The sequence below is a fragment of the Gordonia sp. 135 genome (assembly GCF_009720185.1).
GTDB classification, from domain to species: Bacteria; Actinomycetota; Actinomycetes; order Mycobacteriales; family Mycobacteriaceae; genus Gordonia; species Gordonia alkanivorans.
In genome coordinates this window covers 3,217,340-3,274,109 of the sequence record NZ_CP046257.1, presented here as the reverse complement: position 1 = coordinate 3,274,109, position 56,770 = coordinate 3,217,340, and the positions used below count along the sequence as shown (strand labels likewise).

54 protein-coding genes and 2 riboswitches (2 of these 56 cut by a window edge) are annotated in these 56,770 nt (G+C 68.8%); of the genes, 29 read left to right on the top strand and 25 right to left on the bottom strand.

Translation table 11 applies throughout. From position 1 onward, the window contains the following. The 5 genes from lipA to GKZ92_RS14765 form a co-directional block, all read right to left on the bottom strand. Positions 1–379: the 5' portion of a lipoyl synthase gene (gene lipA / locus GKZ92_RS14785; RefSeq protein WP_006356817.1), read on the bottom strand. 719 nt of this gene lie to the left of the window's left edge; only the first 379 of its 1,098 coding nucleotides appear in the window; it begins with the start codon at positions 377–379; its stop codon lies off the left edge, out of view. Further along, on the bottom strand, positions 376–1,092 hold the full coding sequence (lipB, locus tag GKZ92_RS14780) for a lipoyl(octanoyl) transferase LipB (RefSeq protein ID WP_006356818.1): 717 nt from the start codon (positions 1,090–1,092) through the stop codon (positions 376–378). Before lipB ends, lipA begins: the two co-directional genes overlap by 4 nt. Beyond that, entirely contained in the window at positions 1,089–1,985 is an 897-nt protein-coding gene (locus tag GKZ92_RS14775) for a TIGR01777 family oxidoreductase (protein WP_006356819.1), read from the bottom strand. The genes lipB and GKZ92_RS14775 overlap by 4 nt, the downstream gene beginning before the upstream one ends. A gap of 25 nt (positions 1,986–2,010) precedes the next feature. Next, complete coding sequence (sucB, locus tag GKZ92_RS14770; protein ID WP_006356820.1) at positions 2,011–3,795, bottom strand: 2-oxoglutarate dehydrogenase, E2 component, dihydrolipoamide succinyltransferase; 1,785 nt, start codon at positions 3,793–3,795, stop codon at positions 2,011–2,013. A gap of 218 nt (positions 3,796–4,013) precedes the next feature. Next, the gene (locus GKZ92_RS14765; protein ID WP_127962819.1) at positions 4,014–5,567 is read right to left on the bottom strand and encodes a leucyl aminopeptidase; all 1,554 of its coding nucleotides are present in this window, start codon (positions 5,565–5,567) and stop codon (positions 4,014–4,016) included. A gap of 88 nt (positions 5,568–5,655) precedes the next feature. Here GKZ92_RS14765 and gcvT point away from each other — a divergent pair, with 88 nt between their 5' ends. Together gcvT and GKZ92_RS14755 are read left to right on the top strand one after the other, a co-directional pair. Beyond that, positions 5,656–6,759 (top strand): glycine cleavage system aminomethyltransferase GcvT, encoded by a 1,104-nt coding sequence (gene gcvT / locus GKZ92_RS14760; RefSeq protein ID WP_006356822.1) that lies wholly within the window; start codon positions 5,656–5,658, stop codon positions 6,757–6,759. Positions 6,760–6,847: 88 nt separating this feature from the next. Beyond that, positions 6,848–7,954, top strand: coding sequence for a branched-chain amino acid aminotransferase (locus GKZ92_RS14755; RefSeq protein ID WP_035752784.1), 1,107 nt, complete (start codon positions 6,848–6,850; stop codon positions 7,952–7,954). A gap of 74 nt (positions 7,955–8,028) precedes the next feature. Here GKZ92_RS14755 and GKZ92_RS14750 read toward each other — a convergent pair whose 3' ends face one another. The 3 genes from GKZ92_RS14750 to GKZ92_RS14740 are packed head-to-tail and all read right to left on the bottom strand — an operon-like array spanning position 8,029 to position 11,305. Continuing rightward, on the bottom strand, positions 8,029–8,814 hold the full coding sequence (locus GKZ92_RS14750) for an adenosylcobinamide-GDP ribazoletransferase (protein ID WP_040003902.1): 786 nt from the start codon (positions 8,812–8,814) through the stop codon (positions 8,029–8,031). Positions 8,815–8,839: 25 nt separating this feature from the next. Then, positions 8,840–10,618, bottom strand: coding sequence for a nicotinate-nucleotide--dimethylbenzimidazole phosphoribosyltransferase (gene cobT / locus GKZ92_RS14745; protein ID WP_006356825.1), 1,779 nt, complete (start codon positions 10,616–10,618; stop codon positions 8,840–8,842). 3 nt (positions 10,619–10,621) lie between these two features. Further along, positions 10,622–11,305, bottom strand: a complete 684-nt coding sequence (locus GKZ92_RS14740; protein WP_006356826.1) for a DUF3043 domain-containing protein — start codon at positions 11,303–11,305, stop codon at positions 10,622–10,624. 149 nt (positions 11,306–11,454) lie between these two features. On the opposite strand from GKZ92_RS14740, the gene GKZ92_RS14735 reads away from it, so the two are divergent. From GKZ92_RS14735 to GKZ92_RS14720, 4 genes are all read left to right on the top strand, one after another. Beyond that, positions 11,455–12,525, top strand: a complete 1,071-nt coding sequence (locus tag GKZ92_RS14735) for a glycerate kinase family protein (RefSeq protein ID WP_006356827.1) — start codon at positions 11,455–11,457, stop codon at positions 12,523–12,525. A gap of 220 nt (positions 12,526–12,745) precedes the next feature. After that, complete coding sequence (locus GKZ92_RS14730; RefSeq protein WP_006356828.1) at positions 12,746–13,099, top strand: HesB/IscA family protein; 354 nt, start codon at positions 12,746–12,748, stop codon at positions 13,097–13,099. Positions 13,100–13,220: 121 nt separating this feature from the next. Next, entirely contained in the window at positions 13,221–14,192 is a 972-nt protein-coding gene (locus GKZ92_RS14725) for a carbohydrate kinase family protein (RefSeq protein ID WP_187346541.1), read from the top strand. A 117-nt stretch (positions 14,193–14,309) separates the two neighbouring features. Next, positions 14,310–14,377: riboswitch (guanidine-III (ykkC-III) riboswitch) on the top strand. An 11-nt stretch (positions 14,378–14,388) separates the two neighbouring features. Continuing rightward, on the top strand, positions 14,389–14,703 hold the full coding sequence (locus GKZ92_RS14720) for a DMT family transporter (protein WP_035752779.1): 315 nt from the start codon (positions 14,389–14,391) through the stop codon (positions 14,701–14,703). Between the two features lie 36 nt (positions 14,704–14,739). On the opposite strand, the gene asnB is transcribed toward GKZ92_RS14720, so the two are convergent. Further along, complete coding sequence (gene asnB, locus GKZ92_RS14715) at positions 14,740–16,665, bottom strand: asparagine synthase (glutamine-hydrolyzing) (protein ID WP_006356831.1); 1,926 nt, start codon at positions 16,663–16,665, stop codon at positions 14,740–14,742. 332 nt (positions 16,666–16,997) lie between these two features. Here asnB and ctaC point away from each other — a divergent pair, with 332 nt between their 5' ends. Together ctaC and GKZ92_RS14705 are read left to right on the top strand one after the other, a co-directional pair. After that, positions 16,998–18,086 (top strand): aa3-type cytochrome oxidase subunit II, encoded by a 1,089-nt coding sequence (gene ctaC, locus GKZ92_RS14710; protein ID WP_006356832.1) that lies wholly within the window; start codon positions 16,998–17,000, stop codon positions 18,084–18,086. Positions 18,087–18,088: 2 nt separating this feature from the next. Beyond that, positions 18,089–18,505, top strand: a complete 417-nt coding sequence (locus tag GKZ92_RS14705; protein ID WP_005200127.1) for a cytochrome c oxidase subunit 4 — start codon at positions 18,089–18,091, stop codon at positions 18,503–18,505. Between the two features lie 66 nt (positions 18,506–18,571). Here GKZ92_RS14705 and GKZ92_RS14700 read toward each other — a convergent pair whose 3' ends face one another. From GKZ92_RS14700 to ctaE, 5 genes are all read right to left on the bottom strand, one after another. Beyond that, positions 18,572–20,086 carry a bifunctional phosphatase PAP2/diacylglycerol kinase family protein gene (locus GKZ92_RS14700; protein ID WP_081474294.1) on the bottom strand — a complete coding sequence of 505 codons (1,515 nt, stop codon included), beginning with the start codon at positions 20,084–20,086 and terminating at the stop codon, positions 18,572–18,574. A 135-nt stretch (positions 20,087–20,221) separates the two neighbouring features. After that, complete coding sequence (gene qcrB / locus GKZ92_RS14695; RefSeq protein WP_006356834.1) at positions 20,222–21,844, bottom strand: cytochrome bc1 complex cytochrome b subunit; 1,623 nt, start codon at positions 21,842–21,844, stop codon at positions 20,222–20,224. Beyond that, positions 21,841–22,998 carry a cytochrome bc1 complex Rieske iron-sulfur subunit gene (gene qcrA / locus GKZ92_RS14690; protein ID WP_006356835.1) on the bottom strand — a complete coding sequence of 386 codons (1,158 nt, stop codon included), beginning with the start codon at positions 22,996–22,998 and terminating at the stop codon, positions 21,841–21,843. Before qcrA ends, qcrB begins: the two co-directional genes overlap by 4 nt. Next, positions 22,995–23,846 carry a cytochrome bc1 complex diheme cytochrome c subunit gene (gene qcrC / locus GKZ92_RS14685; RefSeq protein WP_006356836.1) on the bottom strand — a complete coding sequence of 284 codons (852 nt, stop codon included), beginning with the start codon at positions 23,844–23,846 and terminating at the stop codon, positions 22,995–22,997. The genes qcrA and qcrC overlap by 4 nt, the downstream gene beginning before the upstream one ends. 91 nt (positions 23,847–23,937) lie before the next feature. Next, entirely contained in the window at positions 23,938–24,549 is a 612-nt protein-coding gene (gene ctaE / locus GKZ92_RS14680; RefSeq protein WP_075864057.1) for an aa3-type cytochrome oxidase subunit III, read from the bottom strand. 168 nt (positions 24,550–24,717) lie between these two features. Between ctaE and GKZ92_RS14675 the strand changes: the two genes are divergently transcribed. After that, positions 24,718–25,215, top strand: coding sequence for a hypothetical protein (locus GKZ92_RS14675; RefSeq protein WP_006356838.1), 498 nt, complete (start codon positions 24,718–24,720; stop codon positions 25,213–25,215). An 11-nt stretch (positions 25,216–25,226) separates the two neighbouring features. Then, a complete protein-coding gene (gene trpD / locus GKZ92_RS14670) occupies positions 25,227–26,303 on the top strand; it encodes an anthranilate phosphoribosyltransferase (RefSeq protein ID WP_006356839.1) in 1,077 nt (358 codons plus the stop codon). Here the strand turns inward: trpD and GKZ92_RS14665 are convergent. Together GKZ92_RS14665 and GKZ92_RS14660 are read right to left on the bottom strand one after the other, a co-directional pair. Further along, complete coding sequence (locus GKZ92_RS14665; RefSeq protein WP_005200119.1) at positions 26,300–26,578, bottom strand: Lrp/AsnC family transcriptional regulator; 279 nt, start codon at positions 26,576–26,578, stop codon at positions 26,300–26,302. The genes trpD and GKZ92_RS14665 overlap by 4 nt on opposite strands. Beyond that, entirely contained in the window at positions 26,575–28,440 is a 1,866-nt protein-coding gene (locus tag GKZ92_RS14660) for a DEDD exonuclease domain-containing protein (protein WP_006356840.1), read from the bottom strand. Before GKZ92_RS14660 ends, GKZ92_RS14665 begins: the two co-directional genes overlap by 4 nt. Before the next feature lie 333 nt (positions 28,441–28,773). Here GKZ92_RS14660 and GKZ92_RS14655 point away from each other — a divergent pair, with 333 nt between their 5' ends. From GKZ92_RS14655 to GKZ92_RS14635, 5 genes are all read left to right on the top strand, one after another. Continuing rightward, a complete protein-coding gene (locus GKZ92_RS14655) occupies positions 28,774–29,004 on the top strand; it encodes a hypothetical protein (RefSeq protein WP_230461808.1) in 231 nt (76 codons plus the stop codon). Between the two features lie 107 nt (positions 29,005–29,111). After that, positions 29,112–29,342, top strand: a riboswitch (cyclic di-AMP (ydaO/yuaA leader). A 17-nt stretch (positions 29,343–29,359) separates the two neighbouring features. Continuing rightward, positions 29,360–30,040 (top strand): C40 family peptidase, encoded by a 681-nt coding sequence (locus GKZ92_RS14650; protein WP_006356842.1) that lies wholly within the window; start codon positions 29,360–29,362, stop codon positions 30,038–30,040. 167 nt (positions 30,041–30,207) lie between these two features. Next, positions 30,208–31,257, top strand: a complete 1,050-nt coding sequence (locus GKZ92_RS14645; protein WP_040003903.1) for a C40 family peptidase — start codon at positions 30,208–30,210, stop codon at positions 31,255–31,257. Positions 31,258–31,266: 9 nt separating this feature from the next. After that, positions 31,267–32,667, top strand: a complete 1,401-nt coding sequence (locus GKZ92_RS14640) for a hypothetical protein (RefSeq protein WP_155225389.1) — start codon at positions 31,267–31,269, stop codon at positions 32,665–32,667. After that, on the top strand, positions 32,667–33,791 hold the full coding sequence (locus GKZ92_RS14635) for a glycosyltransferase family 4 protein (RefSeq protein ID WP_155225388.1): 1,125 nt from the start codon (positions 32,667–32,669) through the stop codon (positions 33,789–33,791). The genes GKZ92_RS14640 and GKZ92_RS14635 overlap by 1 nt, the downstream gene beginning before the upstream one ends. Positions 33,792–34,151: 360 nt before the next feature. Here the strand turns inward: GKZ92_RS14635 and GKZ92_RS14630 are convergent, their stop codons facing one another. Next, the gene (locus tag GKZ92_RS14630; RefSeq protein ID WP_127962823.1) at positions 34,152–35,099 is read right to left on the bottom strand and encodes an NADP-dependent oxidoreductase; all 948 of its coding nucleotides are present in this window, start codon (positions 35,097–35,099) and stop codon (positions 34,152–34,154) included. A gap of 114 nt (positions 35,100–35,213) precedes the next feature. Next, positions 35,214–37,022 (bottom strand): AMP-dependent synthetase/ligase, encoded by a 1,809-nt coding sequence (locus GKZ92_RS14625; RefSeq protein ID WP_155225387.1) that lies wholly within the window; start codon positions 37,020–37,022, stop codon positions 35,214–35,216. Positions 37,023–37,130: 108 nt separating this feature from the next. Between GKZ92_RS14625 and GKZ92_RS14620 the strand changes: the two genes are divergently transcribed. The 6 genes from GKZ92_RS14620 (at position 37,131) to GKZ92_RS14595 (ending at position 41,689) form a co-directional block, all read left to right on the top strand. Then, entirely contained in the window at positions 37,131–37,574 is a 444-nt protein-coding gene (locus GKZ92_RS14620; protein ID WP_035752694.1) for a hypothetical protein, read from the top strand. Continuing rightward, complete coding sequence (locus GKZ92_RS14615; RefSeq protein WP_006868119.1) at positions 37,574–38,011, top strand: SRPBCC family protein; 438 nt, start codon at positions 37,574–37,576, stop codon at positions 38,009–38,011. Before GKZ92_RS14620 ends, GKZ92_RS14615 begins: the two co-directional genes overlap by 1 nt. Positions 38,012–38,031: 20 nt before the next feature. Next, complete coding sequence (locus GKZ92_RS14610; protein WP_155225386.1) at positions 38,032–39,225, top strand: ArsA-related P-loop ATPase; 1,194 nt, start codon at positions 38,032–38,034, stop codon at positions 39,223–39,225. Between the two features lie 180 nt (positions 39,226–39,405). Further along, entirely contained in the window at positions 39,406–39,840 is a 435-nt protein-coding gene (locus GKZ92_RS14605; RefSeq protein ID WP_006356852.1) for a hypothetical protein, read from the top strand. Next, complete coding sequence (locus GKZ92_RS14600) at positions 39,840–40,844, top strand: ROK family protein (protein ID WP_006356853.1); 1,005 nt, start codon at positions 39,840–39,842, stop codon at positions 40,842–40,844. Before GKZ92_RS14605 ends, GKZ92_RS14600 begins: the two co-directional genes overlap by 1 nt. 137 nt (positions 40,845–40,981) lie before the next feature. Beyond that, on the top strand, positions 40,982–41,689 hold the full coding sequence (locus GKZ92_RS14595) for a lysophospholipid acyltransferase family protein (RefSeq protein ID WP_006356854.1): 708 nt from the start codon (positions 40,982–40,984) through the stop codon (positions 41,687–41,689). 124 nt (positions 41,690–41,813) lie between these two features. Here GKZ92_RS14595 and GKZ92_RS14590 read toward each other — a convergent pair whose 3' ends face one another. Next, positions 41,814–43,406, bottom strand: coding sequence for a glycosyltransferase 87 family protein (locus GKZ92_RS14590; RefSeq protein WP_006356855.1), 1,593 nt, complete (start codon positions 43,404–43,406; stop codon positions 41,814–41,816). A 135-nt stretch (positions 43,407–43,541) separates the two neighbouring features. Here GKZ92_RS14590 and GKZ92_RS14585 point away from each other — a divergent pair, with 135 nt between their 5' ends. Then, positions 43,542–44,036 carry a polyadenylate-specific 3'-exoribonuclease AS gene (locus GKZ92_RS14585; RefSeq protein WP_006356856.1) on the top strand — a complete coding sequence of 165 codons (495 nt, stop codon included), beginning with the start codon at positions 43,542–43,544 and terminating at the stop codon, positions 44,034–44,036. Positions 44,037–44,077: 41 nt separating this feature from the next. Beyond that, positions 44,078–45,475 (top strand): class II 3-deoxy-7-phosphoheptulonate synthase, encoded by a 1,398-nt coding sequence (locus GKZ92_RS14580; RefSeq protein WP_006356857.1) that lies wholly within the window; start codon positions 44,078–44,080, stop codon positions 45,473–45,475. Between the two features lie 3 nt (positions 45,476–45,478). Here the strand turns inward: GKZ92_RS14580 and GKZ92_RS14575 are convergent, their stop codons facing one another. Then, entirely contained in the window at positions 45,479–46,726 is a 1,248-nt protein-coding gene (locus GKZ92_RS14575; protein WP_035752687.1) for a protein kinase domain-containing protein, read from the bottom strand. A 137-nt stretch (positions 46,727–46,863) separates the two neighbouring features. Between GKZ92_RS14575 and GKZ92_RS14570 the strand changes: the two genes are divergently transcribed. After that, positions 46,864–47,229: an Rv2175c family DNA-binding protein gene (locus GKZ92_RS14570; protein WP_035752774.1), complete on the top strand. Its 366-nt coding sequence runs from the start codon at positions 46,864–46,866 to the stop codon at positions 47,227–47,229. Here GKZ92_RS14570 and GKZ92_RS14565 read toward each other — a convergent pair. Both GKZ92_RS14565 and GKZ92_RS14560 read right to left on the bottom strand, forming a co-directional pair. After that, the gene (locus GKZ92_RS14565; protein ID WP_439111992.1) at positions 47,198–48,784 is read right to left on the bottom strand and encodes an alpha-(1->6)-mannopyranosyltransferase A; all 1,587 of its coding nucleotides are present in this window, start codon (positions 48,782–48,784) and stop codon (positions 47,198–47,200) included. The two genes, GKZ92_RS14570 and GKZ92_RS14565, sit on opposite strands and share 32 nt — an antisense overlap. Next, complete coding sequence (locus GKZ92_RS14560; protein ID WP_035752684.1) at positions 48,781–49,929, bottom strand: polyprenyl synthetase family protein; 1,149 nt, start codon at positions 49,927–49,929, stop codon at positions 48,781–48,783. Before GKZ92_RS14560 ends, GKZ92_RS14565 begins: the two co-directional genes overlap by 4 nt. Before the next feature lie 11 nt (positions 49,930–49,940). Here GKZ92_RS14560 and metF point away from each other — a divergent pair, with 11 nt between their 5' ends. Then, positions 49,941–50,918 carry a methylenetetrahydrofolate reductase [NAD(P)H] gene (gene metF / locus GKZ92_RS14555; protein ID WP_155225384.1) on the top strand — a complete coding sequence of 326 codons (978 nt, stop codon included), beginning with the start codon at positions 49,941–49,943 and terminating at the stop codon, positions 50,916–50,918. Positions 50,919–50,931: 13 nt separating this feature from the next. Here the strand turns inward: metF and GKZ92_RS14550 are convergent, their stop codons facing one another. From GKZ92_RS14550 to GKZ92_RS14540, 3 genes are read right to left on the bottom strand one after another with little or no spacing between them, the layout of a single operon-like run. After that, the gene (locus tag GKZ92_RS14550) at positions 50,932–51,828 is read right to left on the bottom strand and encodes an LppM family (lipo)protein (RefSeq protein WP_155225383.1); all 897 of its coding nucleotides are present in this window, start codon (positions 51,826–51,828) and stop codon (positions 50,932–50,934) included. Between the two features lie 12 nt (positions 51,829–51,840). Then, positions 51,841–53,463 carry a phytoene desaturase family protein gene (locus tag GKZ92_RS14545; protein ID WP_155225382.1) on the bottom strand — a complete coding sequence of 541 codons (1,623 nt, stop codon included), beginning with the start codon at positions 53,461–53,463 and terminating at the stop codon, positions 51,841–51,843. 46 nt (positions 53,464–53,509) lie between these two features. After that, positions 53,510–54,181 (bottom strand): GNAT family N-acetyltransferase, encoded by a 672-nt coding sequence (locus tag GKZ92_RS14540; RefSeq protein WP_035752678.1) that lies wholly within the window; start codon positions 54,179–54,181, stop codon positions 53,510–53,512. A 320-nt stretch (positions 54,182–54,501) separates the two neighbouring features. On the opposite strand from GKZ92_RS14540, the gene GKZ92_RS14535 reads away from it, so the two are divergent. From GKZ92_RS14535 to rsmH, 4 genes are all read left to right on the top strand, one after another. Continuing rightward, positions 54,502–54,966: an SAV_6107 family HEPN domain-containing protein gene (locus tag GKZ92_RS14535; protein ID WP_006356866.1), complete on the top strand. Its 465-nt coding sequence runs from the start codon at positions 54,502–54,504 to the stop codon at positions 54,964–54,966. A gap of 177 nt (positions 54,967–55,143) precedes the next feature. Continuing rightward, entirely contained in the window at positions 55,144–55,545 is a 402-nt protein-coding gene (locus tag GKZ92_RS14530) for a DUF3040 domain-containing protein (protein ID WP_035752676.1), read from the top strand. A 431-nt stretch (positions 55,546–55,976) separates the two neighbouring features. Further along, positions 55,977–56,417, top strand: a complete 441-nt coding sequence (gene mraZ / locus GKZ92_RS14525; RefSeq protein ID WP_006356868.1) for a division/cell wall cluster transcriptional repressor MraZ — start codon at positions 55,977–55,979, stop codon at positions 56,415–56,417. 244 nt (positions 56,418–56,661) lie between these two features. Further along, positions 56,662–56,770, top strand: the 5' end (the start) of a protein-coding gene (rsmH, locus tag GKZ92_RS14520; protein WP_035752675.1) for a 16S rRNA (cytosine(1402)-N(4))-methyltransferase RsmH. 878 nt of this gene lie beyond the right edge of the window; the window shows 109 of its 987 coding nt (coding positions 1–109); it begins with the start codon at positions 56,662–56,664; the stop codon falls past the right edge of the window.

Below are 56,770 nucleotides of genomic sequence, written 5' to 3'. Positions count from 1 at the left end.
GTGCGGCGGGCTTGCCGGTGTCGATCTGGCAGAAGTCGCAGCGTCGGGTGCACTGCTCGCCGCCGATGAGGAAGGTGGCCTCGCGGTCTTCCCAGCATTCGTAGATGTTGGGGCAGCCCGCCTCCTCGCAGACGGTGTGTAGGCCCTCGCGCTTGACGAGTCCCTTGAGTTCGGTGAACTCCGGGCCCATCGTCGCGCGGGTCTTGATCCAGCTGGGCTTGCGCTCGATCGGGGTCTGCGCGTTACGCACCTCCAGGCGCAGCAGTTTGCGGCCCTCGGGAGCGGGCGAAGCGGGAGCGGTGGTCTTCGGTGCGGTAGCCGAGGCCGGGGGTGTGGCGTCGGGGGCACCGGGTCCGGGGGTGAGGGGGGACGCGGTCACCGAACCGATCCTACGCTCGCCGTCGTGGGCCTCTCGGAGGCCGTCGGAGCGGCCTCCCGCGGGGTGTCCAGGGCGTCGAGCACGGCGGCCGCGACGGTGTCGAGCAGGGAGGCCACCGAGATCGGTTGTGCCAGTTCACGGGACAGCGAGGTGACGCCGGCGTCGGCGATCCCGCACGGCACGATGGCCTCGAAGGCCGACATGTCGGGGTCGATGTTGAGGGCGAACCCGTGCAGCGCGACGCCGCGCGCGACGCGGATGCCGATCTGGCCGAGCTTTCGTTCACCCGCGTCGTCGTCGATCCACACGCCCGAGCGTCCCTCGACGCGACCGGTGGTGACGCCGAGGTCCGCGCACACGGAGATGAGAGCACTTTCGAGGCGTCGCACGTACTCGACGACGTCGAGCGGTTCGGCGAGCTTCACGATCGGGTAGCCGACGAGCTGTCCCGGTCCGTGCCAGGTGATGCGGCCGCCGCGGTCGACGTCGATGACGGGTGCGCCGTTGGTGGGGCGATCGGCGTCCTCGGTGCGTTTGCCCGCGGTGTAGGTCGACGGGTGTTCGAGCAGGAGTAGGACGTCGTGGTCGAGCGTGCCGTCGGCGCGCTCGGTCGCGAGCCGGTGCTGCATGTCGTAGGCGTCGCGGTAGTCGACGGTGCCCAGGCGCCGGACCTCGACAGGTGCCGAGTCGGCGCGGACGGAACGATGGGTCATGATGCCGGCTTCGTCGCGTAGGTCAGGGCCTCGCGGATTTCGGGGTGGTTGAACGTGAATCCGTGGTCGGTGAGCACGCGGGGTTCAACGCGTTGACTGAACAGAATCATTTCCTCGGCCATCTCGCCGCCGACGCGGCGTGCCACGAACTCGGGCACCTGCATCACGGCGGGGCGGTGCACGGCCTTGCCGAGTGCCTTGCAGAACTCGCCGAAGGGCAGCGATCCGGGAGCACTCAGGTTGACCGGGCCGGCGATGTCGGGGGAGTCGAGGAGGAACTCGATCGCCCGCACCTCGTCGATGAGGCTGATCCAGGAGAAGTACTGCTTGCCGTTGCCGATCGGACCGCCGAGCCCGAGCTTGAACAGCGGGCGGAGCTTGCCGAGCAGACCGCCCTGCGAGCTGAGGACCGGCGCGGTCCGGAGCAGGACGACGCGGGTGTCGGGGCCGGCGTTGGTGGTCGCGGCCTTCTCCCAGTCGACGACCAGCTCGGCGAGGAAACCCTTACCGGGACCGTCGGTTTCGACCGCGGCCCGGGTTCCGGTGTCGCCGTAGAAGCCGGTGGCGCTGGCGCTGATGAAGGTCGGGATGCCGAGATCGCGCACGGCCTCGGCGAGCACCTCGGTCGGAGTGATGCGGGAGTCGCGCAGCTCCTGCTTGAATCGGCCGGTCCACCGGCCGTTACCGACGCCGACCCCGCCGAGCGAGACCACCGCATCGACGCCCTCGAGGCTCTCCGGCGGCATCCCGATGGTCTCGGGATCCCAGCTGAACTCGTCGTCGGCGAGCGCCTCGCGGCGGACCAGACGGATGACCGTGTGGCCCGCCGCGCGCAGCGAGTTGACCAGGGCGTTCCCGATGAGGCCCTGTGATCCTGCGACGGCTATACGCATCGAACGCCTCGACGTCGTCGGGTGCCTAGAGGCCCAGGTCCGCGGCGAACGAGGCCTCTTCGAGGCGCTTCTTCACGGTGGTGAGGAAGCGGCCCGCGTCGGCGCCGTCGATGAGGCGGTGATCGTAGGTCAGCGGCAGGTACGACATCGACCGCACCGCGATCGACTCCGAACCGTCCTCGTCGGTGATGACGACCGGACGCTTGACGATCGCACCGGTACCCAGCATCGCCGCCTGCGGCGGGACCAGGATCGGGGTGTCGAACAGGGCGCCCTGGCTACCGATGTTGGTGATGGTGAAGGTGCCGCCGGCGAGCTCGTCGGGCTTGAGGCCGTTGGAGCGTGCACGCGCGGCGATGTCGGCGATGGCGCGGGCGAGGCCGGCCACCGACAGGTCGTCGGCGTTGTGGATGACCGGCGACAGCAGACCCTGTGGGGTGTCGACGGCGATGCCGAGGTGCACCTTGTCGTAGTAGGTGATCTCCTTGGCGTCCTCGTCGATCGACGCGTTGACGTTCGGGTGCGCCTTCAGAGCCTCGACGACCGCCTTGGCGATGAACGGCAGGAAGGTCAGGTTGACACCCTCGGACGCCTTGAAGTTTTCCTTGGCCGCCTTGCGCAGGCTGACGATCTTGCTCATGTCGACCTCGAACACCTGCGTGAGCTGAGCGGACTGCTGCAGCGACTCGCGGGTCTTCTTGGCGGTGATCTGGCGGATCCGGTTGATCTTCTGGGTGGTCCCGCGCAACTCGGCGAGCTCCGGACGGATCTCCGGCGATGCCGACGACGACGAAGAAGATGCGGCGGCGGCCGGCTCTGCCTTCTGCTCCGGGGCGGCGGCCGGCTTCTCGGCGGCCTCGGCCGCGGCCAGCACGTCCTGCTTGCGGATGCGGCCACCGACGCCGGTGCCCTTGATCGAGTTCAGGTCGATGTTGTTCTCCGCGGCCAGCTTGCGCACCAGCGGGGTCACGTACGGCGTCGACTCGACGGTCGGCGGGTTCGACTTCGCCGGGGCCTCGGCCTTCGGCTCTTCCTTGGGCTCGGGCTCGGGCTCCGGTTCCGGCTCGGGCTCTTCCTTCGGTTCTTCCTTGGCCTCCGGCTCGGGCTCGGGCTCCGGCTCGGGCTCGGGCTCCGGCTCGGGCTCCGACTCCTTCTCGGCCGGCGCGGCCGAGGCGTCACCGATGACGGCCAGCTTGCCGCCGACCTCGACGACGTCGTCCTCCTGGGCGAGGATCTCGAGCAGGGTGCCGGCAACCGGCGAGGGGATCTCGGTGTCGACCTTGTCGGTGGAGACCTCGAGCAGCGGTTCGTCCGCGGCGACCTCGTCACCGACGGCCTTGAGCCAGTTGGTCACCGTGCCCTCGGTGACGGACTCGCCGAGCTCCGGCATGAGGACGTCGGTGCCCTCGGCCGAACCGGAACCGGTATCGGCGGTGGGCTTCTCGGCGGGTGCCTCTTCTTCGGTGGACGGCTCCTCGGCCGCCTCCTCGGGCTCGGGCTCCGGAGCGGCCTCGGTGGGCTCGTCGCCCCCGGCCGAATCGTCCGAGCCGGAATCGTCGGAACCGGAATCGTCGGCGTCGCCGATCAGTGCGAGTTCGCCACCGACCTCGACGACGTCGTCCTCCTGGGCGATGATCTTCGTCAGCACGCCCGACGTCGGGGCCGGGATCTCCGTGTCGACCTTGTCGGTCGACACCTCGAGCAAGGGCTCGTCGGCCTCAACGGTGTCGCCCTCCTCCTTCAGCCACCGGGTGACTGTCCCCTCGGTGACACTTTCACCAAGGGCGGGCATCTGGACGGAGAAGGCCATCGTTGTGAACTCCTGAACTCGACGTGGTGGTCTGTAGGGGGTGGCCCGTCGGTGTGTGCTCCGTGGGCACGGGGGTGGGAAGCGGTCAGGGGACCGCCGAGATGGGTGGCGGGTCAGCCACTCATCCCCGCGGATCACCCTACCCGTACGCCGCTCCGCCGACCGGATTCGGCTCGTACTCGCGGGTAACGATTCTCAACCGGCGACGGCATGACATCTCAGCCGTTGGTTGCGATGTCCTCGAGGACTGCCGCGATGGTGCGGACGGGTACGCCCGTGCCGCCCTTGGTGGTGTAGCCCCACGGTCCGCCGGTGTTGAACGCCGGTCCGGCGATGTCGATGTGGGCCCACTGCACGTCCTCCGGGACGAACTCCTTGAGGAAGATGCCCGCGGCGAGCATGCCGCCCCAGCGGTGCGGGGTGACGTTGGCGAGATCTGCGACCCGGGACTTGAGGTCCGCGCGCAGCTCGGCGGGCAGCGGCATCGCCCATGCGTTCTCGCCGACGTCGGCCGACCGGGCGGCGACGCGGTCGCGGAACTCGTCGGTGCCCATGACACCCGGGGTGCGGGTGCCGAGCGCGACCATCTGCGCGCCGGTCAGGGTCGCGGTGTCGATGAGGTAGTCGGGGTCGTCCTCGGCCGCGCGCACGATCGCGTCGGCGAGGATCAGCCGGCCCTCGGCGTCGGTGTTGAGGACCTCGACCGTCCGTCCGCCGTACTGGGTCAGCACGTCGCCGGGACGCTGGGCCGTCGACGACGGCATGTTCTCGGCCATCGGCACGGTCGCGGTGACCGAGACGTCGAGGTCGAGCCGGGCGGCCAGGATGGTCGCGGCGATGACCGCGGCTGCACCGCCCATGTCCGAGGTCATCTGGTCCATGTTCGCGGCCGGCTTGATGGAGATGCCGCCGGTGTCGAAGGTGATGCCCTTGCCGACGAGGGCGACCTTCTTGGTCGCCTTCTTGCCCGTGTGGGTCAGGCGCACCAGGCGGGGGAGACGTGAGGAGCCCTTGCCGACGCCGATGATGCCGCCGTAACCCTGGGCCTCGAGTTCCTTGTCGTCGAGGATCTCGACCTTCAGGCCGGCCTTCGAGCCGAGCGTGCGGGCGCGGGCCGCGAACTCCTCGGGGAACAGGTGGCTCGGCGGGGTGTTGACGAAGTCGCGGGCGATGGCGACGGAGTCCGCGACCGCGATCGCGCGGTCGAGGTCAGCCTTGGCCTCCTTGGACTTCGACTCCACCAGCAGTGTGATGTGTTGCGGCGGTGTCTTCTTCGGCTTCGACGACTCGGAGCGGAACTCGTCGAACCGGTACGCGCCGAGGAACAGGCCCTCGGCGGCGGCGGCGAGGTCGACCGACGAGAGGGTGGTCGCCACCGACTCGAGGCCGTCGAGTTCGCGGGCGACGATGCCGGCAGCCTGACGAACCTGGTCGGCGTCGTCGAGGTTGTCGGCGTCGCCGAGACCGACCGCGACGACGAGGTCGACGGGCAGCGCCTCGGGTGCCGCGAGGCGGGTGACCTCGCCGTGCTTACCAGTGGCGCCGAGGGCCGTCAGTGCGGCGGTGATCGTCGCGGCCTGGGCGTCGTCGAGCACGCCGTCGCCGATGGCGAGCGTCGGTTCGGCGGTGGATTCACCCTTGCCGTCGGCCTTCTCGTCGCCGTCCGGCGCACTGATCAGGCCGATGACCAGGGCGGTGTCGCCCTTGCCGATCGAGGTGGACAGGTCGAATTCGGGGCCGCGTACGCGGTCGACGGTGTCGTTCTTGCTCATCCGCTCAACTCTGCCACAGCGCGCCGGATGTCGACGGTGACCGCGGGACCGGCCCGCCCGGCGGGTGCGGCCCGATACCGTATGGGCCATGAGTGAACTCCTCGCCGGGCCCATCGCCGACCGTCACGCAGCACTCGGTGCGAGTTTCGCCGAGTTCGGCGGCTGGAACATGCCGGTTGCTTATGCGGGCACCGTCGCCGAGCACACCGCGGTCCGTGAGTCGGTGGCGATCTTCGACGTCAGCCACCTCGGCAAGGCGCTGGTGTCGGGTCCCGGCGCCGCCGCGTTCGTGAACTCGACCCTCACCAACGATCTCGGCAAGATCGGTCCCGGGAAGGCGCAGTACACGCTGTGCTGCAACGAATCCGGTGGTGTCGTCGACGACCTCATCACCTATCTGGTGAGCGATGACGAGGTGTTCCTGGTCCCCAACGCGGCGAACACCGCGGCCGTCGTCGCGCAGATGACGGCCGTGGCGCCGGAGGGGATCTCGATCACCGACCAGCACCGCGACTTCGCGGTCCTCGCCGTGCAGGGGCCGCGCTCGCCGGAGGTCCTCACCGGACTCGGCCTGCCCGCCGACATGGAGTACATGGCATTCGCCGATGCCGAGCTGTCCACCGCCGACGGCGACAAGCCGGTCCGCGTGTGCCGCACCGGATACACCGGCGAACGCGGTTACGAGATCCTGCCCCGCTGGGACGACGCCGGCGCCGTCTTCGACGTGCTGCTCGAGGCGATCACCGCGGCGGGTGGGCAGGCCGCCGGCCTGGGTGCCCGCGACACCCTGCGCACCGAGATGGGTTACGCCCTGCACGGTCACGAACTCAACTCGGAGATCACCCCGGTGGAGGCGCGGTCGAGCTGGGCGGTCGGCTGGGACAAGCCGTCGTTCTTCGGCCGCGACGCCCTGCTCGCCGAGAAGGAGGCGGGCCCGGCGCGTCGTCTCTACGGACTGAAGGCGACCGGCCGTGGTGTGCCGCGCGCCGACTGCGCGGTCAAGCTCGGGGACACCCGGATCGGGGTGTGCACCTCCGGGACGTTCTCGCCGACCCTCAAGCAGGGAATCGCGCTCGCGCTGCTGGATACCGCCTCGGGCGTCAAGAAGGGCGATCAGGTGGTCGTCGACGTGCGCGGACGGGATCTCGCCTGCGAGGTCGTCATCCCGCCGTTCGTGCCCTCGCACGTGTGACCGCGGTGTGCCGCAGGTCCATGGGCCCGCCTCGCACGCATCGGACGGGCGCGGAAATGCTTTTGCGGCCAGCGGTACCATGGGCCGCATGACCTTGGAGTTCAACCGTACCGAGCATCCCCATCCGGTGTCGGAGAACCGTCGGGCGGAGATTCTCACCGCCCCGGGATTCGGCCGCTACTTCACCGACAACATGGTGATGGTGGACTACGACGCGGACAAGGGTTGGCACAACGCGCAGGTACGGCCGTACGGACCGATCGCCCTCGATCCCTCGGCGATGGTGCTGCACTACGGTCAAGAGGTCTTCGAAGGTCTCAAGGCCTACCGTCAGCCCAACGGGTCGATCGCCGCCTTCCGCCCGGAGGCCAACGCGGAGCGGATGCAGCGCAGCGCCGAGCGTCTCGCCATGCCGGCGCTCCCGGTCGAGGACTTCATCGAGTCGCTCAAGGCGCTGCTCGACGCCGACAACGCGTGGGTTCCGCCGTCAGGCGGTGAGGAGGCGCTGTACCTGCGGCCCTTCATGTTCGCCTCGCAGGCGGGCCTCGGCGTCAATGCGCCGTCGTCGCAGTACATCTACTCCGTCATCGCCTCGCCGGCCGGCGCCTACTTCTCGGGCGGCATCAAGCCCGTCAGCGTGTGGCTGTCCACCGAGTACGTGCGCGCCGCGCCCGGTGGCACCGGCTTCGCCAAGTGCGGCGGCAACTACGCCGCGGCCTTCCTGGCGCAGCGTCAGGCCACCGAGCAGGGTTGCGACCAGGTCGTGTGGCTCGACGCCATCGAACGCCGCTACATCGAGGAGATGGGCGGCATGAACCTGTTCTTCGTGTTCGGCTCCGGCGCCGACGCCCGCCTCGTGACCCCGGAACTCTCGGGTTCGCTTCTCCCCGGCATCACCCGCTCGTCGCTGCTGACGCTGGCCACCGACGCCGGTTTCGCGGTCGAGGAGCGCAAGATCACCACCGAGGAGCTCCGCAAGGGTGTCGCCTCGGGAGACATCACCGAGGTCTTCGCCTGTGGCACCGCCGCGGTGATCACCCCGGTCGGTCACGTCAAGGGTGTGGGCGAGGACTACACGATCAACAACGGTCAGACCGGTGAGGTCACCCAGGCCCTCCGCGACACCCTCACGGGCATCCAGCGCGGCACCTTCGCCGATACCCACGGGTGGATGACGGAGCTGTACCGGGCCTGAGTCCGACCGCAGCACAGACGTTTCTGGCGCCACGATCCGCTGATCGTGGCGCCAGAACCATTCTGGGCGGCGATTCAGATGAGCAGGCCGACGAGGGCGAGGGCGACACCGAGTTCGATGGTCGCCCCCAGCACGTCGCCGTTGAGACCGCCCATGCGTCGCGCGCAGTGCCGCGTGAAGACCCACGCGAACACCACGACCGCGAGAACGACGACGAGCGCCTGTACCACCGCGGCGGCGTCGAATCCATTGTCGCGCAATCCGATCGGGACCGTGGCTACGGCGGCGAGAAGACCCCACACCGAGATCGACAACCGCTGCGTGCCGGCGACGAGGGCGCCGAAGCCGTTCGGATGAGCCGGGGAGATCGATCGCCGGGTACCGACCACAGCTCCCAGCCGTCCCAGGGCAATGGCGAAAGCGAGCTCGTACCAACGGGATTCGCTGACGAGGCCGGTCGACCCGGCGGCCTGTACGCCCAGTGTGAGCACCAGGGTCGCGACGCCGAACGGACCGACCGTGCCGCTGCGCATGACCTCGGCGATCCGCTCCGGCGGTCCGTAACAACCGAGTCCGTCGGCGGTGTCGGCCAGGCCGTCGAGATGCATTCCCCGCGTGAGCGCCGCGGTCAGGACGACGACGAGAGCGCCGATGAGTGCGGTGGGGAGGTCGGTGAACGACACCCCGAACGCGAGGGCCGCCGCTGCGGCACCCACCACGATGCCGACGACGGGGAGTGCGGACATCACCGCACCGCCCACCGCGCGATCCGGTGTCTCCTCCGCATCGGCCCCCGTACCGACGGGGAGGACGGTCATCCAGCTCAACGCGGTCCGGACCGCCCGCAGCGGCGACGTCATCGCGCGACCGGACATGTCGTGGGTGTCAGGACGACTCGGCGGCTTCGGGAACGGCCGCGTCGTCGCGGTCGGTCACCCCGGCCTCGGCGAAGGTCGCCATCGAGATGAGGATGTCGGCGGCCGACTGCACGACCGGCAGCGCCAGGACCGCGCCACTGCCCTCGCCGAGGCGCATCGACAGGTCGAGGACCGGTTCGAGATCGAGGTGATCGAGCGCGATCTGATGCGCGGGCTCCACCGAGCGGTGCCCGGCGATCCACCAGCGCATGGCGCCGGGTGCGAGTTCGTTGGCGACCATCGCGGCCGCGGTGATCACGACGCCGTCGAGGATGACGGGCGTGCGCCGGAGCGCGGCCTGCGCGAGGAAACCCGCGGTGGCCGTCAGGTCGGCGCCACCGACGGCGGCGAGGAGGGCGAGCGGGTCGTGCACGACCTTGCGGGCCCGGCGCATGCCGTCGCGGATCGCGGCGGTCTTCCGCATCCAGCCGTGGTCGTCGACACCTGTTCCGCGCCCGACGATCTCGACCGGCTCGCGTCGCGTGAGCGCACCGATCAGGACGGTTGCCGGGGTGGTGTTGCCGATGCCCATCTCGCCGGCGATCAGCAGGTCGCTGCCGGAGTCGATGAGCCGATCGGCGATCGCCCGGCCGGCGGCCAGCGCCGCGCGGGCCTCGGCGAGGGTGATCGAGTCGGTGGTGCGTAGATCCTCGCTGCTGCGGCGGACTTTGAACGTCGAGAGATGGGGAGATGTGTCGGCGTCGACGGACATGTCCACGACCATCACCGTGGCTCCGACACGAGCGGCCATCACGTTGACCGCGGCGCCACCCGAGGAGATGTTGGCGACCATCTGCGCGGTGACCTCGGGCGGGAACGCCGACACACCGCCGCGCGCGACGCCGTGATCGCCGGCGAAGACGGCGACGCTCGGCGAGGTGATCGGCGCGGGCGGGCACTGCCCCTGGCACGCGGAGATCCAGACCCCGATCTCCTCGAGGCGTCCCAGCGAACCCGGCGGCTTGGTCAGCGTCTTCTGGCGCTCGCGGGCCTCGAAGGCGACCGCCTCGCTCGGGGGCGTGATCGGTCCGAAGACCTCGGCGTCGGTGGGATCGGGGAGCTCGGCGGCGGTCGTGACGGGTGTGGGCTCGTCGACAGGTCCGGGCGTGACCGGGGCGGGAGTCGCCACCGGTGCCGTCGGGACCGGCGCGACGGCGGGTGCGGGTGCCGCGGAAACCGTTGCACCGGTGTGGTCTTCGGCAGACGGGTCGGCGGGCAGGTCGAGTACGCGGCCGGCGACCACGAGAGACACCCGGTCGCACGCCTGTGCCACCGCCGAGTTCAGAGTGCCCAGCAGGTCCTGGAACAACCGGCCCGCCGGCGTCGGGGGAACCAGCGAGAGCCCGACCTCGGAACTGATCAGCACCACGTCGGCGTTCATCGCCCGCAGCGAGTCGCAGAGTTCGGTGATGTCGGCGTCGAGGTCGATCCCCGAACCCGATTCCCAGCCGTCGACGGCGTCGATCCGCGCGGTGAGCCAGCTGCCGAGGTCGTCGACCAGGGCCGGGATGTCGGGTGCCGCGCGGAGGGCCTCGGCGAGGTCGGTGGTCTCGATTGTCGTGTAGCGGGCGTCCCGACGCTGCCTGTGCGTGTTGACCCGCGCCGTCCACTCGGCGTCGGACGTGGTCACCGGACCGGTGGCCAGGTACCGGATCTGCTGATGCGCGCGGAGCAGCGACTCGCCGTGGGCGGATTTACCCGAACGCACACCGCCCAGGACGAGTGTGCGCGTAGCGCGATCGGCCATCGATCAGACTTCGTCGCCGCGCGACACCGAGGGCTTGGGCGCACGCATCTTCCGGAGCTGCATCGCACGGGTGAACGCGTACCAGCCGAGCTTGAAACCGCCGTCCTGCGAGTCGGGATAGCGTTCGGCCACACGGCGATTCACCAGACGGCCCAGGATGAAGCCGTCGACGGCCATCAGGACGACGAAGGCGACGAGGATCAGGTTGGTGAGCGCGGCTGCCTGCGGAACCATGAACATCAGCACGATCAGCAGGATCGCGAACGGCATGAACAGGCCTGCGAAGTTGCGGCGCGCGTCGACGATGTCGCGGGTGTAACGACGGACCGGGCCCTTGTCGCGAGGCATGAGGTAGGCCTCGTCGCCCTCCATCATCCGCTCGCGCTGCTCGAGGCGCTTGGCGCGGCGCTCCGCGGCGAGCTGCTTCTTCTCGTCCTTGGAGAGCGTGTTCTTCAGTTCCTTCTTGCGCGCGCGGGCCTCGGACCGGGTGGTCGGCGGCGGCGCGACGGGCCCACGGCGCTTCTCGGCCTCACGACGCTTGGGGGTCGGGCGGCCCTTTCCGGGGGTGGTCTTGCTGCCCTTGGCCGGCGCGGAGTCCTCGGTGGCCGCGTCGTCGGCGGCGTACGTGGTCACCGTGCTCTCGCCGGATTCCTCCGACGTCTCGTCCTTCTTCCATGGCAGCTTCACGCCTACGAGGGTAAGTGATCGTGGTCGCGGTCGAAACGCGTGGTCGTCGCTTTTCGGTGGACCCTCGCGGGCGCCCGAATCGGTCACCCTGCCGGGTGGCCACGGCGCTCCTATACTTCGTGCTCATGACCCGGGACGGAAGTCGGCGTTTGCGCATCCTGATCGCGCCGGACTCCTTCGGCGACACCATGTCCGCCGTCGTGGCCGCGAACGCCATCTCCCGCGGCTGGGCGGCCGCCCGGCCCGACGACTCCCTCGTCCGCGCACCGCAATCCGACGGCGGTCCGGGGTTCGTCGACGTCCTGGCCTCGCGATTCGGCACCCTCGTCACCGAGGACGTGCACGGTCCGCTCGGCGCGGGCGTCACCGCGCGCTGGCTCTTCGACGCCGCGTCGTCGACCGCATACGTCGAATGCGCCCAGGCCTGCGGTCTTCATCAACTGGGCGGCCGGCCGACCCCGCGGACCGCGGTCGCCGCCACCACACACGGTGTCGGCGAACTCGTCGCGGCGGCCCTGGCGCGCGGCGCACGACGCCTCGTCGTCGGACTCGGCGGCAGCTCCACCACCGACGGCGGCGCGGGACTCGTCGACGCCCTCGGCGGCCCGGAAGCGGCGCGCGAGCGACTCACCGGGGTCGAGATCGTCGTGGCCTCGGATGTGGAGAATCCGCTGCTCGGTGCGCTGGGTGCGGCCACGGTGTTCGGGCCGCAGAAGGGCGCCGACCCCGAGACCGTCGAACTCCTCGAGAAGCGGCTCACCGAGTGGTCGGTCACACTGAACGAGCTCGCCGGACGGGACATCACCGCCGACGCCGGTGCGGGTGCCGCGGGCGGGCTCGGCGCCGCGCTTCTCGCCCTGGGCGGTGGTCGCGTGTCCGGGGCGACCGTCGTCGCCGACGCCACCGACCTGACCGACGACGTCGCGGCCGCCGACCTCGTCATCACCGGCGAGGGCAAGTTCGACGCCCAGACACTCCGCGGGAAGGTCGTATCGGCCCTGCACCACGCCGCGTCGACATCGGGCGCAGGGGGTGCCGGCGCGCGGACCCTGGTACTCGCGGGACAGGTCGCGCTGTCCCCGGCCGAGGTCGAGGAGGCCGGGATCGCGGGTGCGCACGCCATCGTCGACGTCGCCGGTTCGGTCGAGGTCGCGATGAGCGACGCCGAGAACCAGCTCGTGAAGCTTGCGGAGGCGGTTGCCGGCTCTTTCGCAAGGTGATTTTCTCCTGCCGGTCGGGCAGGCGACGAGCGTGCGACGAGCCGCATGGAAACCAGGTCCGAATAGGCGGGAATAGTCCTGGAAGGAGTACGGTTGTACGCACGGGCACAACCGGTCGACCTCCCGGCGAGCGGGGTGTTTCCCGATCATGCGCGGGCAGAGGGCTCCGCGACGTGATCGGACCACGTCACACCGGGACCACACCACTACAGGAGCATCAATGACCGTGCAGAACGAAACGAGCACTGCCACCGGCATCATCCTGAGCGACGCAGCCGCCGCCAAGGCCAAGGCACTGCTCGAGCAGGAAGGTCGCGACGACCTCGCGCTGCGCATCGCCGTGCAGCCGGGTGGATGCGCTGGTCTGCGCTACCAGCTCTTCTTCGACGATCGCACCCTCGACGGCGACATCACCTCGGACTTCGGCGGCGTCACGCTGGCCGTCGACCGCATGAGTGCTCCCTACGTCCAGGGCGCCACCATCGACTTCGTCGACACCATCGAGAAGCAGGGCTTCACCATCGACAACCCGAACGCCACCGGCAGCTGCGCCTGCGGTGACTCGTTCAACTGAGTCGAACACGTCTTCCGACACCGGCCGTATCCCGATTCGGGATGCGGCCGGTGTCGTGTGTCGGGGGAGTGGGTAGCGTGGACAGCTGTCCGACCAACCAACCGAAGGGCTGAGAACGCCAGTGGCAATCGTTGTATGCGGCTCCATCGCAACCGACCATCTGATGAAGTTCCCCGGAAAGTTCTCCGAGCAGCTGCTCGGCGATCACCTCGAGCACATCTCTCTCAGCTTCCTCGTGGAGGACCTCGTCGTCCGGCGCGGCGGCGTCGGGGGCAACATCTGCTACGCCATGGGCCAGCTCGGCGGTAACCCCGTGCTCGTCGGCGCGGTCGGCTCGGACTTCCACGACTACCGCAAGTGGCTCGAGTCCAACGGCGTCGACTGCCGTGGCGTCCGGGTCTCCGAGACCCATCACACCGCTCGCTTCATGTGCACCACCGACGAAACGATGGCGCAGCTCGCCACGTTCTACGCGGGCGCCATGAGTGAGAGTCGCGACATCTCGCTGGCCGACGTCATCGCCGAGACCGGGACGCCGGAACTCGTGCTGATCGGCGCCGACGACCCGGCGGGCATGCTCAGCCACACCGAGGCCTGCCGTGCCGCCGGTATCCCGTTCGCCGCCGATCCCAGCCAGCAGCTCGCCCGCCTCGACGGCGAACAGGCCCGGACGCTCATCGAAGGTGCCGACTACCTGTTCACCAACGAGTACGAGTGGGGCCTGCTGCGCCAGAAGACCGGCCTGTCCGAGACGCAGGTCGCCGAGATGGTCGGCGTGCGCGTCACCACCCTCGGCAAGGACGGCGTCGAGATCGTCGAGCGCGACGGTACGAGCATCCACGTCGGGGTGGTCCCGGAGACCGAGAAGGTCGACCCGACGGGCGTCGGCGACGGGTTCCGCGCCGGCTTCCTGTCCGCGCTGTCCAAGGGGCTCGGCTTCGAGCGCGCCGCTCAGGTCGGCTCGATGGTCGCCGTGCTGGTGCTCGAGACGGTGTCGACGCAGGACTGGTCCTGGGACATCGAGTCCGCACTCGCCCGTATCGAGGGTGCATACGGTGCCGAGGCCGCGGCGGAGATCAAAGCCGCCTTCTGAGAACCTCTTTCGGAACGGGTGGCGCGGGCTTCGGCCTGTGCCACCCGTTTTCGTCGTTTCCGCCGGCGGTGACCGGTCTGACATTGCCGTCGTGATCGACGGTGTGCCAACGTGGAGGCAGAGTCCGTTCTACTGGACTCCCGGACGAGGGGTGCTGTACCCGGTGTGCGACAAGACGGCCCGCAGGGAGGCTGTCATGTCATGGTTGATCCTGGTGCTGTCCGGTGTCTTCGAGGCCGTCTGGGCCACCGCGCTCGGCAAGTCCGAGGGATTCACCAAGCTCGCGCCGTCCGTGGTCTTCTTCGTGGCACTCGCCATCAGCATGGCCGGTCTGGCATACGCGATGCGCGACCTGCCGGTGGGTACCGCCTACGCGGTCTGGGTCGGCATCGGCGCGGTGCTGACCGTCGTCTACGCGATGTTGACCGGTGAGCAACCCGTTTCGCTGATTCAGGCGCTGTGCCTGGTGATGATCGTCGGTGGCGTGGTCGGCCTCAAACTGGCCCACTGACGCGTTCTCCGGGGCGCTTTTCGGCGAGGCGCGGTACTAGAGGCGGACCGGGTACGTGTGGTCGACGATGTCCGGCACGATCGTGCCCTCGACGAAGATCCCGTGCCAGATCATGAAGATCAGCACCGTCCACAGACGACGGCTGTTGTCCACCACGCCTTCCCGGTGCTCGTTGAGCATCGCGATGACCGCGTTCTTGTCGAAGATGTGGTCGGTCTGGCTCTTGACGATCGTGTCGTGGGCCCAGTCGTACATCTCGGTGCCGGCGAGCCAATGGCGGATCGGGACCGGGAAGCCGAGCTTCTTGCGGTGCAAGACGTGCGCCGGGACGATCTGCTCGAGCGCCTTGCGCAGGGCGTACTTGGTGGTGCCGTGCGCGATCTTCTCGTCGTGGGGGAGGCGCTCGGCGACCGCGAAGACCTCGGGGTCGAGGAACGGAACGCGGAGCTCGAGGGAGTTGGCCATCGTGATCTTGTCGGCCTTCACCAGGATGTCGCCGCGCAGCCACGTGAAGAGATCGAGGTGCTGCATGCGGGCCACCGGGTCCCAGCCCTCGCTCATCGCGTAGATCGGGGCGGTGACGTCGGTGTGGGTCCAATCGGGGCGGTAGTCGCGCAGCACCGCGCGGAGCCGCGCATCGTCGAAGCTGCGGGCGTTGCCGTAGTAGCGCTCCTCGAGGGTGAGCGAACCGCGGTGCAGCAGGCTCTTGCCGCGGGTGCCCTCCGGGATGCGGTCGGAGATCTTGCCGGCCGCCCGGCGCAGCGGGCGGGGGAGACGGTCGAACGCCGCGAGGGAGAGCGGTTCCTTGTAGATGGTGTAGCCGCCGAACAGTTCGTCGGCGCCCTCACCCGACAGCACGACCTTGACGTGCTTGCGTGCCTCGGCCGCGACGAAGTAGAGCGGGACCAGGGCGGGGTCGGCGACCGGGTCGTCGAGGTACCACACGATCGAGGGCAGCGCCTCGATGAACTCCGACGGTCCGACGACCTTCACCACGTGCTTCGCGCCGATCGCCTCCGCCGACTCGGCGGCGACGTCGACCTCCGAATAGCCCTCGCGCTCGAAGCCGGTGGTGAAGGTGATCAGGTCGGGGTTGTGGCGGATCGCCAGCGCGGCGATGGCCGTCGAGTCGATGCCGCCAGACAGGAACGAGCCGACGGTCACATCGGCACGCATGTGCTTGGCGACCGAGTCCGCCAGGACGTCGGCGATCTCGTCGTAGCGCTTCTGACGTGTGGCGTCGGTGAACGGCTTCACGCCGAACTGCGGCGTGAAGTAGCGGCGGATCGACAGCGGGCCGCCGGGGGAGGCGGTCGCGTGGCAACCCGACTCGAGCCGGCGGATCGACGCGTGAATGGTCTCGGGTTCGGGGACGTACTGCAGCACGGTGTAGTGCTCGACGGCCCGCGGGTCCAGGTCCTTCGACAGGCCCACGCGTTCGATGAGCTCGAGGAGTGACTTCTTCTCGCTGCCGAAGACGAGTCCGCCCGGACCCGACGCGACGAACAGCGGCTTGATGCCGAACGGATCACGCGCGAGGAACAGCGAGCGATTCTCGGTATCCCAGATGGCGAACGCGAACATGCCGCGGAGACGGCGCACGGCGTCGGGACCCCAGTGGTGAAAAGCTGCGACGATGGCTTCGCCGTCGCCCTCGGTGCGGAAGATCGCACCCTCGTCCTTGGTGAGCTCGGCGCGGATCTCCAGGTAGTTGTAGATCTCGCCGTTGAAGACCAGGGCGTACCGGTTCGGGTTCTCCGGCGGGCCCCAGCGCAGCGGCTGGTGGGAGTGCTCGATGTCGATGATCGACAGGCGGTTGAAGCCGAAGACGATGTTCTCGTCGTGCCAGGTGCCGGGCTCGTCGGGGCCGCGATGCCGCATGCAGTGCGAGGCCACCGCCACCGCGTCGACGACCTCGGCGGCCGTCCGGTCGGAAGTCAGAAGGCCGAGCAGACCACACACGTTGGCTTCTCCCCAATCTCGTCGCGAGCACAGGTCCCGACGGGCGTCGGGTCGCGTCCGAGTATGCCTGAGCCACCAGCGGGATTCCGACCTGGAGGGCTCGGACACGACCGGATCAAACCCCAATCACGAAAGCTTCTCCCGGTTGGTCTACGCTGCGTAGTACTAGGTGCAAGGCTCTCGTCGTGTGTCCACGGCGGGTACTTGCCCTTGCAGGTCATGTGGCATGCACTCACTGCGGCGCGAGGGCGCCGGTGAGCGAGCAGGAAGGCGTGAAATTGGCACACGGTGGACGGCCCCGAGCGCGGCGTGTCTCATCCGCGTCGCAGACGATGAAGCGACTGGGAATCGTCGTCGCTCTCGGACTCGGCGCACTGCTGATGTCGGGATGTGACGCCAATGAGGCGATGCGTTTCGGTTGGCCCGAGGGCGTCACGCCCCAGGGTAAGAAGATGGTCGATCTCTGGACCTGGTCCGTCATCGCCGCACTCGTGATGGGCATTCTGGTCTGGGCCCTGATCTTCTGGACGATCACGTTCCATCGTGCGAACGACGCCAAGAAGGGCGTCTTCCCGCGTCAGACGGCGTACAACGTCCCGTTGGAGCTCACCTATACGGCCATCCCGTTCGTCATCATCGCGGTGCTGTTCTACTTCACCGTGATCGTGCAGAACGACGTCGAGGGCAAGAACGACGACTCCAAGGTCGTGGTCGATGTCACGGCGTTCCAGTGGAACTGGAAGTTCGGTTACAACAAGGTCATCTTCAGCGACGGATCGACCTACGACGGCTTCGAGGCCGCGGGTAACCCGTTCCAGGTCCAGGAGCAGGCCGGCAAGGCCGTCGCCGAGCCCGAGGTCGAGGGTGAGCACGGTGGCGAGCTGCCCGGCCCCGCCGGCGGCCGTGACGACGACATCCGCGACTACCTGAAGTTCGACAAGATCGAGACCCTCGGATCGTCGACGGAGATCCCCGTCCTGGTGCTTCCGACCGGCAAGCGCATCGAGTTCAACATCGCCTCGGCCGACGTCGTCCACTCGTTCTGGGTACCGGAGTTCCTGTACAAGCGCGACGTGATGCCGTTCCCGAAGGAGAACTCGACCGACCCGATCTTCCAGATCGGCTCGATCGACCGGACCGGAGCATTCGTCGGTCGCTGCGCCGAGATGTGCGGCACCTACCACTCGATGATGAACTTCGAGGTCCGCGCGGTCTCTCCCGAGGACTTCGACAGCTACATCCGTTTCCGTCAGTCGAACCCCGAGGCCACCAACGCCGAGGCGCTCGCGTCGATCTGCCAGGCTCCGGAAGCCGTCACCACGGTTCCCTTCGACAGCCGCCGCAAGTCCGACGGTTCGGTGACCGCATCCGGCAACCCGGATGACCCGACCCTCGCCAACTGCACCAAGAAGGAGAGCTGACGATGAAGATCGAAGCCCGACTCTTCGAGATGTTGACAGCCTTCTTCGCGCTGACCGGTGTCGCGTACACCCTCTTCACCGCGTTCACCAGCAAGGGCATCGAGTGGGTCGGCGTCGTCGGCCTGTTCTTCGCAGCGGGCCTGACGCTCATCGCCGGCACGTTCTTCCGGTTCGTGTCGCGGCGCGTCGAGATCCGCCCCGAGGACTACGAAGATGCCGAGATCGAGGACGGCGCCGGCGAGCTGGGCTTCTTCAGCCCGCATTCCTGGTGGCCCATCCTGATCGCCCTCGGCGCCTCCACCTTCGCCGTCGGCTTCGCCTCCGGCAACTGGTGGCTCGCGATCTTCGCGGCCGTGGCGATCATGGGTGCTGCCGCCGGTCTCGTCTTCGAGTACCACGTCGGTCCCGAGAAGCACTGAGCGCTCGCAAGAACCAGTACAGACGACGCCCCACCTCCAGGGTGGGGCGTCGTCTTTTTGTCTGTGTCAGCGGCTTTGGGGGACCGTCGGATCATCGGCGCACGGGACGTACACCTTGAGTCTGCGGTAGTCCACACGAAAGTGGGCGTCGGTGAAGCTGTCCTCGACCTCACCGTCGTGGGACACGGCCACCGGGCCGCCGACGGCGGTGAACCGGAATTCGGGGACCTGCATCTCGTGGTACAGCCGGGAGCGCTCGAGACGGCCGGCAGCGAGAGATCCCAAGAGCCGCAGAGTCGCCCAGCGGTGACCGGTCTCCAGGATCCGGACGTCGAGCAGGCCGTCGTCGAGCCGTAGGCGCCGCGTGGGGAGGAATCCCGTGGGCTGGTAGATCGAGTTGCCGATCAGGAACAGGGAGACGTCGAGGATCCGTCCGTCGACCTCGATGCAGACGTGGGCGTCCTGGCGGATCACCCGGAAGATCGCGGTGGCGGTGGCGAGCGGACGGCTGATGCGATGCCGGAGACGCTCCCTGATTCGCACGAAATGCGGGTACGCGCCGATGCTCGCCGTGTTCAGGATCAGCCGGGAGTCGTTGAGCCACACCGCGTCGACCCGGGACACCGAACCGGTGGCGATGGCACCGACGGTGTCCTCGACCGTGCCACAACCGATGTCGCGCGCGAAGTGGTTGAAGGTACCGGCCGGGAACACCGCGAGCGGCAGGTCCGCGTCGATGGCCGCGCGCGCCGCACAGGCGGCCGTGCCGTCTCCGCCGGCGACGCCGAGGATCGACGCGTGCGCCGCGGCTTCGGCGAATACCGTTGCGACGTCGTCATCTTCGCCGAGCTCGACGATCTCGACCGCGGGAAGGGCGTCCCGGATGTCATCCAGAACCCGACGACCCCGTCCGTCCGACGAGGCAGGGTTCACGACCACGACGAGACCGGCGCCGTCCGGGCGCGGCTCCGCCTCGACGACCGTCGGGTCGGCGAGAGATATCGACGGGCGGGTGATCGGGGGTACGACCCGGGTTCCCAGTGTCGCGACCGTGGCACCGATTCCGAGCCCGACCACGACATCACCGGGGTAGTGGGCGCCGGTCGCGACGCGGGAGAGTCCGACGAGGCCGGCCAGCGCCGACAGCAGCAGACCTGCGGGCGGACTCTCGACAGCCACCCCCACCGCGAAGGCTGCGGCGCTGGCGGAGTGTCCGGAGGGAAACGAGCTCGACGTCGGTTGCCGACGTCCGCGACGAGGGACCGGAATGAGCCCCGGAGAAGGACGTGCACGGCGTCGAATCCGCTTGGCGCCCTGATTGGTCACGAGACTGGTGACGGCCAGCGAGGCCACTCCTCGGGCGGCTCCCCGCTGGAGTGACGGCCGGCCGGAGACGGCCAGACCGGCTGCGATCGCCATCCAGAGTTTCGAGTGGTCGGCAGCATGGGTCAGCACCGGCATCGTCTTGTCCAGCAGCGGGCTCGGCGACCGGGCGATCGTGTCGTAGATCTCGGCGTCGAGAGTGCCCATCCCGCGGGTGATCTGGGACAGGCCGGAACCACGATGTCGTAACCGGCGCATGGTGTCCACCGTGCCACATCCGCGCCGTGTCCGTCGGAGCCGACGGGCCCGGCATGGTGGGGGAGGGGAGCGGGACAAAACAGCGGGCCGCCGTGCACCTGATGGTGCGCGACGGCCCGCTGTCTCGTGTGGTTACTACTCGTCGAAGGGATTGCCACCCTTGGCCTGGAGATCGCGAAGAGCCTTGCGCTCCGCAGCCTCGAGCTCGTGCTCGACCTCGACGTGGCGCAACTGCTCCTCCGGCGGGTCGGCGGTCAGGATCGAACCCGTACCCGGGGCACCCGCGGAGCCGAGCTTGTTCATCCGCTTCGGCAGTGCGGCACCCTCGTAGGGGAGCGGGATCGGGTGACCGTGGCTGTCGACCGGGCCGAGCGGCTGGTGCAGCTCGATGTACTCACCCTGCGGCAGGCGCTTGATGATGCCGGTCTCGATGCCGTGTGCCAGGACCTCGCGGTCGCTGCGCTGCAGCGAGATCGCCCAGCGGTATGCGATGAAGTACACCAGCGGCGGCAGGATGATCAGACCGATTCGACCGATCCACGTCGTCGCGTTGAGCGAGATGTGGAACTTGAACGCGATGATGTCGTTCATGCACGCCAGCGTCAGCAGGATGTAGAACGAGAACGCCATCGCACCGATCGCGGTACGCACCGGGGTGTCACGCGGACGCTGCAGCAGGTTGTGGTGAGCGTCGTCGCCGGTGAGCCTCTTCTCGATCCACGGGTAGGCGAACATCAGACCGAACATGATGGTCATGATCAGGACGACCCAGTTCGACATCACCACGGTGTAGTTGCCGAGGTACAGCTCCCATGCCGGGAACAGACGGATCAAACCGTCGGTCCATTGCATGTAGATGTCCGGCTGCGAGCCTGCTGACACCTGTGCCGGGTTGTACGGGCCGATGTTCCAGACCGGGTTGATCTGGAATATGCCGGCCATGATGGCCAGCACACCGGTGACGAAGGCGAACATCGCGCCGGCCTTGGCCGCGAACACCGGCATGATCCGGACACCGACGACGTTCTTCTCGGTGCGGCCGGGGCCGGGGAACTGCGTGTGCTTCTGGTACCAGACGAGCGCCAGGTGAGCGCCGATCAGAGCCAGGATGATGCCCGGGAAGAGCAGGATGTGCAGCACGTACAGGCGCGGGATGATGATGTCGCCGGGGAAGTCCCCGCCGAACAGCGCCCAGTGAATCCAGGTACCGACGACCGGGATGCCGAGGACGATGCCGCTCATCGCGGCGCGGACGCCGGTGCCCGAGAGCAGGTCGTCGGGGAGCGAGTAGCCGAAGAAGCCCTCGAACATGGCCAGGATCAGCAGCAGGCAGCCGATGATCCAGTTGGCCTCACGCGGCCGGCGGAACGCACCGGTGAAGAAGATGCGCGCCATGTGGATGATGATCGACGCGGCGAACAGCAGTGCTGCCCAGTGGTGGATCTGGCGGACGAACAGGCCACCGCGAACCTCGAAGGAGAGGTCCAGGGTGGTCTCGTACGCCTTGGTCATCATGACGCCGTTGAGCGGCTGGTACGCGCCGTCGTAGACGACCTGCGTCATCGACGGATCGAAGAACAGCGAGAGATAGACACCCGAGATCAGCAGGATGATGAAGCTGTAGAGCGCGATCTCACCCAGCATGAACGACCAATGGGTGGGGAACACCTTGTTGATCTGGCGACGCATACCCGCGGCGAGGTGATACCGCGAGTCCACTTCCTCGGCTTGTGTGCCGAGACGGTCTGCGATGGTCATGACTTACGCTCCCAGAATGCCGGTCCGACGGGCTCGATGAAGTCGCCTGCCGCAACGAGGTAACCCTCGTTGTTCACCGTGATCGGCAGCTGTGCGAGAGCGCGGGCAGCCGGTCCGAAGATCGGCTTGGCGTACTCGAGCGCGTCGAACTGCGACTGGTGGCAGGGACACAGGATGCGATTGCTCCGCTGCTCGTACAGCGAGGCGGGGCAACCGAGGTGGCTGCAGACCTTGGTGAAGGCGAAGTAGTCACCGTAGTTGAAGCTCTCCTGACCCTGGCGCTTGATGGCGCGGGCCGCGTCCTCGGGACGCAGGCGGATGAGCATGACGGGGTTGCGGACCTCGTGCAGGCTCTCCATCAGCGCGTGACGGGAGTGCTCGGTCTCGCCGAACCCGTTGGAACGACGCCACGGGAAGACGGTCTCCATGCCGCCGGCGTCGAGATCCTCGGGACGGACCAGGGCGACCTGGTACGGATTGCCCGTGTCGCGACGCAGGTAGATCGTCTCGTTGGGGTCGGCCTTCGAGTTGTAGATCGGCGACCAGCCCGAGTGCCACAGGGGAGAGTTCTCCCGCTCGGCCCACGGGTTCTTGATGAAGCCACCGAGGAAGGCGACGAGACCGGTCAGCGCGAAGGCGCCCAGACCGAAACCGGCCGAACCGATGAGCATCTTGCGACGACCCAGGGTCGAGGTGGTGCCGGTGTCCTGCAGGAGTCCGACGATCGTCTTCTTGTCGATCTCGGCCGAACCGCCGTCGTGGCGGTCCTGGACGGAGATCTCCGACGGGATGAACTTCTTGGTGATCAGGATCATCGCGATGCCGATGGCGAGCACCGAGAGACCGAACGTCGCGCCGAGAAGCGGCGTGTTGAACGTGTACCACCAGTAGTTCGGGTCGTCCGGAAGGGCGAATTCCCAATGGTTGAACAGGAAGATGCCCAGGCAGGCGAGGGCGGAGATGCCGGCGATCGTGAACCAGATCGCGACCTGGCGCTCGGCGCGCTTCTCGACCTTCGTACCCGGCTCGGGGTACCGCTCGGCCCGATGGATGATCTCGACACCGTCGAGATTGGTACCGAGTTTGACGAGCTCCTCGGTGCTCATCTGCTCCAGTTCGTCCCTCGACGGGACGTCCTTGTCACTGCCGCTCATGCTCGAGATCCCATCCACATGGCGCCTGCGACGATGGCGATGACGCCGACAAACCACATCACCATGCCCTCGCTGACCGGCCCGAAGCCGCCCAGTCCGAGTCCGCCGCTGGGCTGGGCCTCGGTCACGTACTTGACGTAGGCGATGATGTCTTTCTTTTCCTCCGGATTCAGCTGCCGGTTCGAGAACTTGGGCATGTTCTGCGGGCCGGTCAGCATCGCGGTGTAGATCTGCGCCTCGTCGACTCCGTCGAGCACGGGTGCGTACTTACCCGAGGACAGGGCGCCGCCACGACCGGTGAAGTTGTGGCAGGACGCGCAGTTGAGGCGGAACAGCTCACTGCCTCGACCGATGCTGTCGCCGCGGAGTGAACTCGAGGCGACCTCGCCGTTGGCGTCACGCGGGACCTGCGGTCCGCCGCCCTCGGCCTGGATGAAGGCGCCGAGCTGGTCGATCTGTTCGGTGGTGAACTTGGCGGGCTTGCGCTGCGCCTGTGCCTCACCACGCGCGGCCGGCATACGGCCGGTCGACACCTGGAAGTACACGGCGGCATCGCCGACGCCGAGCAGTGCGGGACCACGATCGACGACACCTTGGAGGTTGGCGCCGTGACAGGTGATGCACGAGGTCTCGTAGAGCTTGCGGCCGTCGTTGATCATCGCGGCGTTGCTCTCGTCGGCCACCGCGACCTGGGGGTCGGGGGTGAGAACCGAGGCGAGCACACCGGCCATGACCAGACCGGCCAGCAGCACGATGGTACCGCTTGCGCGGCGACGGAGCTTGCGTCGGGCCTTGGCGCGGCGGGTGTCGGTGCCGCTGTCCGACGGTCGCGGTGGAGATGAACTCATCTGTGACTCTCTACTAAGCGGGACGGAGTGGAGATCTAGAGCGAGCTGCGCTCTGAGGTGGCGGATCGCGCGTCGCGCGGGGTCGACGGGGTCATCGGATGAAGTAGATCGTGACGAACAGTCCGATCCAGACGATGTCGACGAAGTGCCAGTAGTAGGAGACAACGATTGCGGCGGTTGCCTGCGCCGGGGTGAACTTCGAGAGCTTGGTGCGGATGAGCAGGTAGACGAAGGCGATCAGTCCGCCAATGACGTGGAGGCCGTGGAAGCCTGTCGTCATGTAGAAGACCGAGCCGTACGCATCCGAGGCCAGGGTCGTGCCGTGGCCGACGAGCACGGTGTACTCGTACGCCTGACCGAGGACGAAGATCGTGCCCATGATGAGGGTGATCACGTACCAGCGGCGGAGGCCGAAGACGTCACCGCGCTCAGCGGCGAAGACGCCCATCTGGCAGGTCACCGACGAGAGGATCAGCACCGTCGTCACCGGGATGGCGAGGGCGAGATTCAACTCGGTCGGTGGCGGCGGCCACCCGACGGCGGAGTTGGCCCGGGCGACGAAGTACATCGCGAAGAGGCCAGCGAAGAACATGAGCTCACTGGACAGCCAGACGATCGTGCCGACGCTGACCATGTTGGGCCGGTTCAGCGAGTGCACGCGCGAGGTTATCGCAGTCCCTGAGGTACCTACAGCGCTTGTCACATGTGAAGTATGACGGTTCGTAGTAAGCGGTGGCCACCCGGGTCGGATATTGGGTTCGCCTTTTTATTCCGCTGCAGGTCGGGGGCCATGTCATGTCGTCTCCGGCGTGTCCGCACACCCTCTCCGACGCTCTGTTCCCGTCCATGACGCGGTGGCTACGGTGAGTTCATGTCGAGTTCGGATTCCTCCGGTCCCCGCGACCTCAACGGGCGGGTCGTCGCCCGGGGTCGCCTGGCGCGCCTGCGATCCCGGCTGCGGGGCGGTGGCGGCACCGGCCCGCTCGGGCTCGCCGACGACGTGGTGGTCGTCGCCGGCTCGGACGACGACGCGATCGCCTCGTCGACGGCCCTCGACGCGTCGTCGTGGCGGGCCGAGGAAGAGGTCATCCTCCGCCACGATCTGGAGGTGCCCGCGGATCGGCTCGCCGACGCCGCCGCGGTGGCCGCTCTCGACGGGTACGAGGTGGTCGACGACGAGCGTTGGGGGCCGCGGCCGCAGACCGTCGACGATCGGCTCGAGGTTCTCGTCTTGGCGCGGGTCCAGTTGCTCGACGCCATGCATCTGTCCCAGGAACGGTCCCGGATGGCGAGTCTGGGCTCCCGCCACGGCGGAATCGCACGACGATGGTCCGTACTGCAGCGTCCGCCGGGCGGGGCGGGGCACTAGGCTCTCTGCCTGTGAGTACCGCACAGTCTGCCTTCACCTGGCCGCAGATCCTCGGCAAGATCACCGATCGCATCGACCTGTCCGCCGAAGAGGCGGGGTGGGCGATGAACGAGATCATGACCGACAGCGCCAGCGGCGCCCAGATCGCCGCCTTCGGTGTCGGCGTGAAGATGAAGGGCGCGGCGCCCGGCGAACTCGTCGGGCTGGCGCAGGCGATGCTCGACCATGCGACGCTCGTCGAGGTGAGCCGTCCGGCGGTCGACGTGGTCGGCACCGGCGGCGACCGGTCGCACACCGTCAACATCTCCACGATGACCTCGATCGTGATCGCGGCCGCCGGAGTCCCGGTCGTGAAGCACGGGAACCGCGCGGCGTCGTCGAAGAGCGGCGGTGCCGACGTACTCGAGGCGCTCGGGGTGGACATCACCCTGTCGGCCGACGCGGTCGCGCAGTGTGTGGAGGAACTGGGCATCGGGTTCTGCTTCGCGCCGGTGTTCCACCCGGCCTTCCGGTTCACGGGGCCGCCGCGCAAGGAGATCGGCATCCCGACCGTGTTCAACGTGCTCGGACCGCTGACGAATCCGGCCCGGCCCACCTCCGGCCTCATCGGCTGCGCCTTCGCCGACCTCGCCCCGGTTCTCGCCAGCGCGTTCGCCGATCGCGGCGGCTCGGCTCTGGTGGTGCGCGGCGACGACGGCCTCGACGAACTCACCACGACCACCACCTCGACGGTGTGGCAGGTCGTCGGCGGCCAGGTGTCCCAGCTCAGCATCGACCCGGCCGATCTCGGCATCGCTCGCGTGGAGCTGTCCGCGCTGCAGGGCGGCGATGCGGTCGCGAACGCTGCTATCGCGCGCGAATTGTTCTCGGGGACAACAGGTCCCGTACGCGACGCGGTGTTGCTGAACTCCGCCGGCGCGATCGTGGCGTTCGAACAGCAGGGCCCGATGACCTCGGTCGAGCTGACCGAGGCGCTCGGCGCCGCCAAGGATCGCGCCGCCGACGCCATCGACTCGGGTGCGGCGGCGGCGCTGCTCGACCGATGGGCCGCGCTCAGCACTCAGCTGGGGGCGGCCGCCCGCGGTTAGTTCTCGCCGATCGAGAAGCCACCCTCCACGTCCGAGCTGGAGTAGCTGCGGAACGCGATGTGGGTGGCGGACTTGAGCACTCCGGGCAGTCGGTTGATCTGCCCGGTCACCACGGATGCGATGTGCTCGTGATCGCGGACGCGGATCTTCGCGATGAGGTCGACGTCGCCCGCGCAGGAGTACACCTCTTCGACGCCGGCGATGTCGGCCACGGCCTGAGCGGTCTCCGGGATCTGGTGGATGTCGGCCTGGATGAGGACGATGGCAGTGATCATGGCGCAAGCCTAGTGGCCACGAGCTCGCGGATCGGCGAGTGCTGCGCCGCCCGTGGTGTCCGGTGCACAACGGCGCGGGCTACGGAGCGGGCGTCTCGCGCGGATTGTGACCAGCCGCGCCGGCGTTCGGCGCAACCCGCCGGGAGTGCCACGGGATCAGTGGTGGACACGATGCGGGCCCCGGGTTCGGTCATCCACCGATAGATCAGTGCGACCTCCTCGGCCGGGGCTCCGCGCAGCGGCCCGGGCTCGGGGATGACCGTCTCGGCGGCGGCGACGAGAGCGTCGACGACCGGCATGGGGGAGACGCCCCGCCGTGCACGCCCGGCCGCCGCGAGCCGTCCGTGACGGACGACGGCGAAATGCCAGCCGCGCTCCTCATCGGGACGGGCGACGACGATTTCGGCGATCGCGCACAGTGCGGCCAGCCGCTGACACCGCGCCAGGGCGTCGATGGTCAGCGCGAGCCGGTCGCGATGGCGGGCGGCGGTCTCGAACATCTGCGCCTCGGAGAGTTCGGCGAGGCGCGCGGTCAGCTCGTCGAGGAGGTCGTCGGTCTCCCCGCGCATCAGCCGGCGGGCCGCGGTCACGCGCGGCAGGTAATCCGGGACGGTCTGGGGTTGCGCCGCGGCGGCATGGCATCCCCCGGGCTGACGGACGCCATCGGGAGTGGGGCACCAGTGGTACCCGGTGGCGCCGAGGCGCTTGGTGCACGTGCGCAGTCCGGCGGCCGCGGCGATCACGTCGGCCACCGTCGCCGCGTTGTTGCGGTTGCCCACCGGACCGATGGATTCGTCGGTGGGCGTGCGGCTCACCTTGAGGCGCGGGAAGCGCTCCTCGGTGAGCGTCACCCACCATCCCTTGTGGGGCTGCGTCGAACGCCGGTTGTAGGCCGGCGCGTGGGCAGCGAGCAATCGCAGCTCGCGGACGGCCGCCTCGAGCGCGTGAGAACACTCGACGACGTCGACGCGCTCGGCCAGCAGGACCATCTCGGTGATGCGGCGTCGGGGATCGCTGCCGGAGAAATAGGAACGGACGCGGCGTCGGAGGTCCACCGCGGTGCCGACATAGAGGACCTCGTTCGACGGTCCGCGGAAGAGATAGACGCCCGGCCGCGCGGGCACACGGTCGGCCATCTGACGTTTGGCCCGCAGGCGCGGATCGGTGCGCGGCAGATAGGAGGTGAGTTCCCCGACCGTCGAGATGCCCTGATTCCCGACGCGCTCGAGGAGACGGTGGAAGACCTCGACGGTGGCGCGGGCGTCGTCCAGGGCCCGGTGGGTCGGACGGACCGAGACGTCGAAGAGTTCGGCGAGTGCGCTCAGCTTGACCGTGGGCGCCTCGTCGCGGGGCAGGATGCGACGGGCCATCGTCACGGTGCAGAGGCTGAGGCTGAACGGCCAGTCCAGGTGGAGCCGGAGGGCGTTCTGCCGCAGGAACCCCATGTCGAAGCGCGCGTTGTGGGCGACCAGGATCGCGCCGCGGGCGAACTCGAGGAACGAGGGCAGCACAGATTCGATCCGGGGGGCGTCGGTGACCATCGCCGTCGTGATCCCCGTGAGCGTGACGATCTGCGGAGGGATGGGCCGGCCGGGATCGACGAGGGTGGCGAACTCGCCGATCACCTCGCCGCCGCGGATCTTCACCGCGCCGATCTCGGTGATGCGGTCGCCTGCGGGATTCGAGCCGGTGGTCTCGAGGTCGACGACGACGAGCGTGGTGTCGAACAGAGCGCGATCGCTGAACTCGCTCGACATGGCGTCGCCGCCGGTGGCCTGGTCGGCGGCCTCGAGATCCGCGAAGGTCAGCTGTCCCGAGATCACCTGTCCTGCGGCTGCACCGCCACCATCCCTGCGCGTCACGAGGCGAACATTAGTTCGACGCACCGACACGGCGGATGTGACACCCCGATCGTTCGTTCCGTTTCGGTCCCGGGGCCGCGGCGCGGACGTACGCCGACGTCACCTGTTACTCGTGTGACGCATGTGTCGAACACTGTGCGAGCGAGTTTGTCGGTGGTGGTCCCTAGTCTCCATCTCGAAGTGAGAGATCGACGCCGACGGCGCCGAAATCGCCCGCCGTGACCCGCCCGATCCGGAGTTCAAACGCCTCCGGCGGCCAGATGAGATGGAGATCACACGATGCATGTCGACTGCGCAACCTGCCCGGCCCGCCCCGTCGCCTGTGACGGGTGCATGATGACCGTGCTTTTCGGTGGCCCGAACTGGGACGATGCACCCGTTGAAGGTGGAGCTTCGGTAACGGTGCAGGCCCTCGACGACGATGCGGAACTGGACCTCGCGATCGATGTGTTGCAGTCGGCTGCAATGGTCACCAGTGCCGCTGCACGATCTGCAAGAACCGATAAAACTGCACGTCAGAAGCCATTTCGCGTCATCTCGTCGACCGAACTCCGGGCGGGCTGAGAAGCGGTGGCGAACTGCGTGTCCGGTGCCTAGTGGACACAGCGCCGACGATTTCGTAACCTTTCTGAGACCTTTGCGGAGCGTCCCGCTTCAACAGAAGTGGTCCGCACAAGTCACCGCTCAATCGCCCTCACGGGCGAACCGGGGAACCACTTACTTCGGGCAGCGCGGCCAGGGATGTCGGTACTGACACGACCAGCTGAGACTGTCCCGATCGGGGTGAATCGCGTCAACGCGCAAACGTGTCCTTCTGGGATACGGCTGTGCCGAAAACGCGTAGGGCCACTCTTCCGGCCCGAACCCGACAGCTAACTCGGTCGGCGGTACAGGGAGAAACTGAAGGAGAACTCGCTTCGTGGCCAAACATCGTTTGGAACAGCCCAATCGTGGGAGCACGGTTGCCAAGAAGGCGGTGATCGCTGGATCGATCACGCTCGGTTCGCTCGCTGCCGCGGCCGGCCCTGCTCTTGCAGCCCCGGTCCACACCCCGCTCGGTACCTTCGAGATCCCGGCACTGCCCGGTGAGCAGAAGGCCCCGGAAGCGGCCCCGGCACCCAAGCCCGTCGCGAAGTCGCCGGCTGCCACGGTCGAGATCCCCAACGTCGGCCAGTTCACCATCCCGGGTATCGGTCAGAACCAGATCCCGCAGCAGTTCCGTCCGCATGGTGGCGCCCCCCTCGGGCAGCCTCAGCTGACCGCCGGCCAGAAGGCCGTCAAGGCTGCGGAGAGCAAGATCGGCTCGCCGTACTCGTACGGTTCGGCCGGCCCCAACGCCTTCGACTGTTCGGGTCTCGTCTACTGGTCCTACAAGCAGGCCGGCAAGAACATCCCCCGTGACAGCTACGGCCAGCTCGGTGGCGGGCGCGCGGTCTCCTACAGCGAGGCCAAGCCGGGCGACGTGATGATCTTCAACGGTGGCGGCCATGCCGGCATCTACGTCGGAAACGGACAGTTCGTCCACTCCTCGACCTACGGCACGCCCGTGAAGCGTGACGCGGTCAAGGAATGGCAGCTCACCGGTATCCGGCGGTACTGAGACCAACTGAACAAGAGCATCAGGAGAGGGCGGGTCGCGAGCTTTGTGCGATCCGCCCGATCCAGTCTCGGGGGCCATCGGGGGAACTTAGGGTGGTCCGCGGGGGAGGAACGAAGCGGTAGAGGAGTGACTGGACCGTGCTTTCCGGGGAGGGACTAGTGAACGCGATGCGTCTGCGCGCTCGATCGGGCCCGATGATGCTCGCCTTGTGTCTGCTGGCGGCGATCGTGACCGTCGTCCCGCTGACGACCGGCGGCGTCGGGCAGGCCCAGGCCGCGCCCGCGCGATCGGCGGATCAGCTTCTCGATCGATACAAACAGCTCGGCACCGAGGCCGAGAAGACCACCGAGGCGATGCACAACGCCAAGATCGAGTACGACAAGCAGCGCTCGATCGTTGCGCAGGCCAAGCGGGCCGCGGCCGACGCCCAGCGCAAACTCGACATCAGCCGTGAGCAGCTCGCCTCCTACCAGGCCAGGGTCGACGCCATCGTGCGCGCCAGCTACCAGGGCGCCCGCGTCAGCGGTCTCTACGCGGTGATGGTCAGCGACTCGCCCCAGGCACTGCTCGACCAGATGTCGGGACTCGACATGATCTCGCGGCAGGCCGCTTCCGACCTGACCGCCATCAAGAAGGTCCGCGCCCGCACCGCGGCCGCCAAGAAGGACGCCGACCAGACCGCACTCGCGGCGTCGGAGGCCGTCTCGCGCGCCGAACGGGTCCGCGGAGACCTCCAGACCAAGCAGGCCGACCTGCAGATGCAGGCGATCCAGATCCGCGCGATCTACCAGTCGATGACCGGCAAGCAGCTCGCCGCCCTCCTCGGCCCGAAGTTCGACTTCGACCCGCGGATCGTCCCCAAGGGCACCGCCGCCGCACTCGTCGCGGTCCAAGCCGCGCTGACGCGCATCGGCGATCCCTACGTGTGGGGCGCGACCGGCCCGAGCTCGTTCGACTGCTCGGGTCTGATGGTGTGGGCCTACAAGCAGGCCGGCAAGACCCTCCCGCGGTCGAGTGAGGCGCAGTTGGCCGGCGGTCAGCCGGTGTCCCGCGAGGACCTCAAGGCCGGCGACCTGGTCATCTACTACCCGGACGCCCACCACGTCGGGATGTACGTCGGTGACGGATACGTCATCCACGCCTCGACCTTCGGTGTCCCGGTCAAGGTCGTCCCGCTCGACGAGGCCGGTCCGTTCAACTCCGGCCGTCGGTTCTAGACTCCACTGGTGGTTTCACTCCGCGGGCGTTGGCGCCCGACGCTCGCGTCCGCGGTCGTGCTGCTCATCGGTGTGACCACCGGATGCGGCGGCCAGGAGCCGTCCGCGGCCGACGGGTCGATCTCCCGTGGCAGCCCCTCGACGACGTCGACCCCGGCCAATCCCTACGAACAACAGCGTGCCGAGGGCGTGACGCGCCTGCTGGACGACCTCACCGCGACGATCACCTCCGGGGAGGTGCAGAAGATCGGGTCGCTGCTCGACGAGGCGGCGACCCCGGCGTTCGAGAATCGCTGGGTCACCGCGGCGGAGAACTTCCGTCCCCGGCAGTTTGTCCGCGGAGACTCCGACGGTCGGTTGCAGTTCGCCCGTTTCCGCTACCAGCTGGCCCCCACGGAGGAGGCCGAGGCACTGGTACCCGCCGAAGTCCAAGGCCTTCTCGACGCGAACGGCAGTTCGGACGCCTGGGTGGCGCCGGTGGAGCTGCGCTACGCCCTCGGTGGTGAACGCGCACCCGGTGTCGACGAACCCGAGGTCGTCGTGACGACCCAGTTCGTGGTCGCCCGCTACGGCGACGAGTGGAAGCTCGTCGGCGACACGGGGGCACTCGGCGGGGAGCCGACCCCGCCCCAGCTGTGGGAACTGCCCGGACTGTCTGTCTCCGACGCCGCCACCGCCGGCGGGACGTCGGTGATCGCCCGCTATCTCCGCACCAGCCCGGCTTCGGCGAACCTGCGCAAGCTGCTGCCCGACGCCGTCGACGCGGTGACCGCATTCTGGGGAGAGTCCTGGGATCGGCGCGCCGTGCTCGTGACCACCTCCGACCAGGACGAGTTCGCCGCCCTGGTCGGGCAAGGCGGCGCGATAGGTGCGGCGGCCGCGGCGACCGTCTACAGCCGGGTGGATTTCCCTCGGCGCACCGCCATCGGCCAGCGCGTGGTCTTCACCCCGGCCGCCGATGATCTGGCCCCGCCGACGCTCGCCGTCGTGTTGCGCCACGAACTCACGCATGTTGCAGCCCGTGCGCAAACTGCTCTCGACGCCCCGCTCTGGATCACCGAGGGCGTGGCCGAATACGTCGGCCGCAAAGGCACCTACCGCCGTCTCGCCGACGCCGCACCCGATCTGACCGAGGCGGTCCGGGCGGGGAGAACTCCCACCGCGCTGCCGGACGATGCGGCCTTCGCGATGGACGGGCAGACCTCGCAGCTGGCCTACCAGAGCGCATGGTCGATGGCCGCCTACGTCGCGGACCGCTACGGCGAGGCGCGACTGAAGAGGTTCTATCTCGGGGTCGCGGCGACCGCCGATCCGGCTCGCCAGGACGCTGCGATCCGGGCCGCGCTCGGCGTCAGCCGCGACGAGCTCATCGCCGGATGGGGCCGATGGCTCGACGGGCAGGTCCGCTGATGGGGCGAACCCTGTTGATCACCAACGACTTCCCGCCCCGACCGGGCGGAATCCAGTCCTACCTGCAGAACCTGGTCGATCTGCTCCCGCCGGAGGACATCGTCGTCTATGCGCCGCGCTGGCGCGGCCGATCACACATCGACTTCGACGCCGAGGTTCCCTACCGGGTGTACCGCCATCGCACGACGCTGATGTTGCCGACCCCGTTCGTCGCCCGCCGTGCAGCGGAAATCGTTCGGCGCGAGCAGATATCGACCGTCTGGTTCGGTGCGGCCGCGCCGCTGGCCGTCCTCGCGCCCGCGATGCGCCGGGCCGGTGCACAACGCATCCTCGCGAGCACGCACGGTCACGAGGTCGGCTGGTCGATGCTCCCCGTCGCACGTCAGGTGCTGGGCCACATCGGTCGCCACACCGACGTCATCACCTTCGTCAGCCGGTACACCCGCGGTCGATTCGCGTCGGCCTTCGGTGCGCATGCGGCATTGGAATACCTGCCGCCCGGCGTCGACGTCGCGCGGTTCTCGCCCGATCCTGTTCTGCGGCAGAAGTTCCGGGACCGCCACAAACTGGGGGACCGGCCGACGATCCTGTGTCTGTCGCGCCTCGTCCCGCGCAAGGGGCAGGACGTGCTGATCCGTGCGCTGCCGCTGATCCGCCGGACGATCCCCGACGCGGTCCTCGTCATCGTCGGTGGAGGTCCATACGCCGAGAAGCTGCACGCACTGGCGACCCGGGCGGGTGTCGAGGACCAGGTGATCTTCACCGGATCGGTTCCGGCCGAGGAACTCTCGGCGTACCACAACATCGCCGACGTCTTCGCGATGCCGTCCCGCACGCGCGGGGGAGGACTCGACGTCGAAGGACTCGGGATCGTCTACCTCGAGGCGTCGGCCACAGGCGTGCCGGTGGTCGCCGGCCTGTCCGGCGGCGCGCCGGAGACGGTCGTCGAGGGTGTCACCGGCACGACGGTCGACGGCACCGACGTCGACGCCGTCGCGATGGCGATCCTGTCGATCCTGGGCGACCGGGCCACTGCCGCCGAGATGGGTGCCGCGGGACGACGTTTCGTCGTCGACAACTGGCAGTGGAGTCAGATGGCCGCCCGGTTGCGCCAATTGCTCTGAGGCACTGAGCCCCTGGGCCTCTTGGCTGCTGAAATGCACCCCTGAAAAGCGCCCCCGGTTTCCGCCCCGCGTCGAGAACCGCCCCCGAAAAGCGCCCCCGGTTTCCGCGCGGCGTCGAGAACCGCCCCCGAAAAGTGCCCTCCACAGCACTGCCGGCATATCACTCGCGGTGCGGCGCTGGAGGGCGGAGATCAGGGGCGCTTCTCGGGCCGGGGCGGATTCGAGGGGCGGAAATCGGGGGCGCTTCTCGGGCCGGGGCGGATTCGAGGGGCGGAAATCGGGGGCGCTTCTCGGGCCGGGGCGGATTCGAGGGGCGCTTTTCAGCGGGCCGACGCCTGGCCAGGCCGGTCCGTCGCCGAATTACGCCTCGGTCGACACCTGTACGACGATCTTCCCGCGCACGTGCCCGGACTGGCTGCGCTCGTGGGCGGCGGAAGCGTCGGCCAGGTCGAAGACCTCGGCGATCTCCGGCTCGAGCTCGCCCGCGTCGCCGAGCCGGGCCAGAGCGGCGAGATCCGCGGAGTCGGGGCGGACCCAGACGTACTCGCCCCCGAACTCGTCACGCGCCCGAGCATCGGTGATGGAGGCGACGGTACCGCCGTCGCGCAGCACGCCCGGCACCGAGTCGAGTGCGTCACCACCGACATAGTCGAGGACGACGTCGACGCCGTCGGGAGCGAGCTCACGTACGCGTTCGGCCAGGCCATCGCCGTACGTGGTGGGCTCGGCGCCGAGGGCTCGGAGGTAGTCGTGATTGGCTCCCGAGGCGGTGCCGATCACCCGTGCGCCCAGAGACCGCGCGATCTGGACCGCGAACGATCCGACGCCGCCCGCGGCGGCATGAACCAGCACGGTGTGGCCCGACTGCACGCCGGCCCGTCGAATGGTCTGATACGCCGTCAGTCCGGCGAGCGGAACGGCCGCGGCCTCCTCGAACGTCCAGGCGGCCGGCTTGTGTGCGAGTGTCCGGACCGGTGCGGAGACGAGATCGGCGAACGCACCGCCGGCGACCTCGCCGCCGACGAGGTCCTTACGGACGTAACCGAACACCTCGTCGCCGACCTGGAACTCCGGTGTGTCCAGCCCGACCTGTTCGACGACGCCCGCCACATCCCAACCCGGAACCACCGGGAACACGGTGTCCAGGACCTCGGCGAGGTGCCCCTCCCGGATCTTCCAATCCACCGGGTTGACACTCGATGCGCGCACTCGGACCAGTACGGAGTCGGGACCGACCTTGGGGGTGGGGAGATCGGTGATCTCCAGGACATCAGGGCCGCCGAATCGGCTGTAGGTGATCGCTCGCATGGTGGCACCAACGGGTGCCCGGACGTATTGATTCCATGACCCGCCCGCGAGTGCCGGGAACCGATCGCGCCGACACCCGGCCCAGACGGCGGCGCCGGGACGCGACGCCGCGGCTCACCGCTGGTAGATCGCCTCGATGTCGACCGAGAACTTCTCGACGACCACGTTGCGCTTCACCTTCAGGGTCGGCGTCATCTCGCCGGTCTCCTCGGTGAAGTCCGACGGCAGGATGCGGAACTTCTTGATCCCCTCAGCGCTCGAGACGGTCTTGTTGGCCGAGTCGACGGCCGCCTGGACCTCGGCGAGGAGTTCGGCATCGTCGATGAGATCGGCGACGGTGGCGTCGGCGGGCTTGCCGTTGCGCTCCCTCCACGCCGGGAAGGCCTCCGGGTCGATGGTGATGAGCGCGGCCACGAACGGTTTCGCATCCCCGACGACCATCGCCTGCGAGATGAGGGCGTTGGCGCGGATGACGTCCTCGAGCCCGGCGGGGGAGACGTTCTTGCCGCCCGCGGTCACGATGAGTTCCTTCTTACGGCCGGTGATGGTGATGAAACCCTCGGCGTCGACGGTGCCGAGATCGCCGGTGTGGAACCAGCCGTCGACGATTGCGGAGGCCGTCGCCTCCGGGTTCTGCCAGTACTCGGAGAACACGACCCCGCCCTTGAGGAGGATCTCGCCGTCCTCGCCGACGCGGACGGCGTTGCCCGACAACGGCTTTCCGACGGTGCCGATCTTCCACGCCGACGGGGTGTTCACGCTGAACGCGGCCGTCGTCTCGGTGAGGCCGTAGCCCTCGAACACCGGGATGCCGACGCCGGAGAAGAAATGGCCCAAGCGCGCGCCGAGCGGGCCGCCGCCGGAGATCGCCATGCCGCACTCGCCGCCAAGGGCGGTGCGCAGCTTCTTGTAGACCAGTGCATCGAACACGGCGTGCTTGAGTTTGAGTGCCAGACCGATCTGGCCCTGTTCGCGCGCCTCGGAGTAGGAGATCGCGGTCTCCGCGGCGGCGTCGAAGATCTTGCCCTTGCCGCCGTCGTGGGCCTTCTGGCGCGCCGAGTTGTAGACCTTCTCGAACACGCGCGGCACCGAGAGGATGAGCGACGGTTTGAAGACCGCGAATTCGTCGACGAGGGTCTTGATGTCACTGGTGTGTCCGACCTCGGCGCCGGCCTCGATGGCGACGAGGGTGATCGCGCGGGCGAGGACGTGGGCGAGGGGCAGGAACATCAGCAGTCGCTTGTGCTCCCGATCCTGGAGGTCGTCGAGGATGTCGCCGGCGAGGACCGCTTTCATCTCCGAGAGCATGTTCGCGTGGGTGAGGATGCAGCCCTTCGGCCGGCCCGTGGTGCCCGAGGTGTAGATCAGGGTGGCGGGGTCGGCGGCGCCGAGGGTCGTACGGCGCTTGGCCACCTCGTCGTCGTCGACGTCGGCGCCGGCGGAGGTGAGTTCGTCGACGGCGCCGGGCCCGTCGGTGCGGTCGATCTGGAAGACCGTGACCGGTTCGGTGAGCGAGTCGATGGACTCGAAGGCGGCACGGTGGCCGTCGTCCTCGAGGACGATCGCGACGGCGCCGGAATCGCGGAGGATCCACTCGATCTGGCTTGCCGAGGACGAGTCGTAGATCGGTACCGGGATCGCGCCGGCCGACCAGATGGCGAAGTCGAAGAGGTTCCACTCGAGTCGGGTGCGCGAGAGGAGTGCGACGCGGTCGCCGGGGTTGATGCCGGAGGCGATCAGGCCCTTGGCGATCGACGAGACGCGTGCTGCGGCATCGGCGGCGGTGATGGGTGCCCACTCATCACCCTGCTTCTGGCGGAAGACGACGTGCTGAGGTGATCGCTGCGCCAGGTTGAAGATGATGTTCGTGCAGTTCTCGTCGTCGGCGATCGAGAACTTCGCTGGCACGCTGTACTCACTCATCGTCGTTACCCTCCAGTAGATGCCGTTCTGCCGATCGTATCCCTGCAGCAAAGCGCGACGATCACCCCACTGCCGTTCGGGTGCACTACCCTGCGCCGACGCGAGTATGTGAAGCTAGTGGGCGTGACGAGCATCCAGGTGGCCGACGAGGTTTTCGTCGCCGCGGCACCACGTCTGGCCGCTGCCGTGGTCGGCGACCCCGCCAACTGGCGGCGATGGTGGCCCGACCTTCGTCTGGCGGTCACCGAAGACCGTGCGGAGCAAGGGGTCCGGTGGCGTGTCGACGGACCGGTGGCCGGGACGATGGAGATCTGGAACGAAGCGGTCCTCGACGGCTTCGTGCTGCACTACTTCCTCCACGCGGAACCTACGCGGGCCCTGCCCGGTGAACGCGGCGACGACCCGCGTGCCCGTGCCGATGCGCTCGCGGAGGAGAACAAGCGGCGTCGGGTCGCCGGCAAGGACATGTCCTTCGAGGTGAAACAGCTCCTCGAGGCGGGCCGGCACGTGGGCGGTCCGGCCGCCGGTGCCGAGACCGCGGAGGCCGTGTGATGGCCGATCACACCGAACGCGACATCGTCATCGGCGCAGACGCCGAGGACATCCTGGCCGTCATCTCCGACTTCGAGCACTACCCGGACTGGGTCACCGCGGCGCGCGAGGTCGAGGTCCTGCGCACCGACGACGCCGGGCGTGCCCTAGAGGTGCGCTTCGTGCTCGACGCCGGTGTCCTGCAGGACACGTATGTGCTTGCCTACGAGTGGGATCCGGACGGGACCTCGGTCTCGTGGCGTCTGGTCTCCAGCGATCTGCAGAAGGACCAGCGCGGTCGGTACAGCCTCACCCAGCAGGTCCCGGGTTCGACCAAAGTCACCTATGAGCTCATGGTCGACCTGCAGGTGCCGATGATCGGACAGCTGAAACGCCGAGCGGAGAAAGCGATCACCGAGGCCGCGCTGCACGACCTGAAGAAGAGGGTCGAAGGCTGATCGATCTCACACCCATACATGTGGTGCTCGGTCCGGGAGGCTCCGGTGTCTCCGCTGTCGCTGCCGCGGCGGCCTCCCAGCGGCCCAGCACGCCTCGGGCTTCGCGTCAGGCCGTCACCCGGCCCGAGCAGCACACCCTGCTCATCACCGTCGACCGCTGGTCGCCGGTGCACGACTGGGCCCGCGTCTACCGGCAGCCCGGTGAGCCGGTGGCGGTCTCGAAGTTCCTCCACCTGCTGACCCTCGACCGCCTGGATCTGACCGAGCGCACCTGGTCGGCGTTCATCGACGTCCTCGAACACACCGCGGGTCGCAGCAAGGCCGTCCTTCCCGGCGTGGGGACCCTCTCCGGCATCGACGCCGCGGAGCTCACCTCGCTCCCGGGTATCGACGACTTCCTGCTGCTGCGGCGCATCCGCGACGAGGCGACGAGCGGTCGGTGGCAGCGGATCATCGTCGACCTCTCGGGGTGCGGCGACCCGCTGCAGTTCCTGCGCGGGGGATCGGTGCTCAGTCAGGCGCTCAATCGCTTCTGGCCGCGGCACCGACGCCTCGCGACGGCGTCCGAGCGGCCGGTGATGGCCCCACTGACCGCTGCCGTCGACGCCATCGACCGCGACTGTGCCGATGTCGCAGAGCTGTTCTCCGACGCGCACGCGGTGGCGGTCCACCTCGTCCTCGGTGCCGACGACCGTGCCCGCCGCCTCGCGGAGCACTATGTCGCCGGTGCCGACGTCATGGGGCTGCCGCTGGCGTCGGTCCAGGTGAACCGTGGCGTGGGTTCGGAGTCCCCCGAGGACCTCGCCGCACACGTCGAGGCGTTGCTCGACGGCCCCGACGGTTGCCGCGGCGTAAGGGTGGCCCTGGTGGACCGGTCCGCCGAGACGATCGATCGCATGGCCCGGCTGCGCAAGCTCGCGGTCCGGCTGCCCGATCCGCACGGCATCGCGCGCGGCTCGGCCGCGTCGGTCGTGGAGACCGTCGCCGGGACCGAGACCGCCTTCCGGTTGTCGTGGCCGCAACGCCTGCCCGAACCGGATTCGCTGGCCCTCGGGCGCAGCGGCGACGACCTGCTCGTGACGATCTCCGGCTTCCGCCATCCGGTGCGTCTGCCGTCGGTGTTGCGCCGGTGCACCGTCGTCGACGCGGCGTGGGAGGACGGGCGGTTGACCGTCGGCTTCGTCCCCGACCCCGCGGTCTGGCCGCGCCGGTAGTCGGCGTCGCACGGCCGCCGGGTAGGTTCGAAGACCGCCCGGCTCGTGGAGAACACAGACTCGTGGAGATCACACGGTCGGCGGCCACACGGTACGGTGCTGGGACGCCCGTCCACCCAGGGTGGCGGGAGCCAGCGGCATGAGGCCTCCGGGTACCAGCGGCGAGGGGAGAGAACGCGAATGGGCACGGACGAGGGGACGTCACGGGGTGACGGGCCCGGTCGTGACGACCGCGGTGCTGCGCAGGGCGATCCGGTCCGGGACCTCTTACTCGGGTTGGCCGGTCAGATCGACGCGCTGGCAGCTCTCTTCGCAGGTGGTCGGCAGGAAGCGACCGCCGCGGCCTCCGGGTATGCCGCCGCGTTCGGCACCGACGGACCCGTCGGTCATGCGCTGGCCGGTGCGTCGGGGGAGATCAGCACGCTGCTGAGTGAGATCGGTGACCTCGTCGCCCGGCTCCTCGCGGCGGTCATCACCGTCCTCGAGGCCATCGCCGAAGCATTGCGGTCAGCCCCCAGCATGGTCTCCGAACCCCGGCACTACGAGCCGATCGCGGTCCGGATCGGCACCTCCCGACGCTCCGACGCACACAGCGGACCCGACGAGGAGCAGTGATGGGTGAGCTGACGATCGGGATCGACATCGGCGGCACCAGCGTGCGGGCGTCGGTGGTCGACGACCGCGGCACGATGCTCGACACCCTGCGCGCCCAGACCCCGTCGACGGTCGAGGCCCTCGAACACTGTCTGGACCGTCTCGTCGGCGAGCTGACCTCGCGCTGGGACGCGAAGGCCGTCGGGCTCGCGATCGCCGGCTTCCTCACCACCGACCGCAGCATCGTCCGGTTCGCACCCCACCTGCCGTGGCGTGAGGCCCCCGTGGCCGAGGACATGACCCGACGCGTCGGCATCCCGGTGTTCGCCGAACACGACGCCAACGCGGCGGCCGTCGCGGAGGTGCGGTTCGGTGCCGCCGCCCGCGGGCACAACACCGTGGTGCTGGCCATCGGTACCGGTATCGGCGCCGGGTTCGTGATCGACGGCGAGATCTACCGCGGGAGCTACGGCGTCGCACCGGAACTCGGACATCTCACGATCGTCCCCGACGGGCGCGCCTGCGCCTGCGGCAAACGCGGTTGCTGGGAACGGTATTGCAGCGGAACGGCTCTGGTCGACACGGTGGTCGAACTGCTGGCCGACGGTGCGCCCGTGAACGGCGACTGGGGACGCAGCCAACTCGCCGCCGACGTGGCCGCCGACCCCGGTTCACTGACCGGACGCCGGGTCGCGGGTGCGGCCGCCGACGGCGACGCGGTGGCCCTGGCGGCCTTCGCCCGCTTCGCGACCTCCCTGGGGCAGGGGCTGGCGATGATCGCCGACATCTTCGACCCCGACCTGATCGTGCTGGCCGGTGGCGTCGGCGCGGCGTCGGGTCTGTTCCTCGACGAGGCCCGCGAACACTACGCGCGTCAGGTCACCGGTGCCGGCCACCGTCAGCTCGCCCGCATCCGCGGCACCCAGCTCGGCGAGACGGCCGGCGTCGTCGGCGCGGCCGAGGTTGCGCGCCAAGGACTTCGGGCTGCGACGAGTCAGTCTGCGCCGCCGTCGGCCGCCCGCTGACCAAACCGGAGAGGTCGGTACGGTCCGACGCAGGTATGGTCTTGATGTCGGGACCAAGGGGTGAGGGGTTCGGGCAGTGGGGGTCCGATGTCGACAGCGACGTCGGGTCGAGTTCGTGGCGCGGCGAGGAGAGTCTCATGTGGTACTGGGCGTTCAAGTACATCTTCCTGGGACCGATCCTCCGTGTCCTCGGTCGCCCGACCATCGAAGGGCATGAGAACATCCCGACCGACGGGCCCGCGATCCTCGCGAGCAACCACCTGGCGGTGATGGACAGCTTCTTCCTGCCGCTGATGGTCGACCGCCGCATCTACTTCCTCGCCAAGAGCGAATACTTCACCGGCACCGGACTCAAGGGTGCATTCCAGCGGTGGTTCTTCACCGCGGTCGGACAGATCCCCATCGACCGGTCGGGCGCTGCCGCCGCCGAGGGCGCCCTCACCGCAGCCCGCCGCCAGCTCGACAGCGGCAAGCTGATGGGCATGTACCCGGAGGGCACCCGCTCACCCGACGGCCGCCTGTACAAGGGCAAGACCGGGCTCGCACGTCTGGCCATGGACACCGGCGTGCCGGTCATCCCGGTCGCCATGATCGACACCCACAAGTTCAACCCGCCCGGGTCCGTCCTCCCGCGCCCCACCAAGGTGACCGTGCGCATCGGCAAGCCCCTCGACTTCTCCCGCTTCGAGGGCATGGAGGGCAACCGCTACATCGAGCGCGCCGTCACCGACGAGATCATGTACGAGCTCATGCAGCTCTCCGGCCAGCAGTACGTCGACGTCTACGCCGCGAGCCTCAAGAACAAGGCGCCGGCGGTCGAGTCGCCGGCCGCCGACGCTGCCTGAGCAGGGATACGGTTCGGCCCTGCGAGGCTCGCTGCGCTCGCACCTCAGGGAGCGAGGGGGGCGCTGCGCTCGCACCTCAGGGAGCGAGGGGCGCTCGCGCTGAGGGAACAACAGAGCGAGCCGGCTATCCCGCTTCGCCCACGCGCGCCTCGTCGAGGACGACGCACAGCTCGGGAATCCAGTCGCGATCGGCGGGGACGACGTCGTCGAGGTCGAGCCGGCGCAGTTCGTCGGCCGTGAACCACTGCATGTCAAGGTGTTCCAGCGCGACCGGGGTGCCGCCGCGGAGGTGTGCCCGGTAGGCGTGCAGGACGAGGCCGTTGGGCAGGGTCACCGGCTTCCCGACACCGTCGCCCGCCTCGACCTCGGCGCCGAGCTCTTCACGAATCTCCCGGGCGAGGGCGGCCGCGTGGGTCTCGCCCGATTCGACTCGGCCGCCGGGCAGTTCCCACTTGCCGGCGAGGTCGGCCGGATGGGCGCGCTGGGCGAGCAGCACCCGACCGCCGTCGACGATGGCCGCGGCCACCACGTCCTTCGGACGGTCGTCGGTCTCCGCGGCGCCGCGCGCGGAACGGGTCGCGATCAACCAACCCATCGTGACGAACGTGGCGATCGTCCAGGCCGCGCCGAACACGGCCTCGACGGCGGCAGGCGGCACGGGGCCGTATTCGATGAGGACGCGCAGGATCCACGGGATGCCGAGGCCGGCGACCACGAGCCACAGACCGAGGATCGCGCGGGCACCGGGGCGTCGGGCGCCTGCACCGTGCACCAGCCAGATGCCCAGCGGAACGACCCAGACCCAGTGGTGGACCCAGGAGATGGGCGAGATCAGCAGTCCGAAGAACTGCACGACGAGCAGGACGCCGAGCGCGTCGGACACCGCGCGCCAGGTGAACACGACCACCACGGTGGCGACCAGGACACCGAGGAACCAGATCCAGCCGGTACCGACGTCGAAGCCGACGAACCGCGACAGCGTCCCGCGCAGACTCTGGTTGATGACCGCCTCGACGGGGCCGATCCGTTCGGCGTCCCCGAAGAGGGTGCCGTAGTAGGTCCGGGTGACCTCCGGGAAGAGCAGCAGACAGCCGAGGACGGTGAAGACGAAGGCGAACGCCGCCGACAGCGCGCCCCACGGCTTGCGGACGACGAGGTACCAGAGGCCGCTGATCGCCGGGGTGAGCTTGATGCCGGCCATCAGACCGATCAGCGCTCCACCCGCGAGCACACCGCGTTCGCTCGGGGTCCCGTCGGCGCGGCGTGCCCAGGAGATCGCCAGCAGGGTGCCGAGCATGAGGAAGACGTTGATCTGGCCGTAGTCCAGGGTCACCCGGACCGGTTCGCACCAGATGGCCGGTGCGGTCCACAGCGCGGCGAGCGCGTGGACGTCGGTGGTGCGGCCGCAGAGTCGGAGCGAGAGGACCACGCACGCGTAGAGGGCCGCGAAGGTCGCGAGCTGCCAGCCGATCGCCACGACGTCCCACGGGATCAGCGACAGGGGATAGAGGACCACCGCGGCGAACGGCGGATAGGTGAAGGGGAGCGCGAAGTCCGTCTCACCGGAATAGGTGAACAAATAGAGCGACCCGTCGGCGAGACCCGCCGAACCGTCGCGGTAAACGTGCAGGTCCACGAAGTTCCTGCCGTTCACGGTCAGCGTGTCCCAGACGAGCCGCGCGATGATCGACGCCGCCAGGAGAGCGGTCGCCAGCACAGACCTGGAGCGCACGAATTACCAGGGTAGCCAGCAAAGGACGGCAATGGCGAAACGTGACTCGTCCGGGCGCGTATCCGCGCCCCATCTCGCCGCGCGTCGAGGCCGTCCGGGGCGGGTGTGAATACTGTCCCCATGCGGTTCTTCTACGACTCGGAGTTCATCGAAGACGGAAACACCATCGAGCTGGTCTCGATCGGGGTCGTCGGCGAGGACGGCCGTGAGTTCTACGCGGTGTCCACCGAGTTCGACCCCGGCCGCGCGGGCGACTGGGTGCGCGCCAACGTGCTGCCCAAGCTGCCGTCCCCGTCGTCGCCGGTCTGGAAGGGCCGTCGACGCATCCGCGAGGACCTCCTCGAGTTCCTCACCGCGGACGGGACCGACATCGAACTGTGGGCGTGGATCGGTGCCTACGACCACGTCGTCATGTGCCAGATGTGGGGTCCGATGACCGCGCTGCCCCGTCCCATCCCGCGTTTCACCCGCGAACTCCGCCAGCACTGGGAGGCCGCCGGACGTCCCGCACTCCCGCCGGCGCCGTCCGACGCCCACGACGCACTGAGCGACGCGCGACACAACCTGCGGCGCTGGGAGGCGATCGAGAAGGCCCGTCTCGACCCGCGTGGCTGACCCCGCGTAAATCGCCGGGGAGCCTGCTTTACGCTGGAACAGTGGTGAACTGGACCGTAGACGTTCCTATCGACGAACTCCCCGAACTGCCGCCGCTGCCCGGTGGCCTCCAGGAGCGTTTCGACGACGCGATGAGCCGCCCCGCGCTGCAACAGCCGAGCTGGCCCGCCGAGGAAGCACGCAAGATCCGCACCGTCCTGGAGTCGGTGCCGCCGATCTGCATGCCCGCCGAGGTCCAGTCGCTGTCGTCGCAGCTGGCCGACGTGGCCGAGGGACGCGCCTTCCTGCTGCAGGGCGGTGACTGTGCGGAGACCTTCGCCGACAACACCGAACCCCACATCAAGGCCAACATCCGGACGCTGCTGCAGATGGCCGTCGTCCTCACCTACGGCGCGAGCATGCCGGTGGTCAAGGTCGCGCGTATCGCCGGTCAGTACGCCAAGCCGCGGTCGTCGAACGTCGACGCCCTGGGCCTGCCGTCCTACCGCGGCGACATGGTCAACGGGTTCCCGGCCGACGAGGCCGTGCGCCAGCACGATCCGTCGCGTCTGGTGCGCGCCTATGCGAATGCGGCCGCGGCCATGAACCTGGTCCGGGCACTCACCCAGGCCGAGGCCGACCTGCACCGCGTCCACGACTGGAACCGCGAGTTCGTACGGACCTCGCCCGCCGGCGCCCGCTACGAGGCACTGGCCTCGGAGATCGACCGCGGCCTGCGGTTCATGGACGCCTGTGGCGTCACCGACTCGAGCCTCCACTCCGCGTCGATCTTCGCCTCGCACGAGGCGCTCGTCCTCGACTACGAGCGCGCCATGCTGCGCCTCGCCGACGCCCCGGACAAGGACGCGCAGGAAAAGGTCCTCTACGACCTGTCCGCACACTTCCTGTGGATCGGTGAGCGCACCCGCCAGCTCGACGGCGCGCACATCGCCTTCGCCGAACTGATCAACAACCCGATCGGTGTGAAGATCGGTCCGACGACGACGCCCGAGCAGGCCGTCGAATACGTCGAGCGTCTCGATCCGCACAACGTCCCCGGCCGCCTGACCCTCGTGGCCCGCATGGGCAACGGCAAGGTGCGCGAGGTGCTCCCGGCGATCGTCGCCGCCGTCGAGGCGACCGGACACAAGGTCATCTGGCAGTGCGACCCCATGCACGGAAACACCCACGAAGCGTCGACCGGCTTCAAGACGCGTCACTTCGACCGCATCGTCGACGAGGTGCAGGGCTTCTTCGAGGTCCACCGCGCGCTCGGCAGCCACCCCGGTGGCGTGCACGTCGAGCTGACCGGTGAGGACGTCACCGAATGTCTCGGTGGCGCACAGGAGATCTCGGATCTCGACCTCGCCGGCCGCTACGAGACCGCCTGCGACCCGCGCCTCAACACCCAGCAGTCGCTGGAGCTGGCATTCCTCGTCGCGGAGATGCTGCGCGGCTGAGGTTCAGCCGATCGTGAGATAGGTGCTGCCGACCCAGAACCCGGCAGCACCGAGGCCCACGGCGAGCAACAGCACCAGGAGAATCCACAGGAACGCGCCCAGTCGCCCGCCTCCGCTCAGGTCGGGTTCGAGCGGGTCCTGGTCGCGCGCGGCGACGACGCCTCGGCCCCGTGAATCCGCCCGGTTCTCGCGCCCACGCGCGGGCGCGGGCCGATCATCCGCGTCGCCGACCCCGGCGACCGGGCGGACCGGTGCCGCGGGGGAATCCGGCGACGACGATCCGGGCTCGTAGGGCCCCGGAGCCGACTGGACCCGGGTGTCGTGGCCGACCGCACCGGCTGCGTGGTAGCGCGACTTCATCTCTCGCTCACGGGACCGCTTCGGTGCGGGCACCGTGAAGGGCGGCAGGTCGAGGTCGTCGGCGACCGCGAGCAGCGCATGCTGCATCTCGAAACCGTCGGCGAAGCGGTCGGCCGGATTGCGTTCCGTCGCGCGCAGCACGATCTCGTCGAACTCCGCGGGGACGCCGGCGATCACGTCACCCGGGGCGGGGACGTCGTAGGTGAGTCGCTGGTAGGCCAGTGACAGCGGCGAGTCCCCGTGGAAAGGGGTTCGGCCGGTGAGCAATTCGAACATCATCACGCCCATGGAGTAGACGTCGCTACGGGCGTCGGCGTGGGTGGACTCGACCTGTTCGGGGGACAGGTAGGCGGCGGTGCCGAGGATGACGCTGGCCGAGGTGACCCCTGCCTCGGCGACGGCGCGTACGAGACCGAAGTCGGCGACCTTGACCTCGCCGGCGTCGGAGATCAGCACGTTCTCCGGCTTGACGTCGCGGTGAACGAGGCCCGCGGCATGCGCCGTCCCGAGGCCGCCGAGCACGGGTTCGGCGACGGCGACCACCGCATGCGGCGGCATCGGACCTCGTTCGCGGAGGAGCTCACGAAGGCTGCCGCCGTCGACGAGTTCCATGACCAGGAAGGCGATGCCGTTGTCGATGCCCTGGTCGTAGACCGCGACGAGACCCGGGTGTTTGAGGCCGGCGACCGCACGCGCCTCGAACTCGAAGCGGCGCAGGAACTGCGGGTCGCCCGAGTACCGGGAGTCCATCACCTTGACCGCGACCTCGCGTCCGAGCCGGAGGTCGACACCGAGGTAGACCGCCGACATTCCGCCCCGCGCGATGGGGGCGTCGATGCGATACCGGTCCTCGAGGACGGTCCCGAGCATCGGGTCGACGGGGGAGTTCACCCCGCTGAATCTACCTGCAGGACCAGACCGTCGGCGTCATCACCGCGTGTGACCCACCCCGGGTGTCGGCGGTCGCGACACCGCGCGCGGAGATCGACGGTTTCATCGTGCCCGGATGTACGGCTACGCTTCTCCCCGTGGGTTCCATTCCGTTGTCGCCTGACACCCTGTCCGCTGATGTCGAGATGCTGTCGGTCGACGAGGTCGCCGACCGGCTCGCGGTGTCAACCAACCGGGTGCGCACACTCATCCGCGACCACAACCTGCTCGCCGTCTCCCGCGGTGGGCATCCGGTCATTCCGGCGGTGTTCTTCGACGACGAGGGCGTCGTCAAACACTTCTACGGTCTCGTCGGGGTCCTGCTCGACGGCGGTTTCACCCGCGACGAGGCGATGAACTGGTTGTTCACCGTGCACGAAGACCTCGACCTGTATCCGGCCGCGGCGCTGCACACCGACTCCGCCCGCGAGGTCATCCGCCGGGCGCAGGCTCAGGCTTTCTGACCTCGCCGGCCGCTGGTTCCTCCGGTGCGCCGGTCCGGTCCGCGCCCCACGCCCATCGGCCGAACCGGCCGAGCCGCAAGGGGTCCGGACGCAGCAGCGACCAGGCGGCGAGTCCCGCGAGCAGGAACGCCAGCGTGAGTTCGAAGGGCTTGTAGAAGACGATCGCGTCGTCCGGCTGGAACACGATGAGCATGAACGTCGACGCCCCGACCACGGTCGCGCGCGCCCACGGCGGGAGGGTGAACGCCACCGCGATCGCCAGCGCCCACGTGTAATACCAGGGGAGCGTGGACGGCTCGAGCAGGAGCACGGCCAGCATCGCCCACGCCATCCCGGCGACCGCATCCCTCTCGTTGCGCCGGTGACGCCACCACAGGGCGACGAGGGTGACCGCGAGGACCACGGACCCGATCGCGCGCGTGATCTCCAGCACCGGTTGCAGATTGAGTGCGACGAACGGTGCGGCGACCAGCGTGACGAGATGCGCGACGAAGGTCGGGATGGTGAACCAGTTGATGATCACGTCGGCCCAGCCCAGTCCCGTCAGCCAGCCCAATCCCAGGCCCACCAGCAGGGTCCAGAGTCCGAACACCGCAACCGAGATGCCGACGATCGCGGCGAAGACGCCGACGACGTCGCGGGCGGTCACCTGCCGGCGGGAGCGTATGTGGGACAGCCAGATCCAGAGCACGAACGGCACCGCGATCCCGGCGGTGATCTTGATCGACACGGCGAGCGCGAGGACCGCGGTGCCGGCGACGTGCCGTCCACTGACGACCAGGACGACACCGGTGGTCAGCACGCCGGCCATCAGGAGTTCGACGTGGGGTCCCGCGACGAGATGGATGAGGACCATCGGATTGAACAGCGCCAGCCACAGTCCCGCCTGCGGCGAGGCGCCGAAATGGCGTGCGAGTCGCGGGATCGCCCACAGCGACAAGAACAGTCCGGGTAGGAGGACGAGTCGCACCGCGAGGATGCCCGCGACGACGTGGTCGCCGGTCACCTCGGTGACGACGCGCAGCAGACCCATGGTGAACGGCCCGTACGGCGCCGTGGTGGTGGCCCAGACCGTGGCCATGCTGTCGACGAGCGGACCCGGATGGTGGGCCGGACCGTCGGCGTAGGGGTTGAACCCGGCACCGAACACCGCCCCCTGCGCGAGGTAGGCGTAGACGTCGCGGCTGTAGACCGGCACGGCCACGAGCAGCGGCGCCGCCCAGACGAGCAGCCATCGCTGCAGGGTCCGGACGGACGGGGAGTCCGCGGCCCCCCGGGCGATCCGACGGCCGAGCCGGACCCAGGCGAACACCATGAGGAAGACGCCGAGCCAGAAGAAGGTACCGAAGAGGTTCTTGCCGTGACCGTAGGTGATCCAGCTGAGTCCCAGGTCGGCGAGTGTCGTCGTGTTGCGGGGCGGGTCGCCGACGCCGAAACTGCCCACGCACACCAGAATCGCGCCGATTGCGCCGGTGATCAGATCGCCGCGTGCGGTCCGGTCAGCGACGTCCGGGCGAGTGGGCGTCGGAGTCGATGCCTTCACGCGGGAGTTCACGCCTCGCGATGCGCGGTCCGGTGGGCGACCGCGGTGAGTTCGCTGCGGATGTCGTCGCCGATGTCGGCGGTGTCCAGTGCGCCGAGGGCGGCGCCGAGGAGGTCGTCGATCTGGCCCTCCATCTCGGCGACCGCGCCGACGTCGACGAGAAGCGCTCGCGCGGAGCCGAGTTCGTCCTCGTCGAGCGGGCGACCGATGAAGTCCCGCAAGCGGTTCCCGAGGGCGGGGTCGGAGTCGTCGGCGCGTCGTAGGGCGGTGGCCAGGAGAGCCGTGCGCTTGCCCGAGACCAGGTCGTCACCCGACGGCTTGCCGGTCCGCTCGGGGTCGCCGAAAACGCCGAGCTGATCGTCGCGCAACTGGAAGGCGATACCCAGGTCGTGCCCGATCTTCCGCAGCGTCGCGACCAGAATCTCCGACGCCCCGGCGAGACGTGCCCCGAGCTCGAGCGGGCGGGCCACCGTATAGGCGGCGGTCTTGAACTCCATCACGCGATACGCCGCGGCTGCCGAGTCGTCGCCGCTGGCCTCGTTCACGATGTCGAGGAACTGGCCGCCGAGCACCTCGGTGCGCATCGCCGCCCAGGTGGCGCCGACGGCCGGCGGGAGAGCGCGGTACCGGGAGGTGTCCGAAACCCCCGGCCGATGATCGTGCACGAGGTCGTCGGCCCACGCGAGCGCGAGGTCTCCGGCCAGGATTGCCGCGGCCACCCCGTGGCCGGCGGCGTCGCCGGCCCAGGAGGCGGCGGCATGCCGCGACTGGAAGACACGGTGCAGCGTCGGGTGCCCGCGCCGGGTGTCGGACTGATCGATGATGTCGTCGTGGATCAGGGCGCACGCCTGCACGAGTTCGAGGGCCGCACCCACCCGCAGGGCGTCGCGAGCCTCACGGCCGACGCTCGACGCCGCGTCGGAGTCGGCGCGACCCGATTCGGTCATACCGCACCGCCATCCGGCGAAGGCGAAGACCGGCCGGATGCGCTTGCCGCCCTGCAGGACGAAGTCGCGGACCAGTTCGGCCGCGGTGCCGACCACCGGGGCGATCTCGGCCGCGGCGGGGACCGCGACGTCGAAGAAACTGCGCAATTCGGTCTCGACGGCCGCCGGGACCGCATCGAGCGAGGTCGGCGTGGGGGAGGCGGAGGTCACCCTGCCAGGCTATGCGAATCGCTATCTACACTGTTCGGGTGACCCCAACCGCTCCGGCACCCTCGATCGTCGAACGCCTGTCCGCCCCGCACCGTGGACCGGTGCCGTTCTCCGTCGAGTTCATGCCCCCGCGCGACGCCGAAGGCGAAGCCCGGCTGTGGCGCGCGGTGCGGATCTTCGAGCGGTTGTCCCCGGCCTTCGTGTCGATGACCTACGGTGCCGGCGGTTCAACGCGCGACCGCACGGTCCGCATCACCGGCGAACTCGCCGCCCAGACCACCCTGCTGCCGGTGGCGCACCTGACCGCCGTCAACCACAGCATCGCCGAACTGCGCGCACTCGTCGGCGCGTACGCCGATCAGGGCATCGCGAACATCCTCGCGTTGCGCGGCGACCCGCCGGGCGATCCGCTCGGCGAGTGGATCGCCCATCCCGAGGGCGTCGAATACGCCGAGGAGCTGGTCCATCTCATCGACACCCTCGGCGACTTCCACGTCGGGGTGGCGTCGTTCCCGGAGGGCCACCACCGTGCCCCCGACCTCGAGCACGACACCCGCAACCTGGTGAACAAGCTCCGCGCGGGTGCCGAGTACTCGATCACCCAGATGTTCTTCGACGTCGAGGACTACCTGCGTCTGCGCGACCGGGTGCAGGCCGCCGACCCCGAGCAGGGTGCCAAGCCGATCATCCCGGGCATCATGCCGGTGACGTCGCTGGCCAGCATCAAGCGCATGGCCGAGCTGTCCGGTTCGGTGATCCCGCCGAAGGTGGTGGAGCGATTCACCAAGGCCGCGGGCGATGGTCCCGAGGAGGATCGTGCCTCGGTTCGCGCCGTCGGTATCGACTTCGCCACCGAGACCGCCGAACGGCTCATCGCCGAGGGCGCACCGTGCCTGCATTTCTGCAGCCTCAACTTCGCCAAGGCGACCTCAGAGGTGCTCGGCCGCCTCGGTGTGGACGTCGACGCCGCGCTGCACGTCCCCGCCTGACGCCGACCGGGTCCTAGCTGTCCTTGGGTGCGGCCGAGGCCTTCGGGTCGGCGGCCGCCGAAAGGCCCTCGCCCGACAGGGTCGACGGCGCGGTGTTGGTGGCGACCGGTCGTCCCGGGCGCGGGCCGCGGTACCGCTTCGCATAGGCGAGCCGCGCGATGACAAGCACCGCGATCAGACAAACGATCGCGACGAACCAGGACCAGCTGCTGACCGCTGCGGTCGCGGGATCCGGGTAGGTGGCGTCCGCGGTGAAGTCCGACGGTTCGCCCGGAGCCGGGGTCCAGGTGACCGTCGACTCGCCGACCTGGTCACCGTTGGTCGCCGTCACCGGCCCGCCGAAGGTGACCGTCAGCTGGACGAAGTCGCGACCCGGGATGAGCTCGGACAGGTCGGTGTCACCGCGGAATCGGACCACCTCGCCGCTGCGCTTGGCGGTGAGATCCATCGTCAGCGAGGTCTCACCGTAGGCGTCGGCGATGATGTCACCGAGCTGGCCGAACTGGCCGGCGGTGAGATCGGAGAAACTCGCGCGGCTGCCCACGCGGGTGACCGCCTCCTCGCCGTTCCCGGCGTCCCCGCTGCGGTCATCGCGGTCGGCGGACCCCGATGGGGCAGCCGACTCCTCGGGTGTCTCCTTGTACTCGGTCACCGAGACCTGCCCCATCATCGACTCGGGGAGATCCAGCTGCGGAGCGCCACGGGGATTGTCCGGTGACGTCGCGACGATGACACTGCCCGAATACCGATCGCCCACCGTCGTCGAACGCTCCAGGCAGCCGGCCATCAGCGGCGACAGAAGGAGAGTCACGACCGCCACCGCCAGCGGCATCAGCCGGCGGGGTCGGGACTGACCGCGGGAGGACTTCGGTGCACCCTGCTCGGGAATCGACAATCGCACGCTGCTCATCGTGCCAGACACTCAGCTGAACAAACGTCTCCTACGCAGTGCGGCGTGCCCGGCGATGTAACCGCTCGCGCCCGTCACCCCGCCGCCCGGGTGGGTCGACGCCCCGGCCAGGAACAGTCCGTCGGCGCCGGGGACGCGATGGCCCGCCAGGTCGGGGGTCGGTCGCCACATGAACATCTGGTCGATCGACATCTCGACATGCATGATGTTGCCGCCGATCAGGCCCAGCTCGGACTCGAGATCCTCGGGGGTCTGGATGTACCGGTGTGCGATGGACTCCGCGAAACCCGGTGCATGACGGTCGACTTCGTCGCAGACCGCGGCCGCCGCCCGTGCCCCCAGCGTCGACCAGCCGCCCCCGGCGTCGCTGGCGAGCCGGTAGGGGTGCCACTGCGCCCACAGGTTGATCGCGTGCCTGCCCTCCGGGGCGAGGGTGGGGTCGATCGCCGAGAAGCTCATCGCCACCACCGCGGGCCGCGGCGGTAGTGCACCGACCGCCGCAGCGGCGTGCGCGCGGATCAGGTGCGCACGGTCGGTGACCAGCAGGCCGAGTGCCGAGTGGACGCCGTGGACGGGCAGGTCGTCGGGGAGGTCGCGGTAGACGGGCAGCGCGGTCGTGCCGAGACGCACCGCCATCCCGATCCCGCTGCCGACGACGACGTCGCGTCGCCAGCGGTCGATGGTCCCGGCGTCGAAACCGCCCGCCGCCAGCAGGTCCAGGGTCGCCAGCACGTGGCAGGCGTTGATCACGGTCGGTGTGCACCGACGCTCGCCGGATTCGGTCTGCACCCGCCAGTGGTCACCGCACCGGGTGATCGAGACGGCCGGGTCCCCGCACACGATCCGGCCGCCGTCGGCGCCGATGCGGTGGACGAGCGCATCGGTCAGCGCACCGCTGCCGCCGATCGCGCGGCCGGGCGGGATGAGATGCATCAGGGCGGCGAACCCGACCATCGGCGCGGTGCCGGGTGCGTTCATCGGCGGTCCCGATTGCGCACCGAACCAGGCGAGCCCGGCCTTGAGCTGTTCGGAGTCGAAGTATCGGTCGAGGAGCGAGTCGCCGGACGCCATGAGTTCGGCGGTGAGATTCAGCATCGCGCCGCTGCGGCGTCCGATCAGGCCGGTGCGTTCGGTGGTGGCCGTCGAACCGAGACCGGCGAACGCCCGCCCGAACTGTCCCATCGACGCGGGTCGGTAGAAGGCGTCCATGACGGCCCGCGCGCGCGGCGTCCAGGTCTCGACGAACTGCCGGTATGCCGCGGCATCCTTTGCGCCGCAAGATCGTTCGATGGAGACGCACGTGGCGTCGAGATCGGTGCGGAAAACGATCGCCGGGGCCGTGTCGGTCGCCGGCACGAAGGCCCAGGGGTCGCAGTCGACGTACCGGAGTCCGTGCGAGGCGAGGTCGAGGTCGTCCAGAACGGGGGAGTGCCGGATCATCAGGTGCGCCGAGGAACCGCGATCGATGCGGTGCCCCGGGAAACGTTCGACGGTCGACACCGCCCCGCCGGGGATGTCGTCGCGTTCGAAGACCTCGACGTCGCGACCGGCCTTCGCGAGGTAGGCCGCGGCGATCAGGCCGTTGTGGCCGCCGCCGACGACCACCGCGTCGCGCCGCTCCCCGTGCCCGCTCATGCGTGTTCCGTGCCGTGCGCTGTCGTCTTTGTCTGTGCCATGCCCTCTATCTTCCGGATGGTGGGGGACCGGGGGGCGGCGGTTGCAGATTCAGCGGCAACGGACGGCCGAGGAACGCGAACGGACGGGGGTCGCCGGTGAAGGTGAAATGCCGGAGCACGTCCGTGAAGCCCATCCGCCGGTACAGCGACCACGCCCGGTTCTGTTCGGCGGGGATCTCCGGCGTAGACAGGAGGACATGACGTTCGGGCCGCTCGGCGAGGAGCCGTGCCAGCAGCAACTGTCCGATGCCGCGTCCCTGTGCGGTGGGATGAACGTGGAGCTCGGTTAGCTCGAAGTAGTCCCGGGCGATCATCTCGATGTCCGCGGGCGAGCGTCCGGTCTGCCGCAGCCCGAGCCGGAGCTGCTGATTCCACCACTGTCCGGTCGCGCCGGTGTAGCCGTACGCGATGCCGACCAGGACGTCGTCGGGACCCGTACCCACCGGCGGTCCGACCCGGCGACGGGACGTCGGCATCGACTGCGCCTCGTGCGGGGGCAGGGTGGCGACCGCGCCGATCGCGCGCCAGCCCGGCCGGGCGATGTGCTCGCGCCACAGAGACGCTCGATGCATCTCGGTCCCGCGGGGATATCCCATCGCGGTCACGTAGACGTCGAGAGCGGGCTCCAGCCACACGCGGGAGTCCTGACCACTGAGGTTCACCAGCCGGAGCGTCAACGTCGGGTCGCTTCCGGGTTCACCGAGCGGGCCCGCACCGCCCCGGCCATGCGTTCTCCGACCATCTGGCGTGACTGTCCTCTCGGTACGGCGGACTCCGCGGAATCGGGTCGCGGGACCCGGTGTTGAAGAAGGATGCGGGCGCGGACCCACGCCTTGAAGAGACGCGCGCCGCTAGCTATATTGAACGTGTCGAACGGGTGTTCGATGAATGTGCCTCCGCAAGCTGTTCGCGTTCATCCCGACGACATGACGGTCCGGTGGCGGACGAGGGAAGCGTCTGCCACCGGACACCGTCGCCAGCGAGTGAGGAGGATGCCATGCCCGGACGGCCCACATCCCGCCGGTCCGCCCCCGTCGACCCGGTGATGGTCGGACGTGCGCGCGACCTCCTCCAGCGCGCCCATCTCCTCCTCGACAACGCCGACGGCGTCTCCGACGACGCCGAGCGATTTCGGCAGTTCTATCTCGTCGCCCTCCGTGCGGCAGGCGCCGCGCTCGCGATCGGCGAGCCGGCCGGCCCCGCCCGTCGCAAGACGTCGAACGCCTGGACCCGCATCGGAGTTGTCGCTCCCGACCTCGCCCCGCTGGCCGCGCGCTTCGCCACGCTGTCGCCCGTCCGGATGAAGATCGAGTCGGGGATCATCCGAACACTCGACCCCGACAGTGTCGCCGGCATGCGACTCCTCGTCCTTGATTTCCTCCGCCGGGTCGAGACCTTGGTCATTGCTTACGAGCAAGGCAAATTCGGGACAGAGGAGCCCCAAATCGGGCGAACTGCGTGAGGCCGGACACACATTCGGCGTTCCGTTGTCGTTCCGGTATGTGCATCCGGACCAACAACAGCGAGTAATGGTGGTCGCGGCTGATTTCACCTCGTATCATGGGAGAATAAGGCGCAGACGCCTCACCGGTCGCGGTTGACCGTCGTCGGCGTCGCGGATCAGGGAGAAGGAGGGTCGGTGCCACTTTCGGAGCACGAGCAACGCATGCTCGAACAGATCGAGAGCGCTCTGTACGCGGAAGACCCCAAGTTTGCGTCCAGTGTCAAGCGTCGTCGGCTGGGTAAGTCGAGTGGCCGTCGTCGCCTACAGGCGGTGGCCATCTTCGTCGTCGGCCTCGTGATGCTCGTCGGCGGTCTCATCGTCAAGATCGACATCGGGGGATTCCCGATCGTCAGCCTCCTCGGCTTCCTGGTGATGTTCGGCGCCGGTCTCTTCGCCCTCTGGGGTGACGACCTCGCCGACTCCGCGACGTCCGCGCCGCGTGCCGGAGGCAAGAAGCAGTCCGGGTCGTCCGGCTCCAAGCGCAAGCTGTCGGAGCGGATGGAAGAACGATTCAACCGTCGGTTCGAGCAGGAGTAGATCCCCGGCCGGCCTGAATGCCACGACTCATCCGGAGCCGCGCACCCCAGTGGGTGCGCGGCTCTTTCGTATGTGCGATCCAGCGCGCTCCCGGCCGTGCGCCCCAGGCGCCCCACCGTCACCCACTCCCGGGCCCCACCTTCCCCCACCGGGGGTCCCCACTTTGCCCCACTTATGACGGAACTGCTGGTCGCACGGGTATCTGGCACCTCAGGAAACACGTCTGCCACACGGCTCCGGGAGGTGTAGACGCGCGTTTGCGCACGGGACACGCACGAAGTTCCACACATTTTGCCCGCTTGAACTGGGGATTTGCTGAACGTGGGAGATCGTGTGGGCCTCTGGGGTGGAAAGTGGAGGAAAGTGGGGTACTGTGGCAGCACTGGGTGAGGCGATCCGGAGCGCGGAACCCAGGGGCAGGAGGTGTCGACATGTCTGTGCGATTCGTCGGCACCTACACGCCCAAATTGGACGACAAAGGGCGACTCACGTTGCCCGCGAAGTTCCGCGATGCACTGGCAGGAGGGGTAGTGGTCACCAAAGGCCAAGACCACAGCTTGTCGGTGTATCGGACCGAAGAGTTCGATGCGATCGCGGCGAGGATCGTCGAGGCGTCACGCAACGACCCTGACCTGCGTGCGTTTCAGAGGACCTTCTTCGCCGGTTCGGAAGAACAGCGACCGGACGGCCAGGGCAGGATCAGCCTGTCCTCCGACCATCGCATCTATGCGGGACTGTCCAAGGAGTGCGTGGTGTTCGGCAGCTTCGATCACCTCGAGATCTGGGATTCGGCCGCATGGGACGAGTACCAGACGCAGCACGAGGAGAACTTCTCGGCAGCCAACTCGGCCGCGTTGAACGCGGTCTTGTAGCCGAGAGGGGACGGGGCTGAGCGGTACTCGGGCTTCGGGTGGCACGAGGCCCCGATCCGGTCCGACCCTGGCGTACTTCCCCAACGCCAGGTACGGAATCGGATCGGGACCTCGCTCCATCCGGGGCGCGGCCCGACGGTGATCCGCCGTCCCGCCCGCGACATGACACTCCTCCGACAAGTCCTTCGCACCGAAACGCCGACTCTGCCGACCGACATGGCCGACACGCCGATGGGGGCCCTCCGTGGATGACACTGGTGACGACACTCGCCGCTCGGGCGAGTTCGGCCACATCCCGGTCATGGGCCGGCGGATCGTCGAATTGCTCACCCCGGCACTGGAATCAGAAGACC

Excerpts from the sequence above, each read along its gene's own strand:
- GKZ92_RS14705 (WP_005200127.1), top strand. The coding sequence starts at position 18,089 with ATGAAGATCGAAGCCCGACTCTTCGAGATGTTGACAGCCTTCTTCGCG.
- gcvT (WP_006356822.1), top strand. The coding sequence starts at position 5,656 with ATGAGTGAACTCCTCGCCGGGCCCATCGCCGACCGTCACGCAGCACTC.
- GKZ92_RS14675 (WP_006356838.1), top strand. The coding sequence starts at position 24,718 with ATGTCGAGTTCGGATTCCTCCGGTCCCCGCGACCTCAACGGGCGGGTC.
- metF (WP_155225384.1), top strand. The coding sequence starts at position 49,941 with ATGCGAATCGCTATCTACACTGTTCGGGTGACCCCAACCGCTCCGGCA.
- GKZ92_RS14730 (WP_006356828.1), top strand. The coding sequence starts at position 12,746 with ATGACCGTGCAGAACGAAACGAGCACTGCCACCGGCATCATCCTGAGC.
- qcrC (WP_006356836.1), bottom strand. The coding sequence starts at position 23,846 with ATGAGTTCATCTCCACCGCGACCGTCGGACAGCGGCACCGACACCCGC.
- GKZ92_RS14600 (WP_006356853.1), top strand. The coding sequence starts at position 39,840 with ATGGGTGAGCTGACGATCGGGATCGACATCGGCGGCACCAGCGTGCGG.
- GKZ92_RS14720 (WP_035752779.1), top strand. The coding sequence starts at position 14,389 with ATGTCATGGTTGATCCTGGTGCTGTCCGGTGTCTTCGAGGCCGTCTGG.
- GKZ92_RS14700 (WP_081474294.1), bottom strand. The coding sequence starts at position 20,086 with ATGCGCCGGTTACGACATCGTGGTTCCGGCCTGTCCCAGATCACCCGC.
- GKZ92_RS14630 (WP_127962823.1), bottom strand. The coding sequence starts at position 35,099 with ATGCGAGCGATCACCTACAGCCGATTCGGCGGCCCTGATGTCCTGGAG.
- GKZ92_RS14535 (WP_006356866.1), top strand. The coding sequence starts at position 54,502 with ATGCCCGGACGGCCCACATCCCGCCGGTCCGCCCCCGTCGACCCGGTG.
- ctaC (WP_006356832.1), top strand. The coding sequence starts at position 16,998 with ATGAAGCGACTGGGAATCGTCGTCGCTCTCGGACTCGGCGCACTGCTG.
- GKZ92_RS14605 (WP_006356852.1), top strand. The coding sequence starts at position 39,406 with ATGGGCACGGACGAGGGGACGTCACGGGGTGACGGGCCCGGTCGTGAC.
- GKZ92_RS14595 (WP_006356854.1), top strand. The coding sequence starts at position 40,982 with ATGTGGTACTGGGCGTTCAAGTACATCTTCCTGGGACCGATCCTCCGT.
- lipB (WP_006356818.1), bottom strand. The coding sequence starts at position 1,092 with ATGACCCATCGTTCCGTCCGCGCCGACTCGGCACCTGTCGAGGTCCGG.
- GKZ92_RS14625 (WP_155225387.1), bottom strand. The coding sequence starts at position 37,022 with ATGAGTGAGTACAGCGTGCCAGCGAAGTTCTCGATCGCCGACGACGAG.
- qcrA (WP_006356835.1), bottom strand. The coding sequence starts at position 22,998 with ATGAGCGGCAGTGACAAGGACGTCCCGTCGAGGGACGAACTGGAGCAG.
- GKZ92_RS14545 (WP_155225382.1), bottom strand. The coding sequence starts at position 53,463 with ATGAGCGGGCACGGGGAGCGGCGCGACGCGGTGGTCGTCGGCGGCGGC.
- GKZ92_RS14750 (WP_040003902.1), bottom strand. The coding sequence starts at position 8,814 with ATGACGTCGCCGCTGCGGGCGGTCCGGACCGCGTTGAGCTGGATGACC.
- GKZ92_RS14755 (WP_035752784.1), top strand. The coding sequence starts at position 6,848 with ATGACCTTGGAGTTCAACCGTACCGAGCATCCCCATCCGGTGTCGGAG.
- qcrB (WP_006356834.1), bottom strand. The coding sequence starts at position 21,844 with ATGACCATCGCAGACCGTCTCGGCACACAAGCCGAGGAAGTGGACTCG.
- GKZ92_RS14775 (WP_006356819.1), bottom strand. The coding sequence starts at position 1,985 with ATGCGTATAGCCGTCGCAGGATCACAGGGCCTCATCGGGAACGCCCTG.
- GKZ92_RS14585 (WP_006356856.1), top strand. The coding sequence starts at position 43,542 with ATGCGGTTCTTCTACGACTCGGAGTTCATCGAAGACGGAAACACCATC.
- GKZ92_RS14550 (WP_155225383.1), bottom strand. The coding sequence starts at position 51,828 with ATGAGCAGCGTGCGATTGTCGATTCCCGAGCAGGGTGCACCGAAGTCC.
- cobT (WP_006356825.1), bottom strand. The coding sequence starts at position 10,618 with ATGGCCGATCGCGCTACGCGCACACTCGTCCTGGGCGGTGTGCGTTCG.
- GKZ92_RS14655 (WP_230461808.1), top strand. The coding sequence starts at position 28,774 with ATGATGACCGTGCTTTTCGGTGGCCCGAACTGGGACGATGCACCCGTT.
- GKZ92_RS14635 (WP_155225388.1), top strand. The coding sequence starts at position 32,667 with ATGGGGCGAACCCTGTTGATCACCAACGACTTCCCGCCCCGACCGGGC.
- GKZ92_RS14615 (WP_006868119.1), top strand. The coding sequence starts at position 37,574 with ATGGCCGATCACACCGAACGCGACATCGTCATCGGCGCAGACGCCGAG.
- GKZ92_RS14645 (WP_040003903.1), top strand. The coding sequence starts at position 30,208 with ATGCGTCTGCGCGCTCGATCGGGCCCGATGATGCTCGCCTTGTGTCTG.
- sucB (WP_006356820.1), bottom strand. The coding sequence starts at position 3,795 with ATGGCCTTCTCCGTCCAGATGCCCGCCCTTGGTGAAAGTGTCACCGAG.
- GKZ92_RS14765 (WP_127962819.1), bottom strand. The coding sequence starts at position 5,567 with ATGAGCAAGAACGACACCGTCGACCGCGTACGCGGCCCCGAATTCGAC.
- GKZ92_RS14665 (WP_005200119.1), bottom strand. The coding sequence starts at position 26,578 with ATGATCACTGCCATCGTCCTCATCCAGGCCGACATCCACCAGATCCCG.
- mraZ (WP_006356868.1), top strand. The coding sequence starts at position 55,977 with ATGTCTGTGCGATTCGTCGGCACCTACACGCCCAAATTGGACGACAAA.